We start from the raw sequence: 53916 nt of genomic DNA on the forward strand, positions 1-53916 counted from the left end.
TGCGAAGCGTGGCTCGACGCGGACGAGGCGAACGCTGCGACGGCATCCGAAATTGATGTCTCTGGGCGCTCGTGCTCGCGAGCACGAGCTGGCAGCGCAGTAAAGCTAGCCATGGATACGGTGCGTTACATCCGCTGGAGCGAGGTCGTCTCGGACGGCGTGGTGGGCGTCAGGAGGAAGTAAGTAAAGGGGCCAGAGATATTATCTCTGGCCCCTTATCGTTTTAATGGGTTGATTAGTGCCCTTAAGGGCGATTGCCGTCTTGCGGAATGCGTCCATCAGCACCATCGCCGACAATCGGATCGAGAGCGCCGAAATACCCGAGGATGTCTTCTTCGATGTCCTCCTCAACCACAAGCGTGGACTCATACTCACGGCGGATATCATCGTTTTTGAGGAGGGTCTGCTTGAGCTTGGGAGCCTCCTCGTTGACGACATCCCATACGATATCGTAATCGACATTAGCGTAGACATGCACAATGATGTTTCGCATTCCCCTAATTTGCTGCCATTCGATATCGGGAAAATACCGGCGGCACGTCTCGGGACTGATTTTGGAGACGAGTTCGCCTATTTGCGAAACCGAAATGAGAAAAGAGTCCCTAATGTAGGGGCTGTGTTGCCATAGGCTCTCATCGACATCGAAATAGTCGAGCTTCCCTGCAATATCATCGCATCTAAGCAGCATTTGATGGAATATCTCGATTTCTGGCTCTGTCATATATGAGTCTCCCTTCCGTTTTGAGGTTGTATACGAACCTGTCCGTGGCGCCCTTCAGCTTCACCGTGACATCGACATCCCTTCCGAGCGCCGAGGCAAGTGAGTCGAGCAAGGACAGGTAGTCTGAGGATGCGCAGGTCGAATCGAGGCCGAGGAAAAAATCAACGTCGGACGCATCTGTCTGCTCACCTCGCGAGAACGAGCCAAATAGAACCGCTTTGACCACGCATGGGTAGTCGGAAAACACTGCTCGGGCGCGGCTTGCGGCATCCGCAAGCGTATTCACGGGGATTGATGGGTTCTCGCAATCTTCAACAAGATATTTCAAGGTGGCACCTCCCTTGGTACTATCAGGGTATCAGTTCTATTCTACTTGTTCCCCAACCGTAGGCGGCGAATAGCAGATTTCCGTAGTAATCCTCGTATGCGTTAAACTGTTCCATAGAGAACCACACCATCTCGGTCTACGTCGCATGCGAACTCGTTTCCGGCTTTCAGACCGGCTCTGAACTCATCGACGTTCAGGACGAGAAAGTCCAAGTCGCGAGCGAGTCCCCATAGCTCCCCATCGGCTGCAAGCGAGTATTCCTTAAGCTCACATCCCTCAAGGGCGGAAAGACAGAGAATGTCGTAGTCGCTATATTCATCGGCTTCGCCGCGAGCCCGAGAGCCGTAGGCGATGATGACGATCGGCTCACCAGCGCGCAGGATTCCTTCGATGATGAAGTCGATATCTTCCTGCGAAATCTGAAGGGTGTTTCGCGCCTCTTCAAGTGTTCTCATACTCTATAGCTCCCTACTGTAGATGATGCGTCCTTCTCTATTCAGGTTCTCGATGAAACCGCTCTGGGCTCCGCAGAGAGTCGCCAGCATGTCTACGTCCCGTCCAAGCCTCTCGGCCAAGTCGAGGCCGATGCCGACGACTTCGAAGGCCTTCTTGCTGTCGACCTGGAGAAGCAGGTCGACGTCGGAGGAGCCCGTCTGCTCGCCGCGTACGAAAGAGCCGAACATGGCAGCTTGCTTCACCGAAGGATGGGAGCCGAGTACTTGGCGGACGATTTCCTTGGCCTCGGCGTAGTCCTGAACAGGGGGCGCAGGATTATCGGAATCTTCAACGAGATATTTCAGGGCGGTACCTCATTAAACGGTGGACGTGACAGCATCCTTCGCTGAATCCTATGAAATCACGGCCTGACATAGGCGGCAAATTGGCGGAGCTCGTCATCGTCCATATCGTCGAAGTGCAGCAGCTCCGCCAACGCAGCCCTCTGTTCCATCAGGTACCTGCAGCTCGGAGACTTGGAAATTGTCTCTAAGATGGTCTCGGGAGCAAGAGACGGGAAATCCATGCCTCTGGGGGCAACAAGGGAGATAGGGCCATTCGCTTCAAAATTCTCGGGCGCATGAAGACGGATATCGAAGCCATCGATGGATAACTTGGAAACACCCGCATCCCCTAGACCCCGCAAGACGAGAAAGTCCAACCCGTACGGAACTGCATTACTGTCGATTCCAAGGGCGACGAGCGCGGCCTCGTGGATCGCGACCAAATCGCTTTTATCGATCATCAGTTTCTTGCAAAGGCTCGCCATTATCTCGTTCAGGTGTTCCTTGGTCATTTCGATTCGGGTGAACGACTTTTCGAAGGATTCCCGCTTTCGCTTGAGCTGCTTTCGAAGCCTGTCGATGTTGATGCTTTCAGGTCGCTTGATTTGGTTCCGCTCACAAGCCCATGGATAAAGGTACGTAGCAACATAATCTACACCCCTCCTTGATTCGGTCATCTTACTTGTTGACCCAACCCCAGACGGCTTCGTGGTGGATGGTCTCGGTCCATGCTTCCTGATCGGTTACGGTGACGGTGACCTCCTCATACTTGGGCAGGCATCCGTACTGGAGTCCGTTATCCCAACAATACTCAGAGCAAGCATCTTCGTTATCAAAGAGGGTGCCATCCGTTGCGCGGTATTGGACGCCAACCTTTTTCTTCTGGGTCTCGGTGTGGGTGACGGCGGGGTGGTAGATCTGCTCGTCCCAAGCGGGGGTTACGATTGCCCAGACCTTCTCGGACTCAGCGGGCTTGGAGGGTTTGGAGCTGCCGGATCCCGAGCCGCTGCCGGAGTTGCCGGAGTTGTCGGGCTTGGATGCGGGCTTGTCGGTCTTGTTCGAGCCGGAGGGCTTGGAATCGCCCTTGTTCGAGCTCGAGCCAGAGCCCGAGGACGGCTTCGAGTCATTCTTGTTGGAGCTGGAACTGGAGCCGGAGGGCTTGGATGCGGGCTTGGAATCGCCCTTGCCGGATGAGCCGTTTGCCGCGCCGGCCTGCTGGACGGTGGAGCTGCTGGGTTTGGATACGGGTGCGCTGACCGTGCTGGCGTTCGGGTTCTCGCGCTTGGCCTCGATGAGTTTCTTGGCGGCGGCACGCTCCTCCTCGGGGAGATTTTCGATTGCCGCGTCCACTGCCGCATCGTCGGTCATGTCGACCTTGGTGAGGCTCACCTTGACCGAGGCTCCCTTGCCCTCGACGACGAAATCAACCGCGTCCGGCACCAGCCAGGTGGTCTTGCCGTCCTTGGCGGTGGGGATAGAGGTGACGTTCAGGGCGTAGGCACCCTTCGGTAGGTCGACGGAAGCCTCCTTGCCCGGCTTGATATCCCCCTTGGCGGCGGACTCGCCGTCGGCATCGACGATCTCGTAGGAGAACTCGCCGTCCCCCTCGCTCCAGCCGTCGGCCGTAAGCGTCACGGATGCGGGATAGGTCTTGGAGTCCTTCTTGCCGACGATGGATGCGACGGGTGCGTTGTCGGGGATGTTCACGGCCTCGTGGTTCAGCGATAGGCCGATGCCGAGTGCCGCGACGATGGCGAGCGCTACGCCGCCTGCTACGAGCTTGCGCTTCAGGCCACTCGGACGCCTGGGTGTCTGGGAGTCATCGGCGGTAGCGTCCAGGTCGGGTGCCACGGCATCTTCCAGGTCTTTGGCAAGCGGAAGCTCGGTGGTGACATCTGCGGCGATGGGGTTATCGGGGGTATCCATGAGTTGGGTTTCCTCGTTATCGGCGTTGAGATTGTCGGAGCTGTCGGGGTTGATGTTCTCGGGATTCATGTCGGTGTTCATGGCAGTTTCCAATCTGGTCTAGATATCAAGTGATTATAGGCTTCTGCGGGGACAGGGCTTAGATGATGGCCATGTCGTGGCTGATCGGGCTGTACTGGTAATGGGGCAGGAAGTACTTGAGCGGCAGGCAGCGGCCGTAGGCCAAGCGGTACGACAGGGCTGCACGCTTGTAATGGCGGACGATGAAAGCGTGGTCCTCCTTCAGGCGCTCTACGCGGGCCTTGACGACCTCGTCCTTCAGGAACAGCTCTTGCGGCATCTGGATCATCTCGTAGTGGTCGAGGGAGGCATATTTGTAAGGCTTTCCGGCAAGACGGGTCGCACCCGCCAGGGTCTCGACTGCGCTGATGTAGGCGTGATTCTCCGTGATGAACGCGAAGCCGTGCTTGTCAGGCGAGGAGACGGGGCAGCATTTAATCGTCTTGGTCATGCGCTCCTTGCGCGTCAGATCGGATCTCTTCATCCAGACGGTGGGCATGTGGAGGTCGTTGCCGTCTTCGCCGTAGAGTTTCACGAGAATCTCGCGGCGGTACATCACGCGGTTCACCATGATGCAGAAATCCTCGATCTTCTTGGGCATGTGGCGGCGCCCATGCCTGTAGGCGTACTTGATGGAGCTACGGTCGAAGCGCCACCAAGCATTCGGGTTCGTCTTCGCGTTCCATACATTGAATGCGCGGAAGTGCAGCATCCGCTTGCAGACCATGAAGTAGATATAGGCGAACAGAAGGATGCCGGCCACGTTATAGGGGTCGGAGAGGAAGAGGGTGATGGCTTGCATGGGGCACTCCTTGAAGTCAGCAGCCGCGCGGTCGCTCTGTGCTGGACGCCGCCTCGGTGGCTACCTCGGCGATGCTGTCAAGACTGGGCTGGGCGTGACGTTTCGTATACGGGGAATCATAACCCTGGGGATAGGCGGTGTCGAAGAGATCTGCGTAGGCGTCGAGCGGATTCTCAACTTTCTGCCCGTTGTTGGCCATCCTATCGATCTCGGAACGGAGGGTGTCCATGATGGCTTTCTCGCGGATGAGTTCCAATGAGAGCGTCACATAGCCCTCCTTCAGCCCCTTGCCGTACATGGCGAAGGTGACCCTGTAGAATCGATTCTGGAGCGCCTCGCGCTCGTCATCGGTGGTCATGGAAAACTGGACATCCGAGGACTGCATCGGCAGCACGCTAAAGCGTAGGTAGTCCCCCGTGTTGTAGCCGCGTCCGTTCAGGCGCGTTATCGCCTTGAGGCGACCATCCATCAAAGGGGCCACGAACTGTTCGCGCATATTGACCGTATGCAGCCGGATTTTCGGCTTATTGAAATCTGACATTGTCAATCTCCTGTCCGATGCGTCTTGGGGAAACGCATCTATCTATCGATTACGACTCTTATGATAACAAAAGTATATCACCCCGTCAATATGGATAAGGATTATCGGCCGGCCGTTTGACTTCTTTCGTCCCGTCCGCCTCGATTTCGCGTTCGGTAGATACCTTGATAAATAGATTTGCGATATTAGGGAGGCATCATGCCGAAAAACGATAGCCAGAACACCACTCTGCTCGGCGGATTCGACTTTCTGAAGAAACTCGGATTGGGTCGCGTGAAGAGAATCGATCCGGTCGATTCCGATCTGCAGACCGTGCAAAAGGGACAAGTCATCGGCATCGTCTCGAAAGACCGAAAGGATAAAATCGAGAAGACGGTCATCAATATCCCCTACTCGAGTGTCATCTCCTCCACGGCTGCGGTGCGTCGAGACGGGACACCCGTGACGAGCCGATATGGACAGGAGATGTCGCGAATCGTGATCCGCCTGCCGCGCAAGATGGAGCTGGATGGCTACAGCATGGACGGGCTTCGGGTCGAGATCATCAATCCCGACAAGTACCTCGAGCGGGCGGAGAAGACGGGTATCCTCCAGGCCTCCTTCAACGACTCGCGACCCTTGAAGCTCAGCGGCTTCAAGGACGGTCGCGCCATCGAGCTGACCGTGGGGCAGGATAAAATCGGGACTTTCGTCTCGAACCTCGAGAAATGCTGCGAAGAGCTCATCAACATCCCGAAGAGTAAGGATGCAAAGACATTTGATAGAGATGCCGATGTGCCCGCGGCCTCGGCGAGTCGGAAACCTGAAAAGCTGGCGGTCGCGAGCGCATTGGGTGCGACCCGGGCCGATGAGAAGAAGACCGATCCGGGCAAGACGCCCTTCAATGGGCAATATCTCGGAACCAGGAAGATCGATAAGGATGTCGCGTTCGACAATCCGAAGGTCATCATCCCGTACGGCAACATCGTCGACAGCGAGACCATGACCGATAAGGACGGTAAGACGAAAACCAATCAATACGGTCAGGTGCTCAATTCGGTTACCTTCTCGGTGCCTCATGGCGTCGCGGTCGATGGCTACGGTCTCGGCGGCTTTACCGCCAAGGTGGTCGTAGTAGACAAATACCTCGACCGCGCCGCGAATGAGGGATCTCTCCAGATTATGCTCAATGGAAGGTATGACTTGAAGCTGTCCCGTGACGATGGCGGTAAGAATACCTATGTGACCATCGGGCGAGACAAGATCGGGGAGTTTGCCAAAGCGCTCCGTGAGAAGTCGAACACCGCGCACGAGGACAATAAGAATAATAAGAATAATAAGAAAAAGGAAAAATCTCTTGATGAGATGATGGGCGACAAGAATGAAGAGGCCTCCCTCATGGAGGCAGGTGCCGCGACAAGGGAGGCTACAGATAGAGAAACTGCCGACAGGTAGTGCGTTTTTTCTATCGGTTCAGGGATGGATAGACTTTTTCAAGTTTGGCGATGAGCCCCTTCACGGCTTCAATCGCAGCCGCCGGCGTTGCGTAGACCGACCAGATACCGGAGAGGAACACGGCTCGCTCGGTCGCGAGGTCGAAGGCAGCCTGCTCCTGCTCCGTCTCCAGCTCGATGCCGTCGGGGCCTGAAATGGAGAACGCCACGGCAACCTCCTGATTGGTGGGACCCGTGCAAATCGGGACGGCGTTTACCACCAGCGTGCGCATCGTGTCGCGATCGAGCGACGCGCTTGCGAGGTAGTCCTCGTCCGACAGGTTGGGACTCAGTACGCCGTCCAGTTCGTCCTCGATAAGCGTGATCGCCTTGTCCCTTTGCAGCTTCTGGTCAAGAATGCCATCGCCGTACTTCTTGGCCGCGTCCATCGAGTCGAACCGCTGGGCGAACAGCTCGCAGGCGGTGTCGCCCTCGAGGATTCCCAATTCGAATGAGCCGTCTTCCGCCTGCTCGATGCGGGCGACAAGGGAGCAATCATCCGCCGTGCGGTAGGGCACAATCCCGTCATCAATCCAATTGCCATCGTTCATGTCCGATTCCTTTCGCTTCAGCCCCAGCAGCCAATCCGCTGAGACATCCAGTTCCTTACAGATTTTGTATAGGACGACCGTTCCCGGCAGGCGCTTTCCCTTCACATAGTGCGAGACACTCGCCTGCGTCGCCCCAATCCTTCTGCCCAGCTCGCGCTGAGAGATGCCTTTGGCCGTCAAGGCGCGTTTCAAGCGCCTGTGCAGCCGGTTGGGTTCAATCTCGACCATTAGCTACTCCAAAGAACCTCCTGAGCCTCGTCCAGAAGCGCCGTCATGGCATCCTCCTCCGACTTGTACCCGTCAACGAACTCTTTCATCGGTCCGGCATTCCAATACCCGGAGCGCGTCGTTGAGCGGATATACGGACGCCACACAACGGAACCATCGTCCCGATTCTCCCTCTCGATGAAACCGGTGGTTACCCGCTCGGCGTTACCCGTGAACTTGAAAACCATGTGCCCATAGATGGTCCTCGTCGGTTCGACTAGGACCACTCGGGAACAGCGCGGCGTTTTCTTTTGAATCATCATGTATCTCCTTTATATTATTAGGGGGCGTTTGGCCTGCTCGAGGTAGGCAACGAGACTCCAAGGCTCTTTCATTGCCGCCGCTTGACAGCGCTCCTGACATTCCGCCCATTCCTCGTTATTCATGAGCGCGATACCGACCTGCTCGCCTCGTTTCGTGAGAAACATCAGGTAGCCATCGGTTACCACTTTGCGGGGAACCTCGCAGATGCGGGCTTTCCTCTTGTTGTTCGTCCCGTACATCAGCTGGGACGACAACACCGACCATTCCCCTGCCCCATGTCGGCGCATGCCTTTCGGTCCGTCATAAAGCCTATCCTCGGCGAGGAATACGACGCGGTCGCCTAATGCTACTCCGAAGCCCTCGCCATCCTCTCGCTCTTCCCAGCCCTCTCCTGGGCGCACGGTCAGCTTGTCTGCGAATAGCCAGAGATGGGAATCCACGGGACACCATCTATGCTGCTGTTCGTTGTAAACCTTTACGAACGACATCATGATCCGGTCGATGGGGGCATCCGGGTCATCGGTGGCGAAGCGGACGTCGGTGGCGATGCCGCTCAAGATATGGGCCTTCACCTTAATCGCACCGTCGGAAAAATAGCTCGTTCCGTTGTCTATCGCATCGCGAGTGCTTTCCGATTTGATTCGCAGGTTCTGAAGCGCGATGTTGCGCAGCGCCCACTGATACGCGAGAGCCTCGCGCGGTTTGAGAATCGGACGGTCGAGAAATGCAAAGCCCTCGTCGATGGTCTGTGCATGGGCATCCGATTCAAGGCAGCGACCGATGATCTTGTTCGAGTTGCGCTTGGTCTTCTTCTTACTCATCATGGGCCTCCTTTCTGGGTCCCACCTCGTAAAATTTCGTGCTCGTGGGGACGAACAGCATGTCGATCTCGCCTGTGGGGCCGCTGCGGTTTTTCGCGACCGACAGGATGACCTGCCTTGAACCCGATTTTTCGTCCGTGATTTCGTCCGGGTCGCGTGACAGGAATAGGACCGTGTCCGCGTCCTGCTCGATGGATCCCGACTCGCGAAGATCCGATAGGCGCGGCAGGCCCGGGTGGGCTTCGGCCTGGCGGCTCAACTGCGCCAGCGTGACCACGGGGACGCCCAGCTCCTTGGCGAGCACTTTCAGGCGGCGGCTTATTTCGCCGACCTCGACTGCACGGTTTTGGTACTTGGTGCCATCTGATACGGACGAGATGAGCTGGAGGTAATCGATCACAATCAGCCCGCGCTCTGCGCCGCGCATCATGCGGGCGGCGGTCGCGCGGATGTCCCCTATCGTGACGCTCGCCTTGTCCTCGATCTCGATGTCGTTGCCGGGGATATCGCAGCAGGCGGCCGCGATGGCATCCCATGAAGCCTTGGGAATGGTTCCCATGCGGAAATGGGAAATCGAGACGCCTGACTCAGCGCAGATGATTCTCTGGGCAAGTTCCTTGCCTGACATTTCGAGCGAGAAGATGCCGACCTTCACACCCTGGCGGGCGGCATTGAGCGCGAGGGTGAGAGCGAATGAGGTCTTACCGACGGCCGGCCTCGCGCCGACTACGATCAGCTGGCCTGCTCGCAGCCCTGCCAGCATCTCGTCCAGGGTTGCAAAGCCCGTGTTCACGACGGTGGAGTCCAAGGGGACGCTATCGAGGTTTCTGGCCTCGTCCACGGCTGCGGTGAGGAACGATGAGATGTGCCGATAGGGGCGCATATCGCGGCGCTCGGCCACCTGCGCGATCGAGCCCTCGACCTTCGAGACGAATGCCTTCATATCGGTCGGGGTCTCGTAGGCCTCGGCCTCAATCTCGTTCATCGCCGTCACGAGCGACCTTCGCCTCGAGGCATCGATGAGGCGGTCATATGCGGTCTGCCAGGACAGCAGTGGCATGTCGGACTCGAACATACGCCCGACGGTCTGCTCCCCGCCCGCGGCATCCAGCTCACGGTTGGATCTCAGGTAGTCGAGCAGGGATACGTCGTCAATCGGGTAGTTCGCCTCGTGCATGGCGCGGATGGCGCGGAACAGCGCACGATGGTCAGACTTGACGAAATCATCCTCGAGCAGCATCGGGAGAACGTCCTCGCGAACGTCCTTCGATCGCATGCAGGCCGTCAGGACAATCGTCTCCTGCTGCGGGGCAATGATGGAGCTTGCCGTTTGGGCTTTAGTTTCTTCGGTTTCAGTCGGCATGACGCGCACCATTTTGGAAACGGGATGCACGCGAACCGTATTGATTCTGGGGCATGTTGTCATCTTCCTGTTCTACAAGGCGCTTGGGGTACGCCTTGGTCGATATTAAGTATAACAGAAAGATAATGCGCCGTTAATCCAAAAAAGGAATAACGGCGCACCGAAAGGAGGTCACCAGTAATTGTAATACAAAAAAGACGCTTTCACTGAAAGCGTCTGGGGATTTTGTTTTTGGAATTGCGATTTGAAAAAGGAGATCACCTCCCGGTTGGCGTTCAAAACCAACCGAGAGGATATACTCCGCGAGTGATCCATCCTATGGGATGAATCCTCTTACCCAAACAGAGTGCCATTCATTGGGGTGCTAGAATCCCCTACTCGTTCGGTGTTTTACATAATAGGCGTGATTCCACATATGCGTAATGGGAATCTACGATTCATAAAGTGGCGACAATTGGCGGAGCGAGGGGACGGCTGGGCTTTGAGGCTCAATCGGGGAGAACGGATCCTCCGCAGCGGGAAAGACAGGGCATAAGGGCTATTCCTCAAAATTGAGAAAATTTCGATTTTGAGGAATAGCGGGGGGGGGGTTAGGTTCGACGCATGAGCGCCGGATGAGAGGGATGAAAAGGAGGATGAGAATAATAACAACTAGCCGTACTGCGGGACGCCAAGGAAGGCGTCCCGCTTGCCGTTCGGGAAGTATTAGCTGCGTGTTTTGGGATGCCGCTGCGGCACGTTGAGAGCTGATTGGCCCGCTGCATCGTACGCTCCTGCGTGCAATATCAATTCCCATACGAAGGGAGTGTCGCGTATGCATGCAGCGGCAATTAACCTTCGGGGGGGGGGTATCTCCTAGGAATACCCGTCTCCGAGGCCAATCGATTATCGAGTACGTACTGATTATCGCCCTCATCGGCCTGGTTATCGTGTTCGCGGGGCCGCAGGTCTCCGGCGCCATCAGAAACCAATTCAACCAAGTCACCAACACGGTCGACTCCGGCGCCGACGGGGACAGCTTCATGAGCGCGGAGGAAAAGGCCTACCGCGAGGCGATGAAGACTGTTGCCCAGAAAGAAGCCAAGGACTGGACGCTCGACGAGCAGAAGGCCGCGGCCACCGACATCGCCAAGAACGGCACTTCTTCTGTGGTCTACGCCAAGGCCAAGGCCGCCATGGATGCCGGCACTAAGTTTTCGATGAAGCTGACGAACGGCAAGATGATGCAATATCGCATCATCGGCATCAACCACGATGACTTGGCCGACGGTAGCGGCAAGGCGGGCCTGACGTTCCTCACTACCTCGACGACCATCAGCTCCCGTATGAACGCCACGAGCACAAACGCCGGCGGCTGGGAGAAGTCGGAGCTTCGCCAGAAGATGAACTCCGGCGAGATTTGGAAACTCATGCCGTCCGACCTCCAGTCGAAGGTAAAGTCCGTCACCAAGCTCACGAACAATGTCGGCGGTGCCGAAAAGAATGCCGCCGTCACGGCGACCTCCGACAAGCTGTTCCTGCTCAGCTACTCCGAGATGGTCCCCACCTCCTACTGGGCATCCAGCTATCCCTGGACTTCCTCCGAGGGTACCCAGTACGAGGCGTTCAAGGGCAAGGTGACGAATAACTATTCGGCCAATGAATCCCTGAAGATTGGTAGCAATTGGTGGGAGCGTTCGGTGGTTCCTAACACCCTTTCCACGTCCTTTCTCTTTGTCCATGACAACGGTCAGCCATCGTCCTTTGGCGGCGCTCCGGACGTCATCAATGTCTGCCCCGCCTGGTGCTTCTAATCCCAGCTGTTAAGCCCGTACCTCCCCGCACGAGCTTTCTTTTGGCGATGCTGTTCTAGTGATGACGGGGCGGCAATATGCTCTTCTTGATTCGGTTGCCGAAGTTGGAATTCGTAAGATATGATGCCAAATGAAAGCGGCGCTTCCGTATGTTGTATCGAGAGTACGGGAGTGTCGCTTTCGGCTATATCGTCCTGTTTTCGATGGTTTCCGTCGAGCTTTGAACTATAACGGCTGCCGCTCCACAGGCGTCAACCGTTCAATCCGAGCCAAAAATAAGGCCGGGGTTGCAGCCCGGCCTTTGCAAGTTGAAATCCGCATCGCCCGCGTAATCGGTTAGCCACCTGCGCGGGGTCCGCTTCTTTCAACCAGAATTCTACTCGGTGGTGCGGCTCTCATGCAAGCACTCCAACGTTTCCATCGAGTGGTGCAGCCACCTCGTGGTGAGCTTGCTGTCGGGGTTCTACCGAAAGTACCGCAGCCTAGCGGCCTACTACCCCATCGAGCTTCCCAAGGAGTAAGCAAGGTCGTTGCGAATACGCACCTGGCTTGCCTTAGCCGTGAATGAGGGACGATTTTATTGCTGGCCGATTCTGTGGAAGCAGACACAGGAAAGAGGGCTTAAATCGGCCCTCATTCGGTTTTTTGGGGGGGGGTGCGGATGCCCCTCCCCCGCTTTCGGGTATTGACTCGATTCATAACGAGCCTAGAATGAAATCAATTGCGGTGGAAGCCTTTGGGCGACACCTGGAGGGGGCTGATGCGTCGGCCCCCTTTTCTTTTGGAGGTTTTTTCGGATATTCCTGAAAAAACCTAGGGAGCGGGATCGGGTCTATATTTCTATACCCCTTAGGCGGTTCAGTCGGGCATCGAGCCAGCAGTACGCATCCTATCCGGCCAGGGTATATCTTCTCAAAAAAATGTGCTCGGATGGCGAAGGGAGAAAGAGATAGCCCGGCTGGCACCGAGCTATCAATTCGACTGCACCTGCGTTGCCCGCGTTCCGAAAGTGTGACTACCTGAGGAGCGGGTTTCGCGGCACAACCTGATAGTAGCATTCGATTAGCCATCTTCGCAAACTATCAGTCTATCTTCTAGTCTATGTTTCGGCAGGATACTGAGCGTCCTGCCATTGAGCGGTCAACATGCTCGGCCAATTCTATTTCTGTCCCACGGTCTCTTCGCGAGCCGTCTGCCCGACAAACTGATAGGCAGGCAAGACAGCTTTAGGAGGCGCCATGGGAAAAGACAAGCACGTCATCTGGACGAACGATTCTTCGACTCGAGAAAGCGAGAAGAAGTACATTAAGGGTGACTGGATCAATGAGGTCCGCGCTAAACTCGGTTTGGGCGACTCGAATGAGACTTGGGTTCCATCGAGCCTTGTTGGCGCCGTCAAAGAGGCGGCCATCGATGCCGCCATCGAAAAGGCAGTCAGTCGCGATGAGAAAACCATCAATTTCGTCGAGGCCTATCGCGAGTTCGCCCAGAAGGAGAACATCGAAAATATCATCGATGAGCGGTTCTATGACGAGTTGGACGAGCGAGTCTATGAGGACAATTCCGACTGGCGAGACTGCGAGGTTGCGAACCTTTCAGGTATCGATATACATAAGTCCATCCCTCTCATCAAAGACGGTGACGATGGGTACAGATTTCTCGATGAGTACAACCCATATCAAATAATTGGAGCTATCAACGACGCCGGCGATCTGATTGAGGCTCTCTATAAAAAGATGAACGGAGACACTATCGAGTTGTCGGTCAAGGACGGAGAATTGATCGTAAGCGAGTCCGTGGGATACGTCGGCGCGATGGAAGACCATATCGTCAAGCTCGTCGATGCGAATTTCGTAAACGAGATCGAAAATCTCAGTGGCGATGAGGTGGACAATCTCTACAGCGAAAACGGGTTCAGCACGAAGACCGCGATCAGTGATGTAATCGTAGCCCTTGCGGAAAAGCAAGGTCATTTGCAGGACATCGTGCCTGCAATTTGCGAGGTCTATGGCTGGGCGGTCGGCAATGCGGAATCACAGGAGGCCGGCGAGTCGCTCGATGAGATCTGCGATGCGAAGAGCGCCGAGGCGGAGTTCGAGCAGGAGGACTGCGAGGAGATTTCTGGCGAGCAGGATAGAGGTTAGGAATTTCGGTGCCGTGCCGTGCCGTGCTGGGGAGTTCTTTAGGGGCTCCCCTTTTTGTTGTGCGGAGAGATGTCTCAGACAACCGCAAGCGGGCAGTTTGGCACCGCTTGCGGTTGTCTTGGCCTCGCGATGGTTACAGCCGCGGCATGTTCTTGTAGACACCCTGGCGGTGGCCGACTCTCACGACCTCGATGACGGCCTTTCCGTCTTCAATCCTTCCTAGGATGCGGTAGACGCCGACGCGCCAGCGCCAACCGGAATCGGTTCCCTGAAGCTGTTTTCCGTTCGGTGCGCGGCGCGGGTCGTCGCACCCGTCTAGGTTCTCCTGAACCCAAGACAAGATAATGAGGCGCTGTTTCTTCGGGATGTTGAGAAGTTGCTTGGTCGCCGCCTTTGACCACACGACGCTGAAGCTCATTCGGCCTCCATGGCCATGCGCAGGACCTCATCCATCGAGTAGCGGGTGCCGTTATCTTCCGCCAGCGCCTCGTTGTATGCCTTGATGTCGGCCGCCTCCTCGACCTTGTCGAGGGCGGCGCTCCTCACAAACTCGGAAAAGGACATGCCGAGAACGCTCGCATAGGACTGGATCCAGTCCTTCTCGCCCTCATCGAATCTGATAGCTGTTGCACTCATGGCCATGGCCACTCCAATCAAAGTATTACAATGTAGTACGATGATTATACCCATTGCTTAGGGCAAAATCATTGTGAAGTGCCATTTGCTGAGATGCTAGAATAGCAGCAGCACCGACCGTCATGGCCCGCCCTAGCAGAGTGCCATTCATTGAGATGCTAGAATGGAAAAGTAAGGAAACGGGAAAATCATTGAGCCCTAGCAGAGTGCCATTCATTGAGATGCTAGAATCTCTGAGCTCATCGGGGCTATTCGTAAGTCGCCCTAGCAGAGTGCCATTCATTGAGATGCTAGAATAGGGAAAACGCCGGGTACAGGGGGCGCGTAGCCCTAGCAGAGTGCCATTCATTGAGATGCTAGAATCTTTCATTGTGCCAGTAAGGAGCACAATGAGCCCTAGCAGAGTGCCATTCATTGAGATGCTAGAATTGGTGGTCTTGAGCTCAGTAGACATAAAAAGCCCTAGCAGAGTGCCATTCATTGAGATGCTAGAATACCCTCTGCCGAAAAAGCCCCTTTAGCAGGGGCTTTTTCATTTTCAAATTTTGTAAAACGATATTTGGCACCCATAAATGCCTTTCAAGAAGGCCGTTTTTCAGGGAAATATCAGCGGAATACAGCTTCGAATTATCGTTTTTTCGGATGATAATCGCCATTCCGCTCCGGCCTTCCTTCCCTGTTTTTGGAAAAATGCTCAATCAAATATGGTGCATTGGTGAATAAAACCTGCCAATTCGGCAATAACAATATCGATTAGTTGTCTACATACGTAAAGACCCCGTCCATATCTCATAAGATACCAGAAAACGGAGCCACCTATGTTATTGACGGTTACGATCAGCACTCCAAAGTACCTTTGCGTTCAGGACAATAACCTTGTCATCAAGGAACGCCATGAGGATAAAGTCCTCGATAAAATACCTCTATCCGACATCTGGGTCATCATAATCGATAACCCCCAAGTTTCGATCACGGCTTCTCTTATGGGGCAAGTCAATGATGAAGGTATTGGCATTCTTTTCTGCGGCTCCAACCATATGCCCAACGGTCTGGCACTCCCGATAGGCGCACATTCAAGGCATGCGGAAATCGTGGAGCATCAGCTCACCATCTCGAAACCGCTCAGAAACCAGCTCTGGGCAAAAATCGTCCGCAGGAAAATTGAGAATCAGGCGCGTTGTCTTGAGTTATGCGGTGGGGATCAATCTGATGTCAAAAGACTCCTCGGATATGCCAGGGATGTTCGAAGCAACGACAAGACCCAAATGGAGAGCGCCGCTGCGGGTGCATACTTCCCCAAACTACTTCCCTATGGAACGCGCAGGGAAGGCCCCATGACCGCGCCGCTGGATTTCGGCTATGCAATTTTGAGATCTGGTATCGCGCAGTGCGCGGTATCACACGGTTGGCTCGTTTCGCGCGGTATCCATCACCACAATGCCGAAAACGCTTTCAATCTGGTTGATGACCTTATCGAACCGTTCCGAGCCGCCGTCGATCTTCTGGTGGTCAAGGAGAACATCTTGGGTCCTCTATCGAGGATGAACAAGGATACCCTGACGAAGGTCACGTCGGTTATCGTCTTGGTGGACGGTAAGGAGATGCCCATTCAGATGGCTATCGACGTCTATTGTGAATCCCTGAGAAGGGCGGTCGAGCTGAAGGATTCGGATCAGCTCCTGCTGCCCACACTTATCGGTTTGGAAATGGCTACACCGGACAGTCTGAGAACGAGAGGCAGGCTATGAGAATCATGAGACTCTTGGTGATGTTCGATCTCCCCACGAAGACGAAATCCAACAAGGATGCCTACATCAAGTTCAGGCGTTTTCTGGAAGATGATGGCTATATCAGGGAGCAGAACAGCATCTACTCGCGGAATCTCCTCAGCAGGGCATCTGCTGAGACCCATACGGAGCAGCTTAGGAAAAACCTCCCGCCGGCGGGTCATGTCGTGGCGATGCAGTTCACCGAGAAGCAGTACGTTGACAGGGAGATTCTCGTCAACACCGGAACCTCGAACTCCGGCGGGAATGAGACACCCGGAACGCAGCTCTTCTTGACGTTTTAGTAAGAAGGGGAAGGCGCTTCAGCGCACTCCCCTTCTTAAGACTGTCTGTTATCGGCTAGCAACTGGCCGCTCGATCGGTGAGGAATTCGAGCCAGCAGAGGCCTAAGCAATCCTCTTGCATAATCTTCAGCCCGTCATTCCACTTTGACAGGGTCGGGAACCTCTCGGCCGCGAGCGGGCCAGTTTTCTGGAAGGAAATTTCCCCTCTTGCGTAATACATCTTTACTGTGTTGACGGAAATGTCGTAGGAATGCAAACGACCCACCAGGCCGTCCTGTGCCAAAACGTCTCCCGGCTTCAAAAATAGTGTCTGTTCGTCTCCAGTCAGTGGAATCTTCTCCCAGTAGTCGATTGAGAGGTCTTTCGAGAACTTCCTGATGAACGGTTTTTCCGCCTTTCGCCTTTGTACATCGATGTAGTAAAGGGGGTCTAGAAGCCAACGTGAGGTCGATTCGTTATAAACGGCAAGCAAGCCGTACTGTCCATCGTAGGCTCTGGCAGTCCCTTTGCCATCCTTCCATGCGGTAGTGCAGGGGCCCAATGCGCCCTTTTTCTTCTTGATGAGGTCTTTGCCCTTCTCGTCGACTCCCCTGTAGGAATAGGCGTTCTCCTTGAACAGCGCTCCCGTGGCAGTGCGGGTCGGTGAATAGGTCGGCACGATGCACGGAATCCACGCATCGACTTGATTTTTGAACTCGGGATAGGGCAATGAGCGGTTCAACAGGCGGTCGGCATCTCGGTGCGTGGCGTGTTCCTCGCTGATGAGGGCGATGCTCTTGACGACCGAGGGCGTGCAGGCGGCAATCACCGCGGCGTCGACGGCATGATGGCGGTCATCGTCTCGGTCCTTCTTACCATCCTCATCGAGGATTCCGATACGCCAAACTCGGCGCATGAGACCCGTCGCCGCGCCCGAGACGCAGAAGACGTGTCTGCGCCCGTCATCGGGAAATGGAAGGCAGTCGGTGAGCCATTTCGCGACATCCTTGGACATGTAACGGGTGTCGTTCAGGTTTCGGCTGATGAAGGTATCGAGGTTATTCGTGAAGTTCTCTTCCTTCAACTTCGCGAGCTTCGAAGAATAGTAGTGCTTCGGGTCCTTGCCTTTTGCCCAGACATTCATACGAATGCAGAACTCGTCCCAGTTCGGCGCGGTCGGCTCGCCCGAGGTCATCCACTCGTAGGGCGTGCGGTTCGCCTTGTCGCGGTTCGATTTCGTCAGGACGAGAACGTTGTTGGTCTTCGAGTTGTCGCAGGAACGGGAGAACGGAAGGACGTGGTCGATCTCGACATAGTCCTTTTCCGTCAGCATGCGACCGAAGTCAATCCCCTGCCCCGTGTAGGGGTCCTTTCCGCCCTGCTCGTTATAGAGCCGAACCTTCTCTAAATCCCTGCCCTTCACGTGGGCGGAATCGGGAAGACCGAAGAATTGAACGATATCGTCCTTGGCTTTCTCGTTTGTCCTTCGGTTGAAGATGTTCCCGCTCGTGATGATTTTCTTCTCGTGCTCAGTGTGCTTCAGGTCGTTTGCCACCTCGACGCGAATCGTGTCGGGTAGACCATAATGCCTGATAATCGAGTTGATGATTCGGCGCAGCTGGGCGCAGGAACGCAGGACAACTGGGTTGGTGCAGATTGGGGAATAGCTCGAATAGGGTTTCAGGAAACCATTATCGGGCGCGTTGCGCTTGGCTGCGAGTGCCTCACGTGCGTCATACAGCCCCGTTGCGACCTCGGCATCGTAAAGGCGCTCGATCTTCGTGTCCTCGAACGCATCACGGAGCATCCGGAGCGCCTTCAAGCTCGTCGAGCCGTATCCGGTGAACAGCTTCGAGCCATAGGGCAGCTCGAGAAGCGCATCCATGTCCTCTTTCGTAAACCCGTCGGTGCGCTCGGCGATACGGGTGGCGAAAGATTCGGATGAGGATGCAAACGTTGCGGCGGCGCATACCTCATCGGCGAGGTCGATATCATCGTGCAGGCGATTGAGCAGGGCTGGGTTCAGGGCATGGAGTGTCGAGCAGAGCGCGTTCCATGCGGGAATCTTCACGCAGGCATCTTTCGCCTCGTCGGATTGGCGGATGCCGGCGAACGTGGCGGTATCGGCAAGGTCGAGCTTCTTGCGCAGCTGCGACCATTTCAGCGGCTTTGGATTCTTGGAGACCTTGAACAGCTCGTGGACTATCTGGTTGCGCACTGCAGGCGCAATCTGCGTAGCGGGACCGCCGATATGCTCAATCTTGACGTTCGCGAGCGTCTGGTAGGCACGGACCATCTCGGACGAGATGGATGATTTCGGTCCGCGCTTGACCGGCTCGCCGAGGTAGGTGCAGTAACCGACCTTGGAGTAGATAATCCGGTCGCGTTTGGTCGTATCCGTAAGCCAGCGCAGGGCGACGAGATACTCCCCTTCAAGCGATTCGGTGGCAAGTTCGTTTCCCAGCTCGCGCTGATGGCGGAAAATGGTATGAACCTCGTCCACCACCATGTCGATATCGATGGTATGGGAGTAGTCATTTTGGCGGTTGCGGATTTTCGTCTGCGTTATGAGGTATTGGGCGAACGTCTCGTAGCCGTTCGCTTCCATAATCTCGGCGTTGGCTTCCAGGGCCTTCTTCACCTTGCCGGCATCCTTGTCGTTGTCGGCTTTGCCATGATCGATATAGCCGCGGCGGGAGGCGAAGCCGTAGAGGATACGGGCGAGCTCGCGGCAGGAAAGAACCTCACTCAGGCCCTTCACGCGCAGTTGGATGTTGTCCCGTTCGCCCTTGCGTACGGAGAACCATTCGGCGTCCGCGCCCTCGGGAATGACGCCGTGCGCTATCAGAATCTCGCGGATATGCTTCTTCCTCGCCGCGCGGCGGGCGATGTTACGGCGCTGCGACCTCGCCTGACGCCTCGTAGATGCAAGACTCGTCTGGTCTTTCGGATTTCTCGGGCAATCGAACAGATGGGTTGCCATGAGGACGATCTCTTGGTTCAGTCCGTCCATGAGGCAGATTCCGATATCGGCGATTCCCATGTCGATGCCGAGAACCAACTTGCGGGGCTTGGAGCTGAATTGCTCGCGCGACATCAGGGCCGTCTTGACAAGCTCGGGGTCGAATCCGCTCTCGCGTGGGTCTGCGAATGCTGCCATATTCACTTCCTGTCTTCTTGAAGCGCTTGGGGAACGCTTGCCGGTACATCAATAATAGTATAGCCTCCCGTAACGGCGGAAGGCTATATCAAGGTAAGGTTTTACGGCCGAATATCAATTGAAATCGACAACGGGGACGTTTGCCGCGGACGGTGCGGCTTTGTATTGGGCAACGCTGTCGAAACCGAAGGGTTTTGCGATGAGGTTCATCGGGAAAGAGGTCACCTTCCTGTTGTAGCCCGCAACGTCATCGATGTAGCGCTTGCGCTCGACCGAGATTCGGTTCTCCGAACCCTCGAGTTGCGTCATCAGGGTCTTCACCTGCTCGGAGGAGGCAAGTTCGGGATAGTTCTCCTTGACGGCGTTCAGAAGAACGGTTGTCTGGGCGTTCAGCTCGTCGTCTGCGGCGAGTTTTTCCGCCTGGGTGTCGGATGTCTCGAACTGCTTGCGGCTTTCGGCGATCGACTTGAAGATCTCCTGCTCGTTTTGCATTTCGCCCTTCACGGATGCGACGAGGTTCGGGATGAGGTCAGCACGGCGCTGCATCACGTTCTCTACTTGCGCCCAGTCGGCATCGACGGTCTGCCGTGAGGCATTCAGGGAGTTATACATCCCGCCGCCGATTGCCATCCCCAAGAAGAGGATTACGACGATGGCAAATGCCGCCACCATCCACGGCTTCAGCTTCGGTGTTCCGGGTCGATTGTCTTTGGATTCCATTTCGTGTCTCCTGTTCTGTGAATTACTGTTGCGATGCTGGACGGATTGTTACCAGCTGCCCGAAGCGCCCCCGCCACCGAAATGGCCGCCGCCTGACCGGTGGGAAGAGTGTGAAGAGCGATAAGAGGATGAGCTGTGCGAGTGATCTGTGCGGGAGGAGGAATCGCTGACATAATTCGAGTTGCGCGGATTTGGCATCGCAATCGCCAACACGATGATGCCGATAAAGAGGATCCACGCAATCACGGTCGCGGCCAAATCGGGCTGTTCCTCATCTTGTGCGTTATCGTTGAAATAGGTACCGCCATCGATGTCGGGTTGAATTGCGTTTGCCACGTCCCGCGCGAGGTCTTTCACGCCGGCTTTGATGTCGCGGTCTCGGTAATAGCCGTGGGCGCTGTCGAGAATCTTCGCGCAGACCGAATCCGTCAGCCTGTCCTCGAGACCGTATCCGACCTCAAGCCTATCCTGGCGGGTGTTTTTCACGAACGTGTAGAGTACGCCGTTGTCCTTTTCGGAATCACCCGCGCCGATACGCTGCGCCTGCTCAATCGAATAGTCCTCGATAGTCTGAGCTAGCGGCAGGCTGTCGATAGTCACTACGTAGAGCTGTGCGCCATCTGCTTGGCTCTCCAGCGTCTCGTTTAGCTGCGTCAGGGTGTCGGCAACGGATGAGTCCAGGACATCGGCACCATCGTACACATAGGGTGAATCGGGCGTGAAAGACGGCTGACTCGCAGAACTTGCCGCAATAGATGACCACGCCGTAGCGGCGAGGATAATCGCCAAGAAAGCAATCAGAAATGTTTTCCAATGCCTGCGTAAAAAAGAGGACCTGCGAATCGGAAATTCATCGCCCTCCGAGTAAGTCCAGACTTTGATCTTCACTTCCCTACCTCGCATCCTTCAGCAGGGTCAGGGTGTCGGTGGAATCAATGGTTTGCAGGTTCAATTTAGTTGCGTACCAAGGCGCCGATGCGGTCGAGACGATGTAATAGTCGAAATCGCCGGAAGCGAGGTAGGACAGCCTTGCTTTCTTGGATTGCATGCCGTCCACGTAGTCACGGTATGGGGAGACGACTCCCGCCGCACCCTTATCGTCCCAGAGCTCGGGTCGCAGGTCGAAGGGAACTTTCATCCCCTCCCACTCCAGGTAGTTGTATATGACGGGATCCTCGGCGTATACGACGGGGTCGTAGATGCCGCTTTCGGCAATCTCCTTCACAAGGGAATTTGCCGAGCGTTCGGAGGTCTGCCAGCAGGACTGTCCGCCGTTCGCGGCACAGACACAGCAGTTCGCAACAAGCGGGCCGATTGCGGCAAGGAGGGCAATCAAGGCAGCAGTTTTTGCCGCATGGTGCGATTTAGATGCGGAAGGGTCTTCGATTCCCGTCAGCAGGCTCGCGAAGGCGAGGGCGGATGCAACCGAGAAGATCCAGACGTTTCGCCAATGGAGCATCGTCGCGACCAAGGCGGCGATGAGGATGACCAGCAGCGGGGCATCGATCCGTTTGCGCCAGATGGCGGCGGCAAGTGCTGTGGGAATGAAGCCGACCGCGAAGAAAACGACGCAGAACCCGTTCGTCGCCTCGAAGGCGGGCTTCATCTCCGATATCACATTTCCGTAAGATGCAGCACCCATCGAGTCGATCACGTAGCGGACGCCATCGACGCCGTACGGGTTCACGAAAGCGGCGAGAAGCATCGCAGGCAGGGCGATGGTTAGCGGGAAGATCTCGGCCAGCATCTCATCGGGAGTGGTGGTTTTGAATTCGGATAGGTCACGGGGCAAAAGGAAGCACCCAGCGAGGAAGACATCTAGGAACCACATGGCCGATTGCATGTTCACGTGCAGTATGGTGATCGCGGGCAGGGCGATGAGATAGCGCCAGTCGCCGGTACGCTTCCAACGAGTGCAGACACCGACAGTCAAGCACATGCATGCCATCGACCATGCCGTAGGACGGACTGAGATGTAGATTCCCGCCCCGAAAAGGGCTAGGCCGATGCAGAACAGCAGGCGGGGCAAAGTCAGGCGTTTATCGCCGAATCCTTGGATTGCAAAGGCCAGCGCGAGGGCAACGACGGCGGAGAGGAGGACCTGATAGAGTATCGTGCCGGCATATCCTGCCAGGGTATACGAACCGTATAGCAGCACATCGTGGAGCCACTGCTGGACGACAATCGGCCTGTAGGACGCCAATGACCAAGGGTTGGTGTACGGGATGCCGTTCTCGACGATTTGCTTTCCCGTTCCGAGCAGGAACCAACCATCAGAGTCATACGATCCGTTTCCCTGCATGAGAAAGCCTGCAGTAGACATGACGCAGGCAAGCAGAATGAGGAACAGGCGGTCGCGCTTCCCGTCTTGCATGAAAGGCAGCAGGAAGACGCGCAGAACGGGGATGCGGAACGGCAGGGCGAGCTGGGTGTCACGTTCAGTCGGCATTCTGCTCCTCCTCCAGGGGCATTCGGACAATCTGCACGCCCGAGCCGCGACGACAGCGGATAGACGAGCCATCCTCGAAGCGGACTATCGGGGCGCGGCCGGTCGCGGTCGATTCGATTTCGATTGAGTTGACGTAGAGCTTCGCCCCATCGGGGAGACGCAGCTTCATGTCTGGGACAATCACGATTCCATCGTCGGTCTGGGGCAGCTCAATCAACCCGCGGTCAACGGCTTCCAGAAGCGTCGAGGCGGTCTTTGCGTTCGCCTTCGCCTCGGAGTCCTCGTAGTAGTACTGGCTGCGGAGCTCTCCGTAAGCCGCGAGGAAATCATCGACGGCTTCCTCGAGCTCCGTCGTGTCGATCTGCCTGCGAAGCCGAGAGATGGCCTCGCTTACCTTGACCGCCGCCTTCATCGAGACCGCCTCGACCAGGCGCTCATCTGGTTTTCCGTCTGGGTGTCGTTACGCTTCCGCAAACCTGTCATCTCCTGTCAGAACGTGCGGAGAGACGGTCCGAGTCATACCGAGTCAGTCAAGCGTAATCAAATTGGAATAGATAGCCGTGCCTCGCACGGTCGGGCGGTATATTCGTCTCTCCTGTTTCATGGCGCTTGGGGTTACGCCAGCACATTCAAAATATCATGAATCCGACGGCTGTGGCAAATGTCAGACATCGAACAGAGAGTCCTCATCGTCATCGAATCCGTCATCATCATCGTCCACGGCGAAATGCTTCCCGAGGGATGGGTTAGAGGTTGAATCGGAAGGTTCGGGGGCGGCGGAATCGGAAGGATATTCCGAGTCCTCTCCATCATCCGATTCGATAAGTTCTGCACCGACTATTCCCTCGGCGTTCTTCGCCTCGTCCAGCTGAATCTCCTTGTATGCGTCGAGCGGGTAGCCAATAAGGTCGCAAATCTCTTCTTCGCTCATCAAGGGGTTAGCCTTCTTCATATACTTGAAGACGAACACCGCCTGGGAATTCATCGAAGTGACGTTACTGTCCGTGTAGGAAAGCACGCGCTGAGCCTCGAACCTCGCCCCGTTGATGAGCCAATCGCCCGTACCCTGCCGCCAAAGGGCATCCACCGTCCCGTTCGCACGCTGCACGATGATGCGGGAAATCTGTTTGATGCCTTCGCGGGAGCAGAGGAGCACGGAGGTCCCCAAGCGCCTCGATGCAGAGGTGAGGCTGACGGGGTCCCCTTTTGAATCCGTGAGACCTGGAATATCGACGCGCTGTCCCTGGGGCGTTGCGTCATACCAATAGAAATCAAGTCTCAGACCAACCTCGTTTACGAGGTCGAGCCGTAGGTCAAGCTCGGTCATGACGTTTCGGGCTGTCTTGTCGCCCGCACTCATGGCGTTGGTGGCGGTGAAGGCGCTCGTGTCGAACTCCTTCATGCGTCCGTTCTTGTACTCGATAGCAATAATCATGCCTACTCCTTAGTGATGTTTGGTTTTCTGAATCTCGGTCGCATCTTCCTGATGCTGAGAATTGCCGGAATTGGAGGAAGTGCCTGTTGGGTTGTTTGCGGCAAGACCGCCGTAGCCCTTCGCGTCGCGTACATCCGCCATCGCATCAAGGATCTCCTCCTCGGTCATCTTCTTGCGACGGCCATCACCGGTCGCGGAAGACTTGGGGTACTCGATGCCGAGCGAGCTGGCATGGGAAGACGGATACTCAACGTTAGAACCGCGAACTGTGCGGTCGCGCGGAGCGGCATCATTTTGCTCAATGGTCGTTTTCAGGCGTCCCATGAGTTCCGCTCCCTCACGGGTGCATGGCGTTGCCGCCTTGGCGATGGCCATCGCAGCGGAGCGCTCGTCCTCGTTCATCCAGCGCTCGCGACTGACGAGTCCTTGAGCTTTTTGACGTTGGCTAGCGTATTTTTCTGCCATCGTCTGCTCTATCGATATTGCGGAATACTGCTTGCCCAACGTTGAGCCTTTGACTTTTCTGGATTCGGGGTCACTTGGATGGTGATAGACGATATCGCCGTTACGGTTGTAGTTGACCTTGATGCCGAGTTCGGCGAGCTTCGATGCGAAATCGACAGGGCCTTTGGAAACGCGCATCGCGACGTCCACGCGGTCTCGGATATCATCCTTCCAAGACCAGCCTTCACGAGTTTCGATTTGCCGCTCCGCCATGGTATCGGAGTCTCCGAATCCACGCGGGACAACAAGACGCATGGCGCGGCCGTCATCGGTCCTCATGGTTGTGTACGAAAGACCGGTGAACTTGTCGGAATTGGTTGAGTCGGGCTTACCGTCACTTGGCCGTCGGCTGGCGGTCAAGCTGTCCGTATATGTCTCGGGAATCAATTTTTCGACCGAACGACGCTCATCCAACTGCTGCTGCATGGCCTCGCCAAAGTCTTCAACTTTGGCACCCTTCGCCTCGTTTGCAAGGACGTTATCGAGCGCCGCCATGGCTCGGTCGAGCCTCTTGCCGCGGGAAACTTTCAAGCCCTTTTCGTCCATTTCAGCCTGAGTGTATGACTTGCCATCGGTGGCGAAGGCGTGCCAGCCTCGTTCAAGCGACATGGTTTGCAAGTCAGCTCGCATCGCCTGGACAACCTTAGTCGTAAGAAGACCGGAGATGCGGCGCTTGGTCTCGAGCTCAGTGTTGTTGATGACGATGTGCGCGTGCAGGATGCCCTGTTTTCCTTCGGCCTCGCGGGCGGTGTTGTCATCGTGATAGGCGATGGCCACCTCGAAGCGCCCGATGCCCTCCCCTTCAGGGCCGCGCGAGTCGAACCATTTGGAAGCCCACTCGTTCACGAAGTCGCGGAAGTCATCGAGCTCTACGCCATTGTCCTTTTCGTCGAGCGAGATAATCATGTGCTCGTAAGTACGAACCTTGGTGTCCTTTTTGACCGGCACGTCGTTGCCGAAAATCTCGCGAGTTCGGTCCATCACTTTCGCCCAGTCGCGGCCTTTCCAGTCGCGATCGGTGAGGTTCAGGAAATCCTTGTCCAGGGCGCGGTCGTTCTTGAATAGATAGTAGCGAATCCATTTGACTGAGCTATGACCGGAGAGGGGCTTCATATAGGTCATGAGTCATCGCCGTCCTCAAATTGGTCGGGTCGGGGTGTGCCGTGTTTTTTGCCGCGAACTCGTCGGCGGCGCTCGGGTTCGGTTTTATTGACAGGGGCCTCGGTTTGAACCAAGCCGATAGCAGTCAGGTTGACGGACGGTTTGGCGGACAGGGCCTCGACATCGGATGCGAGAGTCTTGAGGCGCTCATAGATCGCCTTGTTCTGCTTTGAGAGGCGCTCATAGAGCTCAACAATCTCCGTTCGCTCATCCTGCGAGAGGGCGCGATGGTTGCCGTACTTCTTGATGATGCGATTTAAGGCACGGACTGCCTGGTTGTAGTTGACGCCGATGGCGCGGACCTCGTTGGAGATTGATTCGAGCATGCTGTCGGTAATGGCTTGGATTGCCAAACTTTCAGTTTGGTTGCCGGAGAGCGCGAGGGCTAGGCCTGGGCCGAGCGGACGGGTGAGCGATTCGGAGCCTGGAGTGGCATGGCGGATGGATGTCAGGTCGAGGGTCACCGGGAGGGCAACTAGGGTGCGAAGGTAGTCGCTTCGGCTGGCGTTGAGGGCATCGGCCCGGGCGTCGAGGGCGGTCAGGTCTGCGGTCGGTAGGCGGACTGTGATGCGGCGAGTTACGGGCTGGGCAGCATTTGGGGTCGGCGAGATGGCTGACATTTCGGTGTGCGTCCGTTCGGGTTGCGGCCGAACTGGCGGGGCGTAGGGTGACGTGTCGACCGGCATTTGGATGGCGGTGGGGGCAATGTCTGACAAATTTGGGCTGACGGTTTCTAGGGTTTCTCGATCTGTCGAAATGTCTGACATTTCGTATCTCCTTAACTACGGCCGATGGTGAGCTTCGCGAGCAGGCCGTCCGTCAAGCGGATCTAAATGTCTGACAGCCTGTCTGACATTTCGCTTGACGGGAGCGAGCGGAGCGACGCGATTACAGGCCGCTAGCGGCCCCAGCTGCGGCTTTGCCGCAGGTTCAATGTCTGACATTTCTAATGTCTGACGTTGAACGAAGCTGGCGTGCAAAATGGCCTTATGGGTAGTTTGGGGCACGTTTTTAGGTGGGCTCAGGTGTTGCCGCAGCGGCATCCATAATTGGCAAGGCCGTTTTGCACCTGCCGCCTGTCCGCAGGGCTGGCGGCCGCGCCGCGGGGTGATCGGCCCCTGCTTGGGGCAATTTCTGCTATTCCGTGGCGTGTGGTCGGGACGTTGGGAAATGTCTGACAGCCTGCTATTGATTGCCTAGGTAATGTCTGACAATCCCACAGCCGAGGAGCGTAAATGTCTGACAGGACATAAGGTTCGTGATGAATGTCCGACAATGAAACAGATGGGGAACAGGGCTAGCAAAGAAGTTACGGGCGATGAAAGTAGGTGTGTTTTGAAAATGCGCTTGGCAGGAAACCACAGTGATCTGCAATTCGGATCAGGTAGCGCACTCCCCTATTTGGTGAGCGGTTCAGTAGTCTGGGATCGAGTTCTGATGTGTGTGCGGCAATTAGTAAGTTATATACGAGTTTCGATTTGAACAACGGCGGAAATAGTTCGACAACAAACTATTTGTAAGGTTGATTGGGTTCTAGCAATAAGATTTGAACGCTGATTTGGTTGTTGTTCGGGAGTGCAGTCGATATTTGCAAATGCCTTTGTATTAACTTAGAAAGTCGGTAAATGTGTTCCGTGCAACGCAAAACGATGGTGCGAACGCTTCGTGTTTGATGATTGTTGGCAAAAAGAAAGCCAGTTCTTCCAATTTAGAAACGCAAATTGACTACGTATTATTGATGGACTGGCAGCTGAAATAGAAAAGAAAAGCGCTTCGCGTAACGATTGATGCACGCCGTAAATTAAAAACTGGTTGCAGTTCTGAGACTGAAAACGTTATTCGATATAAAGGAAATCAAAAACTGCTGGTAATCTTATTGCACAGCAATATGGGCTATTCAGGCCGGTTGCGAAGCTATTTTCGCCTTTGGATAAATAGAGTAAGAACAAATAGTGATACTGCGGAGTGCCATTCAAGGCACTCCGCTTGGTTTGCAAATTGCTTTAAATCGTACGCAGGATAGTACCCGCAACCATAAATTACAACCTGAAATCAGCGCACGTAAAGGACGGAAGTAATTGCTGAAGAATATAAATGAGCGATAAAAACATGTGGACATGGGTGAGCTGATAGGTTTTCGTTCTCGCTTCTGCGTGTGAATCAGGCATTAGCTTCTGCCATATTTGATGGGATGCAATGACAACCCTAACGAGTGGATAGATAGATTCCGTTTGATTCCTAAAAAGCAAACGGGCAAAAATACGCAGAATACAATCCCAAATAAGCCGCGCAATTCAAATGCATCGGCATTTCGGCGGAATTATAAGAATATGAATAATAGCAAACAGTGATACCGCGGAGTGCCATTCAAGGCACTCCGCATGCGTTTCAATTAGTCTCAAGTTGGTGTTTGGTTGGTATCTGGACTGCAATTTAAAATTGAAATTAGAACTGCCCTATAAGAATCTCAGCCCTGCTGAATTAAATGTTCGCTGGCGTTTTGAAGCAAAAGCAGTGCATCGGCAATTGAAATTCTTTAGGACGGTGAGTTGAAATCAGATAGCAAAGTAGATCTAAATCATCGTCTGAAAGCCTGTGAAGATGCTCAACCTATTCATGCATGAAACAGGCGGCAACAAAAATGTCGCACCTCTGTCGCAGTAATGTCGCACCTCGGCCGCGAAATTAAAAAACTATCGGCCGAATATAGTCCTGCCAGGCTCTTGTGCAACGAGCCGATGAACATCTAAATCAGCTATCAAGACTGCTTTTGAAGAAAGAAAATGGATCAATCCAAAATGAATTGACCCAATAACTCGAGGCTGGAGATATATAAGAAGCGAGGGTACAGATAATCCTAAAGGAAGAACTGATCGTCCTTTTCTTCCTTTTCAGACTGTTCTTCAAGCTCGAAATCAACCTTCCAATCGCCGCGAACGACACGGACGATAATCAAGCCGATCGTAAACGCTACGATAACGAATACGTAGATCGCCTCGAACATAAACAGCTTTTGAAATAGATAGACGGCTGCAAGCGCTTCTACCTTTGCCGCCGAAGTCATCCATTCATGCTTGATAACCTCAAAGAAGATGATAGATGCAATCGAGAAGACAATCGATCCGATTGATACGCCACTGAGAAGTTTGCAAAGAATACTCGTGTGTATCGCGGCTGAAATATCTTCGACCTGCTTCTCGAGTTTTGCATGGATGCTATCAATGAACTGCTTTCGTTTATCTGTTCGCCGCTGCTTCTCCTCGGCTCGCGCCTGCTTCTTTTTGAGGGCGTTCTCCTCTTTAATCTGCTTTGCCTCGAGTCGTTCGGCCTTTCTTTTCTCAATTGCCTCGGCTCGGAGCTTCTCCTCGTGGCGCTTATGTTCAGCTTCGATTCGGTCGATAATCTCACAGTATTCATCATGTGAGACGATCTTTAGGTCGCTCGTGCCGGGGTGTTGTAAACCGGGGCGGCAATCTGCACACGCCTTGCCGCAGGAAAAGAGTTTCATTCGGGAACAGCCACACTCACAACGGTTACAAGGAGAATAAAGTCCATCGCAGTTGCGACTCTCGAGTTCGGACGAAACAATTGTCTTTAGATCTAGGTCTTCCAGTTTCGTACGCTTCATCTGCACCTACTCCGCCTTGCCGTGGTCGATGCAGTATGGGGCGATTCGATAGCCGTTGGGCGCCTCTTTTGTTCCGACCCTGTCTTTGTATTTGAAGAGGAGGACACGATGACCGACCAGGTCACGTTCCCAAATCTTCTTTACCGCGCTCTTATGGTTGGAATCAACGCGCTCGGAACGGATCCTCTCCTCCTTTTCTCCGTTGTCCGCTTGGAACTTAATCAGGTAACGCTTCGAAGATTCCTCGAACTCAATCGAGTTAATCGTTGCCGCGATTCGTACCGAACGGCCAATCATGGACGGCAACGAGCGATCGGCCGTGAGACGTTCCAGCTTTAGCATTTCCTGGGCAACGGCGAGCTCTAGGTTGTCGCCCCTCCTGCCGCTCAAGAGCAAGGCGAAATACGCCATACGAATGGTTGCCGGGTCGAATTGGGTATCGTTATCCATCTGTCCTCCTAATGTGGGAATTAGTTCTTACATCTTGGGACAGACTGAATATATCCAGCGTGATTTGCCGCTGAGGCAATCTCACGAGCGAACCGAGGACGATTGAGGGACGATCCGGCACTGTTTTCAGTGCTTTTGGCAGGGGTCGGGCAACGGCCGATCGCATTGTCGCGTCTAGGAAATAGCTAGAATGGCTATAATCAGAATAGACTATCGTATATCTGAAAGAGGTATCCAGTGCTTGAACGAATCGGTTCGTCCGACGCTATTCGCTATATGGTGCAGGATTGCGGTATGACACTGCAGGATGCATCGATTAAAACCGGCAAGCAGAAAGGCAGTCTGTCAACGCGACTGCACAACAATACGCGATTCACCATCGATGAGTTTGTAAAGATCTGCGATGCGTGTGGCTGGCAGCTCGTACTTAAACGCGGAAACAAACAGTTCGACCTGCGTGGGATTGACGAGAACAAACAGCGGACCGATGTGAAAAAGTAGCGCTCTGATCAGCTTTCGTCGCGTTTCTTCCAGTAATTGCATCGGTTCGAATGGGCGGTCTCGAACTCATGGCCGTCCCTGCGGTGGCATATGTACTCAACTTTCGTATCTTCGGGACGGTGCAAATCGTCCGGAACGTTTCCGTTGCAAGTGCAATAGAGGCAGTCCGCGCATTTTCGTTTGGCATTTTCGGCTTGTTCCAAGGAGCGCCATTCTGCCCTGATCATTCCATCGCTTATGGTCATTGATAGGTCACTTTCCATTCATCATCCAATAGAAGCGATGCCACGGCATGCTTCGCGCTGGGTCTAGCCATTGGGTTGCAACTGTTTCAGCCCGCAGGACGGTCTTAGACGTATGCGAAATCAACAACGGTCTTGCCATCGGCCATGAGTTTCTTGGAAGCCGCGAGGGCTGCAAGGTTATCGATACGTTCCCGTTTCGAAAGGGTCCCGAGACGGGTCATGGGATGATACGGCATCGGATTGGGCTTGCTTTTGAGAAGCTCCGCGGTTCGGATCTCAATCGTGTCGGCGTAATCCTCCAGGAAGTCCCATGCCTCGTCTACCGGCAGCATCGTGTCGCGCTTGGGGTTCTTCCAGTCTTTTACCGAGCGACCTGTAATGCCCAGCCCCATTGCAATCTCTGACGTCGGCACTCCCAAGATATCTGCCCAGGCGGAAAACTCGGCCTTCGGATCGAGGTCGGGAAAATCGTCCAAGTGCTGCTCGATCCATTCATCATCGCGGCACGCATAGACAAATGAGCACTCTATATCCTTAGCCTCAAGTTGGTCGGCAACGAGATGACTCGCTAGATTGTAGAGGCCCATCGGTTCGGTCTCGGGCAGATCCTCGTCGCGATACCAGCGAAGGATATGTCGGCCGAACTTCTCGGCAGACTCATTCGCCTCGTTCAGGCAATGCATTGTAAGGTTTCCGAGCTTCTCGGTTTGGTCGTAGACCCAATCAAAGGCGTCCTTGACCGGAACGCAATAGAGCTCGGGGTCGAGCCATTTGCGCACGCTCGACACGCGAACATCGATGCCTCGTGCGAGGTCTTCGGGCTTGAGCCACAAGTTATCGAGCTGGGCCTGCATTGAACATTTGAAGTCGAACATAATCGTCCCTTCCTGTAGCGGGGTCGCATGACTCATTGCAGTCATGCATTTTGTCTAATTCTATCAGTACGATAGCGAACCAACTCCACCCAAATCGGCGCTAATTTTCCTATGGCCATATATAGGAAATGGATGGGGAGGGCATCACCCTCCCCTATTTGGTGTCGGTCGCTATGCGCAGGATGCGATACGGTCGCCCTGACCGAAGCCGTAACCGTCTTGCCTGCCGGCATCCTCGATTGAGTGATCGGAGGAGACGGTAATGGGGCGGGGCTTCATCTTTTTGCAGTTCAGTTCGTCATTCATGTAGCGATTGACGCTCTCGGGTACCACGATCGCCAAGGCCATGGTCTCGTCCTGCTCAAGCTGCTCACGGTAGGAGTTCTCGAGCCCCTGAATGAAACCGAGGCAATAGCTGTTCTTCACACCCGCACGCCGCCCAATCTTGGTTCCATTCTGTTCGAAACGTTTGCCGCAGAACTTCTTGAAACACGTCTCAATCGCATGCTTGGTGGCACGGAAACAACCGGCTGCGACCGTAGCGTCCTGGCTTTCACCGACGAAAACGAAACGGCTACCGGTCACGGTGTGGCGGCCGCTCCAATAGTCATATGCGCCATGGCTCGTCTGCATGTAGTAGCGGCAACGGTAGTTCTTCGCGATAACGTATGCGAGGACCTTGACCCATTCCGGAACGCGCTTGCCGAGATCTTCGGCATACTCGTTGACATCGGGGGCATCGTCGTCGAGGTCGATATCGTCGATGGTCATGTTGTTCGCGGCAAGGAGGCGCTGGAGGGCAAGGGATGCCGCCCTGGCTTCGCCCTCGGAAGTCGCGCCATCAATCATGGCGAGAATCTTCTTGAGCTTGGAATCGATAGGGTTCATGAGGTATCTCCCTTCGGGCGTGCGAAACGCCTTTCGTTTCGCTTATCGAGATATAGTATAGTTGAATATGGGCGGAGATACAAGGGCCATCTAAGACAAATGACTTTAGAAAGCTCGGTCAACTTAATGTTGGCGTAAGGATCCCAATCGCGTATTTCATCCTTGCGAAGAAGAAATCTCTCAAGCCGGTCTTGGGCTCTCTCCTGCACTTCGCGTCGATTGTATCCGTAAGCCTCGCAAAGGTCACCAACGATATCGAGGGTCTCCCGCCTCTCGATCCCGCGTCTTTCGATATCGCGGAGCATCGCATAGTCCAGTTCAATCCCGTAGAGCTCATCGCCCAGGAGCTTTATCAGGTCATTTTTCTTGAGAACAAGCATTGGTTTTGAATCGTCCTCCTCAATTCATGCGAAGCGTTACAACGAGAAGAGACGCCGGCGCGATTTAATCGGCTGCGTCTCTTCCAAATTGAGGTCTAATACAGGTCGGCTGCTCGGAATTGGGACTCGGCGAGCCAATAGCCGGCCGTGTGGCCGAGGTTCTCGGCGGCCAGCTTGGCGATTTCCATGGCGCCCTGCTTTGCCGCCTTGCAGGCAACCTGATCGCCTGCATCGGCAGCTTGCCAGCAATCGGCGATACAGTTTGCAATCTTCTCGATGTAGTCCTGTTTGTTCATCAGTCGTTTCTCCTTACGGGTTTGCGGAGCGCCGTTCGTTCCGCTTGTCGGCATATAGTATAGTTGAATATGGGGAGGGTTTCAAGCTCGATTGGGGATAATAGCACGAAAAAGGCGACCGGAAACGATCGCCTTGAGTCGCTAAACTATGCTCCGAATACAGGCCAGTTGTCGATGTTATCGGTGTCGTAGCCCGTGTACACGTTGTCCTCATCCGTCACGTAATACTCGAAGATATCGGAGTAACCGAACCTCTTCATGTCGGACTCGATCCAGTTCATGATTTCGTCCGGACACGGCAGGTGCTTAGCCTTGATAACCATGCTGTAGTCATCAGCAAAACCGACTACGATGAAATAGACACCATCATAGGTAGTCGGGGTGACGAAATCGCCACGCAGATACAGGTCGCGCTTGCCTTTCTCGCGCTGCTCCGTCAAATAGTTTTCGGCCTCTTCCCAGTCTAGGAACTGAAATTCGTTAACCTGCACGCCTTTGCCGTTGACCAATGTAATCATGGAGATATCTCCTTCCGATTTGCAGGACGCCCTTCATCCCACTTTGCTTAATGATAGTATAGGGGAATATGGGAGGAAATTCAAGATCTAGCTGGGAAAACGGTATGAAATAGGGGCATCGGATAACCGATGCCCCTATTCTCGATATCAAGGAAATATCTTTGGGCTTCTCCTAATCGTCGATGAAGTGATGGTCGTGCCCGAAGTCTGTCTGGCGGCACAGCGCGTCGATATAGCGCAGGCGTTCGTCTATATCCTTCGCGATCTTCATGTCGACCATGCTGGCATAGTCGTCAGTCATGCTTAGAGCAGTTAAAGCATCAGAGAAAAGCCAACAGGTCTTCTCGAACTCTGCCCTGAACGTCGCAATCTTCTCGGCTGCGACCTCGCGAGAAACGAGCTGGTTCCTCATCCTCTGTAAGGTCTCGATCTGGGTGAGTTTATCGAACTCGCCCGAGTCAATCAACTTGTCAAGCTCCTCGATTATGCTGCGCGTGTCACTCATGGTTGTTCCTTCCACTAGGGTACGGGATGCCTTTCATCCCGCTTGTCTACATATAGTATAGTTGAATATGTATAGGGATGCAAGATCATCTAAGGAATACAGCAGAAAAAAGGCGATCTCGCTAACGCCTTTCCCGTTCTATTGCGCATGTTCTTTCAAGGAGGACAGTACGATTTTCAGGCTCTCTCCTTTCAGCTCTTTTTTGGCTATCGAGCGGAAGTCCTCGGTATAGTCGGGGTCGTTGCCGCTGCACCACTCCTTCGGCATCTCTTGCCAGGAACTCTCATATTCATCTGACGTGCAATCGTCTAAGTAGAAATAGAGACCGTTCGTGTCTTTCAACGCACGCATGACCTTATCGAGATCTGCGTCCTCATACATATCCAAATCAAAGAACCATGTCCTGGTCTCGGTGTACATCACAGTCTTTTTCATTATCGATTCCTCTCAAGGGACTGTATTGTTTTCGCGATTGGGGTATTTCGGCGACTTATGTGATCGCAATCCGAACTAATGGAATTACATTAGCTAGGTTCGTGGTCATATCTTCGATTCGATGCCAAGGGATATCCTTGCCGCTCCCCTATTCCTTGCCGCAGTTATTTCGTTCGACGCGGTGAAAAGCCTGGGATACTGAGCTTACCCCGTCTATGTCGGCTGGACGACTATCGGCAAGGGTCACAGCGAGCTCCTCGACCCCACCAACAAGATGGTCCGCAGTCACAACGCCGTATACGTCGTAGCTCGCGAGACAGTTCCATATATCGTAGCGTTTATGCCACGGCATCGACGCGGTTTGACCGACAATGAGCGCCGCGGATTCGGATGCGATTTGCTCGCCGAAATCTTCGGTGGCAAAGGCAAGGAAAGCGTTTCGCGTATCCGACACGAAATCCTCGGCTGTGTAGGTCGACGTCACGGAATAATTGGACTCAACAATACCGGTCTCGCTATCTTTCGTTTCGGTAAGGATGCCAAACACAAGCTCTGGAGCGACTATATCCTCGAGACCGCGTCGGTTGCAGAATACGACTTCGTGTCGGTAGATGGTCTCTGCCAGGCGCTGGTACCCGCGAAGCTCTCGCCTCGCAAAGTTCAGACTCGAGCGAAACTCGCTGCTTCCAAAAGCTCCGCTAACTTCCTTCTCGCCGATAAATGCTGTTGCCAGATAGCTTTTCGTAGCCATGTCAATTCCCTTCTACTAAGGTCTGCCAAACGCCTAACGTTTCGCTTGTTAGCATATAGTATAGTTAGTTATGGATAGGGATGCAAGATCTCTTAGGAAAAATATAAGGAGTACCGAGATGTCGATACTCCTAGCAACTATTCCTCTTCAAAATCGAAAGCATCGGCAAAGTCTCTGTCCAGCAATACAGCTTCCTCCTCGAGTGCCAGATGAAGGTCTGTCTTGGACAGGGCCAGATTAACCCCGCAAAGAGCCAACATGTCCGCATCGACCGGAATAGCATAGGCATCAAACTTCTCAAGTAAATCGAGATCACCGGCCACCAATGCTTGGAAGTCCTGTGCTGCCTCGCATCCCCGCCCCGGCAAATACCTCGAACAGCGGCGGAAAACCGAATCCCTAGAATCAAAGGGGTAAATTGCCGCGCCCACGTAAATGCTTCCGTCCTGTGCTTTATAAGCGACGATATTTGCGCGGCTGTAGGCATCCGAATATTTAAAATCAACTACCATACGCTCCGCCAATCTATAGATTGCTGGATAATTCCATCGCGAAAAAACGCGGAACGGCTATCGTTCCGCTAGTTGCATATGTCAAAAGGCAGACGATCTTGCGACCACCTGCCCTTTGGTTCCTACTGGTCTCGACGCTGGGCCATGAATTCGATATCCTCGACGATCACCTCGAGCTTGGTACGATGCTGTCCCTCCTTCTCCCACTGGGTGAAGCGGAGCTTTCCCTCGATGGCAATCTTGTCGCCTTTCTGCATGTGCTTGGAGACAGCCTCGGCGCGGGTTCCGAACATGGAGCAATCGACGAAATTGGGGTAATCCTCCCACTCGCCGGTCTGCGCGTTGCGACGGCGGTCGTTGACGGCAAGGCCAATCGAGAGGACGGGGGTACCGCCTGCGGTAGCGCGGAGCTCGGGGTCACGGGTGAGGTTGCCGGAAAGCAGAACGCGATTGATAGACATGGTGTGTGTTCCTTCCACTAGGGTCTACGGGATGCCATTCATCCCGCTTGTTGACATATAGTATAGTTGATAGTGGAGCTGGGTGCAAGATCAAATCGAGAAAAGTTCGAAAAAGTTGGGGAGTAATCGAATAGAACTCAAGGGTTCAAGGTTGTGCATCTAACGGAAGAGGGCGATCGTTGCCAATCGCCCTCTAGGTTATCTTTGCAGTCCTCGTGTGTCCTACCTATCCAATCACAACGCACTTGGGAACACGGTAGTAAGCGCAGTCCTCGTCGGTAAGCACGCCGACAAGATCGGCAAAGGGTGTGTATCCATCGTTTTTCTCCGAGTCATTCGGTGTGAAAACACGGGGAACATAAATCATATTGCCCTCCGCGTCAGTCGACAATCCCACAGGCATCCTCGCGATAGACTTGTCGATAGAGATCAATTCGTTCAGTCTGGACATCAGTTCGCGCACTGTCATGGGACGGATCAGACCGTCGTCCACCCTGGTCACGTACCTGGAAATATCGTTCGTGTTGGGCATTTGAGGTTCCTTCCTTTAAGTGTACGGGATGCCTTTCATCCCGCTTGTATTGAATATGGATTGGGATACAAGATCGACCGAGAAAATAGGATGAAAAGGGCATCGGATAGGTCGATGCCCTTTTGTTGGGACTAATTGCCAAACAGGTCGCGGTAGCTTTCGTCGTTCCACTCGGAAATCGGATCATCACAGCTGTCGTCGGACTCGACCTCAGTTTCGAGCGAATACTCGCCGCAGTTCTCGAAGTCATTCCAGAAAGCATTGCTCTCTATGATTCGACCCAAACGCTCCAGGGCATCATTCTCGTCCTTGCCCTCAACGACGAACAGACCTTCACGATGCTCGGTGACCTTGATTGTGAAGTTTTTCATGGGGTGTCTCCCTTCGGGTTTGCGGGATGCCCTTCATCCCGCTTGTTGACATATAGTATAGTTGAATATGGGTAGGGATGCAAGATCCAACTGGGAAATCGTTCACACAAAAGGCGGTCGCGAGACCGCCTTTTGTGTGAAATGAAGTTATTCCAGACCCCAGACACACTCCTCACCGAGCTTTTTAAGCATCTTGCGGGTCAAGTCGTCCTTTGCGTAATCGAGTGCGCCGTGGATCTCCGAATTATCGTATCCGGGCTGCTGGCAGGCCTGATACTCGTAGCACTCGATGCAGCCGTACTTCTCGCCGAGGGTGAAGGGCTTCCCGTCCTGCTTCTGCGTGAGCTTGAACTCATGGGCGCGGGTATGCTTGCCGTAGTACTCGTTGACGGAAGCGTAATTGGCATCGAGAAGCATCTGCCCGACAATCTGGCCGCAAGTCGCGGGGTTGTACTTGACGCCCGACTCCTCGTCCTTCAAGCTCGCCGGCTCGAAATCGGTGTCTGCCATTGCGGCGACGATTGCGGAAATCGTGAGATCGGAAACGACGTAGCAGCTCATATCAATATCTCCTAACTGGCGTGCAGGATGCCATTCATCCCGCTTGTTGGCATATAGTATAGTTGTTTACAAAGGAGGACGCAAGGTCATTCAGGAAAATAGTCCAGAAAAAAGCAGCCATGGAGCTACTAATTTCATTTCAGGTTATTCTGTCCCATTCAATGATTTCAGAACCATATTTCGGGCTTCTCCCGCTAGCTCCCTTTCCGCAACCCCTCGGAAATACTCGGTAGCGCGATCAGTGCAGGGGGATTTCTCGTCTTCTGACGTTTTACTCCATCCGCAGGCAAACTCGTCCTCGGCGCGGTCGGTCAGATAGTAATTGAAGCAGTTCACTGTAATGCCGTCAGGGCCTTCTCGGGTTGCATTTTCTCGTCAACGTCGAGTTCGAAATACCAAGAACGGGTCTCGGTGTATTTGTAAATCTTCTTCATGGTCGTTCCCTTCTCGTTTCAGATGATTCAGGAGGCAACCTTTTAGTTGCCACCTGTCCGGCGAGCTGTCTAAAAGTTCTGAAGCTGCCAGAGGTCAATCAGGGTGTCCAAGACACCAATCTCATAATCGAGGATATCCAAGTCCCTGTCTAGTTTCTGGAATATATAGTCGGCGCCATTCCGTTCGGGCGTATGCAATCTCACCTCAAGCAGAAGTCCAATTCTTTCCATCGCCAGGCGCATCTGGTCGTAATTCGCATTGATGCGGTCTCGAAACGCCCCCGGTTCGGGATCTTCAAGCGCCTTGACCTTGCCCATCAGGCGCTGCGCCTCATGGTTCATGGCTCGAACCCTAGCAATCGTCTCGATCTCCTTGCGATTCGGTTGCATCGTGTCCTCCTTTCAACCGTATGCGTCGATGCGCATGCGGCCGTCAATCTACTCAACTAATCGGGACGTTTCCCAGCTCATGCCACTTGAGCTCAAAGAATTGATCGGAATATTCCTTCATGGGGTTCCTCCTGCTGTTGAGATCGACAATATCTTGCCTAATGAAAGCGAGGCTTCTTGATAGACCATTTCCAAAGCGGTGTCCCCACCCATCGGACGGTTAACTCATGAAGGTTATCGTCGATATCTAGCCCATCGCCGAACTCCGCGACTAGATTGGCGCAATCTTCAAGCATAAACTCGCGAGCATCGGCAAAGCTCTCGAACAGGTCAACAGTTTCGTAGTCATCGTCCTCGGGTCGGGTAAAAATAACCGCCAAGACGTTGTCGTTCATAGAGTGTCTCCTTACGGGTTTGCGGGGCGCCTTTACATCCCGCTTGTTGACATATAGTATAGTTGCATATTAGATAAGATACAACATCTGTCTGGGAAAATTGCACGAAAAAAGGCGATCTTGCGACCGCCTTTTGTTCAGGGCTAGTTGTTGTTCTTGAGAACCTCCACTGCGCCGAATATGACCTGCGAGAAATAGCTGTCGTATCCAGTCATCTGGAAGCCGCAATAATCGCACGCAGGGAGACGTTCGAGCAGCGTTGCGAGAGCCTCGAGATTCTCAATCGCGTCCGCTCGGTTGTTGCGCCTGTTGGCTTCAAATCGGGCCCTCAGGGCATCGCTGCAACCGCTGTCGGTGCCGTACAGGGTTCGGCCGAACTCGGTGTGCTTCTCGTCCATGAGAGCATCGAGATCCCTAGCGCATCCGGGCTTATTTGCCAACTCCTCGGCCGCTTGGCGGCACTCCTTAGCGACTTCATCCAGGCTCATGGTTTCCTCGGTCATTGCGGTTTCCTTTCTCCAAAAGGTATAGGTCGATAAGGTAGGGAGCGCTGTTGCGCTCCCCTGTTGGCGTTTAAAGCGAGCAGCGGTAGGCTTTGACCACTTGGCTAGCACACTCGATGCCATATGCAGTAATAGCCCAAGAGATGGGTAATACGATGCAGTTCAGGTACAGGTAGTAGAACTGGCTGAACCATGCACTGAAAGCGAACGACGCTACGCCAATCAGCGCCATGACAATCCTCGGGAAATAGAAGAGGAAGTCGTCCAATTTACGATTCATAGGGAATCTCCCTTCGGGTCTGCAGGACGCCGTTCGTCCCGCTTGTTGCCATATAGTATAGTTGAATATGGGCAGGGCTGCAAGATCAAAATGAGAATAATAACAAAGAGATTTACGAAAAGGGCATCCATTAAAGGATGCCCTTTTGAGTATGACTAAATGTCAAACTATATGTCTCAAAGGAGGCCGATACGGTTCCAAGGCAGGTAGCGCATGACGCAGATGCCTATCACGCTGTCCTCTGATATCGGGCCGAAATAGCGGGAATCTGCGGAATTCTCCCTGTTGTCGCCCATGACCCAAATCTCGCCCTCGGGAACCTTATAGGGGTAGGATATATGCTTGCCCTTTCCAAGGTACAGCGGATAGGAATCGCCCTTCGCGTAATCCTCCGTGATTTTCTTCCCATCGATATATACCGATCCGTTTTTCATATCGACCGTCTGTCCGGCGCAGGCGACAACACGCTTACATAGGACGTCTTTCTCGGAGCCCTTTTCGGGGTTCTCGAAGACGATAACGTCCCCCGCAGAGGCGGTTTCACCCAACTCCAGGGTAATCTTCTCAGCTAGCACGCTATCGCCGACTCGAAGCGTATCGCACATCGATTCGGTGGGGATGCTGAACGGCTCAATAACGAACGACCTTATCAGTAGAACCGTGCCGATAGCCGCTAGGATTATCGCGGCGTAGATAACGGCGCCCCATGGAATAGGTAGGCGCGTCTCGTTTCCGGGCTCTTCCAAAACAACCACCTAGTCCATAAGGCCTTTCATGCCGATTGCAGTCAAGCCGCCTGAGCCCGTGCTTTGCTTTAAGGCGCTCTGAACCACCTGTTTTTCATTGAGGTAGCTGGCCGAGTCGGCCGGGCTGTGACCGCAATCGTCCTCAACATCCGATTCATGGAAATAGACATACGTTCTCCGAGCCATGACCGAAGGATGCATCCTATATCCAACGGCCTTCGCTTTTGGCGCGAAACCGCGATTGAGCCACTGGTTCAGCGTGCGGAAGCTCGCCCCCAGGTCAGCAGGAAGGTGGTTCTTGATCGGGAGCTCATCCTCCGCATTGGCAGTCACGTCGCGCCCCATAAAAGTCACCGTTGTGTACATGTATGAATCTCCGTTCTGAAATCAAATCAATTTACTTTCGTCGCTTCGCCCGTGGCGTAATCAATCCTGTAGCCAGGCTGAACGTTATAGCAGTAGACATCGAAATCGATGCTCTTGCCCTTATCCGCCAAGGAGTACGCCTGGATGCGGACACCGCGGGCAACCAATTCGCCGTCACGGAAATCGGGGGTCACCTTGTAGTAAACGCGACCGCCGCCGGCAAAGATAAAGTCGCACACCTGCATCTCATAGGGCAGCATGCCCTCGATGTTCATATAGCGGGTTCCCGTGATTAGGTTGCGCTTCTCGGCGTTCATGCCAGACAGGCACCAGGCTACCAAGTGGCAGCGATTGTACAGATACTTGCCATCAAGGGAATCGTCGCGAACCGTGTGCCAACCGGAGGGCCTCACCATTCCGATTGAGCCACGCTTCTCCCCTCGTGCGGGAGCCGTCTCAAGAGACACAACCATCTCGACTGAGCCGCAGCGGCCACTCGAATCGAGATCTGGGAGAATCGGATCAGTAGGTGCCGTTTTAGGTGACAAACCACTCGTATCCGAAAGCGTTACAGACGGGTTGCCGGTGTAGCCAGGAATCGAAATCGGCTGGCTTGCGGTCGAGGTTGCATCAGAAGAATGGGGAGCCGTGACAAACTGATTGGCAGCGGAGACACCGAAGAATCCAGCGCCTTGAGCCAAAAACGAGGTGCCTACGGCAAAGAAGAGCGCGATGCCGAACTCTAGCAGTTGTCTGACTTTCGCATTGGAGATTTTCACGGGCGGCTCTTTTCGGTATGTCGGGTCATTTGTCTCGCATCCTTTCGTATCCAAGTACGGATGCGTCTCCCCGACCGATCGGTCAGCCCTTCGGCAAGTTCAGCCCTGCCTATAATCTAGCGCAGACCGAGAGGTTTTGCCGAGCTGCGCTTGTTCTTCTCCTGTCCGATGCGTCTTGGGGAAACGCATTAACTGACGTTGATTTTAGCACAGGAAAACGACGCGCCGTCAGTTTCCGTTGGATATAACGGTCTGGCGATAAGACATACCTATGAAATCATGTGGCATAAATGCCATGGCGAGGGTCAATCCTGATAATCCTAATAGGGTTGTCGAACTCTTTTGCAAGGGCGAAGCTCTGGGCGGTGCCTTTGCTGTGTCCGTCCCAAAAGGCGATAACGCCGCGGTCGGCATGGGTGGAGATATAGGAATGCATCTCGCGGTTCCTAACGTAACCTGCTCGTTTCCCATATCGGGACCACTCGGCGGGAAAAATCTGCAACGAGTAGCCGAGCTCGCGGGCATAACGCTCCGCCATGGCATCGGTGCCGGATGCACCGCCCGAGACAATCTCGATATCGGTCTTGCCGGCAAGCAGGGCATCGCATTTCGCCTTGAATGAGGCGTAATCGGTATATCCCCTGCTTCCGACTATCAGGCAATGGAATGTCATTTGGAGAACGTCCTCTCATATTGGGTTGCGAGCCGCTTTCCGTCCCGCTGATAGCGCATAGTATAGTTGTATTTGGAGCCGGATACAAGATCCAATCGGTGAAAGAACACTAAAAAAGGCGATCTCTCGACCGCCTTTTGAGAATTGTGCAAGCGCCAAGAGTATCTATTGGAAGTCGTATTCTCCCTGGACGATACTTCCCTTGGGGACATGCATGCGTATCTCGCGCTTTGAGAGCTCTCGTCGATCGCGTGTCCACTCACCTACTATAGGAAACTCGTGAGTTTCACGGATGACCACATGTTGATCGACTACTTCGACCCTCGCAGCATCGGCATCTGCATCCTCGTACACCACTGTATCGTCGGCTGGGTAACTTTTTCTACGATAGCCTCCATCGCCCTTTCTCACCATCACAACATACTCGTCCTGTTCCGTGAGGTATCCAAAAGATAGCGCCGCTTTGCCGTCAAGGCGCGAATCGGTCTTGAGCGAAACCAAGGGATTGGTCTCGACAGCCTCGACGTTTCCATCTACAGCTTCGAGACCCGTCGGAACGCCTGCCTGCAATAAAGCCATTAGAGCCAATCCCATGATTACAGCCAAGGCGCTACACAGATCGAATCGCTTTGGGGATGACTTATGCGCCGTTAAGACGGCACTTAAAATGTAAATCATCCAAGCCAAACCAAAAGCGAATAATATGATCCTAATCCAGAACTCCAATTACAGCTCCCGTCAGTTCTTGAATCTCGTGTTCCATTGGCGAATCAATCCCTCTCGCGCGGCGCTTTCGGCATCGTCTATGGTCTCGGCCACCCCGTCGGGACCGATCATATGCATGTTGCACTCGCCACAGTTCATGATCATGCGGACGCAATAAAGGGTGTTTCCGTCCTTATCGTCCCAGACGTCGACGTCGTATCGGGTCGGCTCTATGTCAGTGTTGCTGCAAAAGGGGCATGGAAGTATATCCAAGACAGTTTCCTTTCAGCAGGGCCTTGATTGGTAGACTATCTCCCGCAGGCGCTTGGAGATATCGTTTCCCGCGCCGCAGATAGCCCTGCCCTCCCAGTACACCGTGTTCGTTATCGATTCAAGGTATTCGGCGAGCCCGATGAGCTCGGCGGGGTCTACGATGACCGAATCGCCATGCATGCTATGGATACGGTCACAATCAGCAGTATCAAACATTTTCCATCCCATTCATTATCAAGACTATCGGATCTTCGAGCTTGTATGTCATATAGTTGCAGCACCATGCGCGCCAGGCGCGGTAAAACGGCTGGCTGTTGACCGAGTCAGCCCAGCCGCAGAAGCCGATAAAGCCGTCGGAGTTGAAACTGACCGCCTCGCGGCCGTTCCACTGGCCGGGACAGTCGATTTTCAGGTATGCCCTTAGGATGCCACCGTCGGGGTTCATCTTACAGCAGAGGCTGTCGTCCTTGCGGCGGGGAATCGTATAGCGTGGAGTCTCGCCCTTGCGGCACGATTCGGCACATTCGAGAGCGATATATCCCTGCAGGGCATCGAAATCATATGGCTCGATGTCCGCATATTGAAATTTAAGAGCCTGCCATAAGGCGCGACATTCCCGAGATGTCATTGCGTTGGTTTCCTCCGGCACCTTTTACCCCACCGTCTTCTCGATCTTGCGGCCGCAGATGGGGCAATGGCGGTAGGAATGGGCGCCGTACTTCCCCTCATCGTGGCCGCATTTGTCGCAAATCCATACGCCAACCCGCTCGCGGACGTATCTACATGTCTGCACGTCAATCTTGTCGGCTAAGTCTCTTGCGGCACATTGCTCGACCGCTGGATATTCCTCGTTGTAGTACTTCACGTCCAAGCCGAGAGCCTCGGCGAGGTCGCAAAGGTCCAGCAGGCCTCGTTGGCCCAAAGTATCGCCGTCCGATATTTCCTCGAAGACTGCGTCCGAGACTGCATAGCGGAGGGACATGGCGATATCACTACGAATCTGCCTTTGGAAGCCGGAATCACCTACAGGGCGATCGATATAGTCTGCAAGTGTGAGCGCGTCGCGCCTCTCAAAAAGGAGTTCCCCTTCGGCATTGTGGCATTCAATGCCCAGCTTAGACAGTGCAGCGGCGACATTGACGTATTCACTGACAGGCTTGGGACCTGCAAGGGCAAGGGAACGGAGCGCACCGGCCATCTCGCGGTTCACGTTGATTAGGTTATCCATATGGGGTCTCGATTCTATTTTCAGTCTTGACGGGCTTTAGTGCCGTCCGGAATTACCTGAAAAAGCGTCCCTTTGGGGGCCACGACCTTGCGTCCGCAGTAGGGGCAGCTCTTTATGAGTTCGACCCTCCATCCGTTCTTGCAACTATCATCGGGCAGGCGAACCTTGCCGAGCGGGCCGTCCGCCCCGCAAGCGGAGCACGTGAAGTGTCCGGTCTGCGGCCCGTTGAGGTTCTCGCAGGTGCCGGGGTCAATCAGGTTCGCAAGCATGCCCAGCGTATCCTCATCGGTAAAGGGCATCTCGTCGGCGACCGTCTCCTCAATGATGCCGCCGATTGCAGCGGGAAAGATGGGTATGCCCGCCGCGAAATGACAGTGCGAGTTGTGGCGGAGCCTTGCGGCGAAGTGGATTCGAGTGTCTAAATCGGGCAAATGCGCGGGCGATTCGTAGATATTCATTTCGACTACATCCTGTCCATTGGAACGCTTGGGGAACGTTCGCATTAACTATAGTTATTATAGCTAAATATCTGCACGAAAGTCAGCAGAGCGTAAATCTTTTCAGATTTACGCGGTGAAACGAAACTATAAAGCCGAGGGGTCGCTACCTCGCGGCTGGAACTCGGATGCCCACCACGGCTTATCGTTCGTGCTGTTGTTGGGATGAAGAAAAGAGCGATAGACCTCAAGCTCCCACTGCCTGCGATCCGACTTCGCCACGGCATCGAGAATAAAGCCGGTGGCGAGCGAAAGAGCGCAGAGGAAAATCAATGCCGCCGCGAGAATCGCAGTCGGGAAGCGGGGCACGACCCCGGTCGCAACGAACTCGTGAATGACGGGGACACCTAGCGCAATCCCCGCGAGGAAGAATAAAAGCGCGATCAGGGAAAAGAACTCCGGGGTCGATAGTTCTTGAAAAGGGTGCCGACCATTGCGACGACCTTAATGCCGTCGGACAGGGTATTCAGCTTCGACTGCGAACCTTCAGGTCGGTCTCGATAGTCTACGGGGACGCTTTGGATGCGCCAACGGCGGTCGACGGCATGTATTGATATCTCGCTCTCGATTTGGAAGCCGTCTGAAAGAACGGGGAACGTCTTGACGAAGGGCTTGGACATGGCGCGGAAACCCGTCATGACGTCGGCGTATTCGTAGCCGTAAATCCACTTGATCATGGCGCGAACCAAATCGTTGCCAAAGCCATGGAGCGCACGCCTATTCTCCTTAGCGTACGTCCCGTTAGACAGCCTGTCCCCGACCACCATATCGGCTCGTCCGCTTAGAATCGGTTCGCAAAGGGCTCTCGCTGCTTGAGCTGGGTAGGTATCATCGCCGTCCACCATGAGGTAGCAGGCGGCATCGATATCGCGGAACATCTGCCGGCAGACGTTTCCCTTGCCGCGGCGAGGCTCGAATCGGACGGTCGCGCCGTGCCTCATCGCGATCGCAGCCGTCGCATCAGTCGAATCGTTGTCGTAGACGTAGACAGTCGAGGCTGGCAGCTCGCGTTTGAAATCTTCGACCACCTTGCCGATGGTCAGCGCCTCGTTATAGCAGGGAATGATGACTGCAATCTCGTCTCGATCCATTCAGAGTACTTCCCTATTTGATATCGAGATAGACACACGGAGAACTCCATGCGCCGCCCTCGCGAGTTGCGATGTCAATATAGCCGCGCTTTGAGCGGATAACCTCGGCATTGGCTATATCGCGCGGCAGGCGAAATAAATCCTCGTGGTCGATATAGGCCGAGCACCTCACCCGTCCGTATGCTCGGATAATCACGAGTTCGTACACCCTGGTCTTATGCCAACAGTATTCGATAACGGTCATAATCAGCCTCCTTTAACTTCCCTATTTGATATCGAGATAGATGCATGGGGCATCTTCTAACCCGCCTAACCGGTTCGCGATGCGAATCCAGCCGCGCTCTGCGCCGACAACCTCGGCATTGGCTATATCGGGCGGCAGGCGTAATAAATTCTTGTGTTCGATATAGGCCGAGCACTCCACCCATCCGTTAGCTCGGATAATCACGAGATCGCGCCATTTGGCCTCGTGACGGCAATACTGGATAACGGTCATTTATCTATCCTTCCGAAAATTTCGCCCGCAGATCGGACAATAGTTGATGGGAATATAGGCGCAGTCGATGCCGTTGTCGTGGGACATCGTCAAATGCGCCCCATGTGGGTCACTGACATCGAGCGTGAGCCCTATCCCGTCAATCAGGTCCATGTCCCCGCTGACGGTATCGATATCGCCCAGGGGCTTGGGATTGTATGGGGAGCACCAAGGGCAATATGAGCCGAAGACACCGCGTGAGGTCCGCCAAGTGTTGTAGCTATGGTTCACCATTCGATACAGTAACTCGGAGGCGGGTGCGATGCGGCTGCTCCCCGCGCCGATGCTGAGATCGAATTTCTTCCGCAGGCGACCCCCTTTGTCCGGGCAGAAGACCTGCGCATCCTTAGGGAGCCCCAGCGTTTGGTAGAGTGATTCGGCGAGACTCTGCGGACAGACAAGCCAGTTTAAATCACCCTGGAAGGTCAGGCCGTGACCGCTCTTGAAATCGGCCATGCACGACTTGACCTCGACGAAGACGAACTCACCCCGCTCGATGGAAGATGGAAACGGTGATAAGCGTTCAGGCCTGAATGCGACGAAATCGACGCGGTGATCATCATCCACCCAGACCTCGGACGCCACCAGGGAATACTCGTGGCGCAACCGAGCCAAGACACGCTCGGACAGCTCCTCTGTCATCTCTTCACGCTGTCCCAATTTATGCCTCCTGATTCTATGGGATTCAGCAAAGTCGGCTATCTGTCCGACTTCATTCGGAGACCCTTCTCGATTTTCTTCAAGACGTGGAGCTTCTCCTCCTCGATTTCGTTGCGCCGCTCCAGCTCCGCGCGAATCTCGCCTAAAGACCGCTCGAGAGTCCCAAAATTGATATTGCAATTTGTGGCCATGAATCAATTCCCCCTACTTTTCCCTATATCGAGTGTTCCAAGTCTTAAGGGCGGCGATGCAGGCGTTGTATTCGTCCTCGCCCTCGATAATCGATTTGCGCTGGGGACCGTCTATCTCTGCGGTACAGCCTTGGCATTTGCAGGTGGCAGAGGAGAAGTAGAGCGTAGGAACTCCCTCGACATATGAGGTCGCACCCCGCCCGAAGGGATAGATGGTCACCTGCGTGCTGCCGCAGAAGGGACAGGCTTTAGCATCGTCTACATCCATGTAGGAGGTGTTCGGACACCCGATAAAGGCCGTCCGTTCCAGCTTGTACTTACGCGCCGGCATCGTTTGCGTCCTTGTAAGTCATGGGAGCGGAGTCATTAGGGCAGCGGGCATCCCATACCTGCTGCAACTGCTCCAGGGAGTCATAGCCGCCCATCTCGATCGGACATTTGGCGGCGACGGCCTGCTCGATATCTGTATGCTCGATTTCCCAGCACGGAGCCCCGTCCAGCCACGGAGCCCAGCGGGGTTTCACAGCCCCGCCGCAGAAGGGGCAAGTCTTGAGTTTCAGGGCGTTTCGGCGCTCGCGAAGCTCCTCGGGCTCCATGCGGGGAAAAGGATCGATCGGATTTGAAGTCGGTTCCATTCGGATACTGCTTTCTATAAGGGGGGATGGCTATCAACTTGCGTCCCAACGCATGTCGTCCCAGTGAGCGAAGCGGCGCGGCGGGGTCGGCATGCGTGCGATTAGATGCTGAAAACGGCTCCGCAGCCCAGGCAGTATGCGGCGAAGCGGGTGTGATATGGGATGCCGGTACCGCAATTCGAGCAGGGGGAATGTCCGTTTTTCGACACGATGGTTGCCGTCGGGCGGGCGATATATGCCGAGAGTAGCTCGTAGCAACTGCGCTGGCTCATGGGGTCGAAATCGTCGTCGCAGGTCTCCTGCAGGATGTCCTCAAGGGGACGAGGGGCGGAGCTCGATTCAGATTCCTCTTTGAGGACCTCTGCGAGTTCAAAACGATCGCTATCGGAAATATCGACAGCAGTCAGCTGGCTCATATCGGATCACCAATCTTATTTATAGGCGTAGGGAAATTCGCCGACTTACTCGGCGCGATGGACTCTATGGCGTGTCGAGAAACCACTGCTTGTAGGGATAAATGGGGAGAACAATGGAATTCGAACAGAGTCCAGCGCGCCGAGCATGTCGGCAGCTATATGGCGAGGGGGCTGCGGCGCCGTCTTCCACTCAGGCACGTGTCACATAAAGGAAGGAAAGGAGTCAAACAAATGGGGTGTCGGGAAAGCGTGAAACCCGACCCGTGAAATAGAATCGATCAAATACGAGGGAGACGACGCCGCAGCTCCTTCGCCAGCCAAGGACAAAGGAGCAGGGCCATGGCGGCAGCATAGACTGATATGACCGCCGCGAAATACACGAGCACCGCAAATGAGAGCATGGCTTAACCCTTGGATGCGGGGAGATGGTCGATGATGTAGTCACGCTGGCGGCAACCGAGGCCCTTGACTCGACGATTCGGGGCGATGCCAGCTTGGGCCATGAGCTGGGTCGCCTTCGCCTTGCCGATGCCTGGGACGGCGATCAGCAGACGAACCACGGGAATGCGCCAGTATTTGGGGTCGGCCGAAGCCTGCTCAAAGGCGACGGAACCCTGTCGGACCAAATCGAGTAAGGCCTTGCGCTCTTTTCGGACGGCTGTGGCCTTCTCAAGGTTCTCACGGCGCTGTTCATCGGTCATGACGGGCAGCTTGTTTGCAGAATCGGACATAGGGTCACTCGCTTTCATCTTCGAATAGGTCTTCGTATTGCTCGGGGGTCAGCTCGCAGATAAACGCCTTCATCTCGGAGCGGTCCTTGCTGGAGACGGTGATAAAGGCATAGAAAGGAATTCCGGAATCATCGGGGTTGGAAGCGGTCGCCACCGCGAGCAGCTGCCCCGCGTGGCGAAGCGTCTTGGCAAGCGTCTTCATGCCCTTCGGAATGAGAGCGTCTTTGGGTTCCAAGACCCGCTTGACCTGCCAATCCCGAAGCGAGGTTCCGGTAATATCCTCAATCTCGTCCATTTAAATTCCTTCCCTATCGAGTTCATCGAGTGCTTGGATGACGATATCGGTCGCTATCGCCCAAAGATCGCGCATGCGGATGTGGTGGGTGACGGCTGCGACCTTCATGCGGTCTACCGCCTTGGAATCAATCTTGAAGGAGACCTGCGTCTGGCGCGGGAAGTCAGCCGCAGCGTATTCCTTCGAGTACGCGGCCTTGATCGCCGCCGCCATTCCCTTTACGCATTCATCGCCAAAGGGATAGGGGCCTGTCGATTTGGCAGTTTCCGCAGAGCGCACGGACGGACTCCCCGAACGCCGGCTCAGCATGGCACGCTTCGCGTCGGCCGTGAGATCCATGCGGTTCTTCGATGGTGCGCCCATGGCTATTCGCCGCCCAGATATTCGTCAACGAACTTGCGGAACTCGGCCACGGCGGCATCGTTGGGGCGGAAGCCGAACAGCGGCTCCTTGTTGTTCGCCGCGTCCTCAATCGCCTTGTGCTTCATCGGGCGCGCCGCGTAGAGCTTCGTGTGGCCGAGCTCGGCGATCGCGGGAAGCTGTTCGTCGGCGGCGCGGGATGCGACCTCGTCCTTGCTGTACTTGTTGAGCAGGATGCCGTCGATATTGAGGTCGGGGTTGAACGCATAGTCGGCTTTGATGGACTCGACGAGGTCGTAGACGTTGCCGAAACCGTTAATCGAGAACATCGACGGCTCGGTTACGATAACCACGTCGTCTGCCGCGACGAGGGCGTTCAAGGTAGAAAGACCGAGGGACGGGGGGCAATCGATGACGATGTAGTCGTAGACGTCCATCGCAGGCTCCAAGGCCCGCTTCAGGCGAAACTCTCGACCGAGGCCTTGGGAGAGGACCGAATCGAGATCCTTCATCGTGATGTCGCCAGCGATGATGTCGCAACCTTCCATGAACTGGACGCAATCAGAGAGGGATGTCTTGGGCTTCTCGAGCAGATTGAAGACCGTGGGGACGGCAGGAGCGGTCTCGGCCTTCATCCAAGTCGTGATGTTCGCCTGGGCATCCATATCGATCAGAAGAACGTTAAACCCGCGCTCGGCCATGCCCTCGCAGAGGGCCTTGCTCGCGGTGGTTTTCCCGACCCCGCCCTTGTTGTTGATTACTGCAATCGTCCTTGCGACCTGCGCCACGCCATCGGCACCCATCATCGGACTCCCTTCGGTTTCGTGCGACCCCGAACGGAATTACAGACATAGATAGCCTCGGTAACGGGCGGCGTACCGTCCGTTACCTTGCGATATTTATAGATGTCGCGTAGTCATCTTCCTGTCCGTCAATCAGCGCTTGGGGCACGCTTTTGACTTAACTATATGATAACAGCCTATCGGCATAATGCAAGCATTATCTGAGGATTATCGGTGCGTCGTTAGTATTTGCGTGGGATGGGTCCAATCGGCAAAGAAAAGCCCCCGCAACCGTCTGGGTTGCGGGGGAAGAAAATCAGCTGCGGAGCCACATAGCCCTTGAGCTAGAAAAATATGAGCCAGACCGTTCCTAAAAGCAGGGAAACATATCCTGCGGTCGACACAAGGAGATCTAAGATGGCAAGGACGGTTACCGTGTTGATCTGGGCGGTACCGCAGGGAGCCAAGCTCGTAGCGAAACCGAACAAGGGATAGATCGCGGAGACTAGGCAGATTGATTCAAGACCTGCCGTCAACAGGGGGTTCACCCCCGCCAGCTCATCGCGATGCAGCAATCCCATCAGGACGGCAACGATAGCGAGTGTCAGCCAAATCAGAAAGACGCCTGCTTTGATGCCCTTGGTGTCCGCTATCCATGACAGGGGCATCGTGCATCCGAGGAAGTCGAGCAGCAAGGCCGAGACGACCAGCAGGACCGCCATCAGTCAACTGGGCTTTCTGCAGGGTCGGTATCGGTATCGGAGCTCGAAATCAGGCCGTTCAGCAGGGACGGCAGGTCGATTCCCGTGCTGTCCTTCAGGCCAGATGCGACCTGGTCGACAATCGAGGTGGTCTCCTTTACGAGCTTCTGGGCGTTGCCCGAGCCGTACATCTTGATGGAGTCGACGGCTGTCAGCGGCTTCGCGACCTGCTCGGCCACCTGGGGCATGATGTCGATGTAGCGGTTGGCGAGCAGATAGGGGTTCTCCATGCCGTTGTAGGCCTGTGCCTGGGCCTTCACGCCGGCAGCGATGCCCTCTCCCCTGCTCTTCTCGGATGCGCCGTCAGCCTCGCCCTTCAGGCGCGTAGCCTCGGCCTCTGCCGTGGCTTTCGCCTTGATACCCTCGGCGTCCTTCTGAGCGGAATACAGCTCGGCGTCGGAGGCGTTCTGACGCTCGATGCGGGCGGCCTCCGCCTGCTTCGTGCGCTTGTAGAGATCGGCTTCGGCTGCCTGCTCTGCGGCGTAGCGGTCGGCCTCGGCCTGCTTCTTCACGGTCGCGTTCAGCTCGCGCTCCCTCACGTCCGCCTGACGCTCGGCAAGCTCGACCTTCTTGGTCTCCGCGGCGATCTCGGCTTCCTGCTGGGCGATGTAGAGCTCGCGCTGTTTCTCGGCCGTGACGGTTGCTTTCACCATATCGGCCTCGGCCTTTGCCTTGTCGGCCTGCTTCTTGAGATCGGCCTGTTTCAGGTCGAGCTGGTTCTGGCGGATGGCGACCTCCTCGGCCGCCTTGATCTGCGCCAACTCGGCTTCCTTTTTAATCTCGGCCGCTTGATCGGCGCCCATGGAGCGGATGATGCCTTGGGAGTCGGAGAAGTCCTGGACGTTGAAGGTGCGCAGCTCGAGGCCGAGGTTGGCAAGGTCGTCCTTGGAGCCGTCGAAGACCTTTGCATTGAAGCTCTCGCGGTCGCGCATGAGCTCCTTCAGATCCATCTGACCGATAACCTCGCGCATCTTGCCCAGCATGACCTCGGTGACTTGGCGCGTCATCTCCTCCTTGTCCATATTCAGGTAGTTCTTGGACGCAGTCTCGATGAGCTCGGGAGTTTGGCCAATCTGGAAGTTCGCCACGGCGCAGGCGTGGATGAGGATCGCATCCTGTGTGGGGATCTCATTTTCGGTGGTCAGCTGCACCTGCACGGCACCGAGGGAGAGAGTGTCGACGCGCTGGAGGAGCGGGATAACGAACGTACCCTTGCCGGAGACGCTGCGCATCTGACCGAATCCAGATACGATCATCAGTTTGTCCGGCGGGCATTTGCGCCAGCAGGACTCGAAGACCATCGCCACGACTAGGATACCGACGATGATGGGGAGCAGGCTGAAGATTACAGATTCGAAGAGCATGCAGCTTCCTTTCTTCAAGGGCGGCTCTGACAGAGCCGCCCAGGTATATACAGTTGTATGTCAGGGGATTACGCCAAGAGCTCAATCAGGCGTACGATCGTCACGATGAGCGTGGCGATGCAGGCGAGACAGCTGAGCGCGAGTGAGAAGGTCCATACACCATGCAGAATCTCGACCTGCTCGCAGCGGGCGAGGCTATTGAACCCGCCGCCGTATCTCGTCCAAATATCGCGAAGTTTCTCGATAACGTGCATATATCACTCCTGTGAAACTAGAAGGATTGTTCCAAAATCACGATAAATGTGCCGATACATGCGAGGACGCCGCATTTGATCACGAAGATCCATGCGCTATGTATGAACTCGTCCTGCTCGTAAGGGCTCAGGTTATTGAACCCGCTGCCGTATCTCATCCAGATATCGCGAAGTTTCTCGATAATGTGCATCTAGCGCTCCTGTGAAACTAGAAGGTGTTCGGGCTCAGAATGCTTCACGATTATTCGCCGGCCGCGCTCATGTTCGTGAGCAACCGGTGGGTCCAAAACCACTGCCAGTAGGCATTGTTCTGGCGCTCAGCCGCCTGGGATTTGGCAGAATCTGCTTCGGTGTTGTCGGCTTGCTCTTGAGCCTCATCGGTTTTGACGGAATCGGAATCGGTCAGCACGATCGGGAAATCCGCACCGACCGCGGCGGCGTTGTACTCGGCTAGGGAAACCTCGTGGTCTGCCTGGTGACTACCGTTTCGGACGGTGACGTAGTAGCTCTTGCTGAAGCCCGCCGAGTCAATATATTTGCCCTCGATGGTTCCCGTCTGCGTCAGCTCGACGTCAGGCGAATCGCGTCCGCCTCGAAATCCACCGTTGTCCAGATACGTCATGATGAGAAAAGCAAACGCTATTATCAGCATGACAGCAAATAAGATGAATTCGATTGCCGCCTGACCGCCTACCGAGCTCTTGTTGAATCGCAAC

General features: G+C 54.8%; 75 protein-coding genes and 1 CRISPR repeat array. Of the genes, 8 read left to right on the forward strand and 67 right to left on the reverse strand.

What is annotated here, in order from left to right:
- A partial coding sequence (locus DWX39_RS11010; protein ID WP_158561631.1) for a hypothetical protein occupies positions 1-183 on the forward strand: 183 nt, incomplete at its 5' end.
- Between the two features lie 61 nt (positions 184-244).
- On the opposite strand, the gene DWX39_RS06400 is transcribed toward DWX39_RS11010, so the two are convergent.
- The 8 genes from DWX39_RS06400 to DWX39_RS06435 form a co-directional block, all read right to left on the reverse strand.
- Positions 245-721 (reverse strand): DUF86 domain-containing protein, encoded by a 477-nt coding sequence (locus tag DWX39_RS06400; RefSeq protein WP_117758893.1) that lies wholly within the window; start codon positions 719-721, stop codon positions 245-247.
- Positions 678-1049, reverse strand: coding sequence for a nucleotidyltransferase family protein (locus DWX39_RS06405; RefSeq protein WP_117758894.1), 372 nt, complete (start codon positions 1047-1049; stop codon positions 678-680). The genes DWX39_RS06400 and DWX39_RS06405 overlap by 44 nt, the downstream gene beginning before the upstream one ends.
- Before the next feature lie 101 nt (positions 1050-1150).
- Positions 1151-1504 carry a nucleotidyltransferase domain-containing protein gene (locus tag DWX39_RS06410; protein ID WP_117758895.1) on the reverse strand — a complete coding sequence of 118 codons (354 nt, stop codon included), beginning with the start codon at positions 1502-1504 and terminating at the stop codon, positions 1151-1153.
- Between the two features lie 3 nt (positions 1505-1507).
- A complete protein-coding gene (locus DWX39_RS06415; RefSeq protein ID WP_117758896.1) occupies positions 1508-1849 on the reverse strand; it encodes a nucleotidyltransferase family protein in 342 nt (113 codons plus the stop codon).
- Positions 1850-1905: 56 nt separating this feature from the next.
- On the reverse strand, positions 1906-2505 hold the full coding sequence (locus tag DWX39_RS06420) for a hypothetical protein (RefSeq protein ID WP_117758897.1): 600 nt from the start codon (positions 2503-2505) through the stop codon (positions 1906-1908).
- Between the two features lies 1 nt (position 2506).
- A complete protein-coding gene (locus DWX39_RS06425; RefSeq protein ID WP_117758898.1) occupies positions 2507-3835 on the reverse strand; it encodes a hypothetical protein in 1329 nt (442 codons plus the stop codon).
- Between the two features lie 58 nt (positions 3836-3893).
- Positions 3894-4616, reverse strand: a complete 723-nt coding sequence (locus DWX39_RS06430; protein ID WP_117758899.1) for a hypothetical protein — start codon at positions 4614-4616, stop codon at positions 3894-3896.
- Positions 4617-4632: 16 nt separating this feature from the next.
- On the reverse strand, positions 4633-5157 hold the full coding sequence (locus DWX39_RS06435; protein ID WP_117758900.1) for a DUF3850 domain-containing protein: 525 nt from the start codon (positions 5155-5157) through the stop codon (positions 4633-4635).
- Between the two features lie 198 nt (positions 5158-5355).
- Here DWX39_RS06435 and DWX39_RS06440 point away from each other — a divergent pair, with 198 nt between their 5' ends.
- Entirely contained in the window at positions 5356-6591 is a 1236-nt protein-coding gene (locus tag DWX39_RS06440) for a hypothetical protein (RefSeq protein WP_117758901.1), read from the forward strand.
- 10 nt (positions 6592-6601) lie between these two features.
- Here the strand turns inward: DWX39_RS06440 and DWX39_RS06445 are convergent, their stop codons facing one another.
- From DWX39_RS06445 to DWX39_RS06460, 4 genes are read right to left on the reverse strand one after another with little or no spacing between them, the layout of a single operon-like run.
- Positions 6602-7408, reverse strand: a complete 807-nt coding sequence (locus tag DWX39_RS06445; RefSeq protein WP_117758902.1) for a helix-turn-helix domain-containing protein — start codon at positions 7406-7408, stop codon at positions 6602-6604.
- A complete protein-coding gene (locus DWX39_RS06450; protein WP_117758903.1) occupies positions 7408-7710 on the reverse strand; it encodes a hypothetical protein in 303 nt (100 codons plus the stop codon). The genes DWX39_RS06445 and DWX39_RS06450 overlap by 1 nt, the downstream gene beginning before the upstream one ends.
- Before the next feature lie 9 nt (positions 7711-7719).
- Positions 7720-8532 (reverse strand): hypothetical protein, encoded by an 813-nt coding sequence (locus tag DWX39_RS06455; protein ID WP_117758904.1) that lies wholly within the window; start codon positions 8530-8532, stop codon positions 7720-7722.
- A complete protein-coding gene (locus tag DWX39_RS06460; protein ID WP_158561632.1) occupies positions 8525-9895 on the reverse strand; it encodes a replicative DNA helicase in 1371 nt (456 codons plus the stop codon). Before DWX39_RS06460 ends, DWX39_RS06455 begins: the two co-directional genes overlap by 8 nt.
- 818 nt (positions 9896-10713) lie before the next feature.
- Between DWX39_RS06460 and DWX39_RS06465 the strand changes: the two genes are divergently transcribed.
- From DWX39_RS06465 to DWX39_RS06470, 3 genes are all read left to right on the forward strand, one after another.
- Entirely contained in the window at positions 10714-11688 is a 975-nt protein-coding gene (locus DWX39_RS06465) for a DUF6273 domain-containing protein (RefSeq protein ID WP_147336383.1), read from the forward strand.
- 383 nt (positions 11689-12071) lie between these two features.
- The gene (locus DWX39_RS11015; RefSeq protein ID WP_158561633.1) at positions 12072-12209 is read left to right on the forward strand and encodes a hypothetical protein; all 138 of its coding nucleotides are present in this window, start codon (positions 12072-12074) and stop codon (positions 12207-12209) included.
- A 717-nt stretch (positions 12210-12926) separates the two neighbouring features.
- Positions 12927-13832 (forward strand): hypothetical protein, encoded by a 906-nt coding sequence (locus DWX39_RS06470; RefSeq protein ID WP_117758907.1) that lies wholly within the window; start codon positions 12927-12929, stop codon positions 13830-13832.
- A gap of 133 nt (positions 13833-13965) precedes the next feature.
- On the opposite strand, the gene DWX39_RS06475 is transcribed toward DWX39_RS06470, so the two are convergent.
- Positions 13966-14250, reverse strand: coding sequence for a type II toxin-antitoxin system RelE/ParE family toxin (locus DWX39_RS06475; protein ID WP_117758908.1), 285 nt, complete (start codon positions 14248-14250; stop codon positions 13966-13968).
- The gene (gene relB / locus DWX39_RS06480) at positions 14247-14468 is read right to left on the reverse strand and encodes a type II toxin-antitoxin system RelB family antitoxin (protein WP_233508894.1); all 222 of its coding nucleotides are present in this window, start codon (positions 14466-14468) and stop codon (positions 14247-14249) included. Before relB ends, DWX39_RS06475 begins: the two co-directional genes overlap by 4 nt.
- A 67-nt stretch (positions 14469-14535) precedes the next feature.
- A CRISPR array of direct repeats spans positions 14536-14963; the repeat unit is 36 nt; unit sequence GCCCTAGCAGAGTGCCATTCATTGAGATGCTAGAAT.
- A gap of 323 nt (positions 14964-15286) precedes the next feature.
- Between relB and cas1 the strand changes: the two genes are divergently transcribed.
- Together cas1 and cas2 are read left to right on the forward strand one after the other, a co-directional pair.
- Positions 15287-16216, forward strand: a complete 930-nt coding sequence (cas1, locus tag DWX39_RS06485; protein ID WP_117758910.1) for a type II CRISPR-associated endonuclease Cas1 — start codon at positions 15287-15289, stop codon at positions 16214-16216.
- A complete protein-coding gene (gene cas2 / locus DWX39_RS06490) occupies positions 16213-16539 on the forward strand; it encodes a CRISPR-associated endonuclease Cas2 (RefSeq protein ID WP_117758911.1) in 327 nt (108 codons plus the stop codon). Before cas1 ends, cas2 begins: the two co-directional genes overlap by 4 nt.
- A gap of 55 nt (positions 16540-16594) precedes the next feature.
- Here the strand turns inward: cas2 and cas9 are convergent, their stop codons facing one another.
- The 10 genes from cas9 to DWX39_RS06540 form a co-directional block, all read right to left on the reverse strand.
- Entirely contained in the window at positions 16595-19678 is a 3084-nt protein-coding gene (cas9, locus tag DWX39_RS06495) for a type II CRISPR RNA-guided endonuclease Cas9 (RefSeq protein ID WP_199411454.1), read from the reverse strand.
- A gap of 114 nt (positions 19679-19792) precedes the next feature.
- Positions 19793-20398, reverse strand: coding sequence for a LemA family protein (locus DWX39_RS06500; RefSeq protein ID WP_199411455.1), 606 nt, complete (start codon positions 20396-20398; stop codon positions 19793-19795).
- A 48-nt stretch (positions 20399-20446) separates the two neighbouring features.
- Positions 20447-21286, reverse strand: a complete 840-nt coding sequence (locus tag DWX39_RS06505) for a YgcG family protein (RefSeq protein ID WP_158561634.1) — start codon at positions 21284-21286, stop codon at positions 20447-20449.
- A gap of 4 nt (positions 21287-21290) precedes the next feature.
- A complete protein-coding gene (locus tag DWX39_RS06510; protein ID WP_117758913.1) occupies positions 21291-22847 on the reverse strand; it encodes a hypothetical protein in 1557 nt (518 codons plus the stop codon).
- Positions 22837-23259, reverse strand: coding sequence for a hypothetical protein (locus DWX39_RS06515; protein ID WP_117758914.1), 423 nt, complete (start codon positions 23257-23259; stop codon positions 22837-22839). Before DWX39_RS06515 ends, DWX39_RS06510 begins: the two co-directional genes overlap by 11 nt.
- A gap of 252 nt (positions 23260-23511) precedes the next feature.
- On the reverse strand, positions 23512-24282 hold the full coding sequence (locus DWX39_RS06520) for a hypothetical protein (protein WP_117758915.1): 771 nt from the start codon (positions 24280-24282) through the stop codon (positions 23512-23514).
- A 9-nt stretch (positions 24283-24291) separates the two neighbouring features.
- A complete protein-coding gene (locus DWX39_RS06525) occupies positions 24292-25908 on the reverse strand; it encodes a relaxase/mobilization nuclease domain-containing protein (RefSeq protein ID WP_117758916.1) in 1617 nt (538 codons plus the stop codon).
- Positions 25905-26567, reverse strand: a complete 663-nt coding sequence (locus tag DWX39_RS06530) for a hypothetical protein (RefSeq protein ID WP_147336384.1) — start codon at positions 26565-26567, stop codon at positions 25905-25907. The genes DWX39_RS06525 and DWX39_RS06530 overlap by 4 nt, the downstream gene beginning before the upstream one ends.
- A 2237-nt stretch (positions 26568-28804) precedes the next feature.
- Positions 28805-29455, reverse strand: coding sequence for a small VCP/p97-interacting protein (locus DWX39_RS06535; protein WP_147336385.1), 651 nt, complete (start codon positions 29453-29455; stop codon positions 28805-28807).
- A 126-nt stretch (positions 29456-29581) separates the two neighbouring features.
- Positions 29582-30025 (reverse strand): hypothetical protein, encoded by a 444-nt coding sequence (locus DWX39_RS06540; RefSeq protein WP_117758919.1) that lies wholly within the window; start codon positions 30023-30025, stop codon positions 29582-29584.
- A 237-nt stretch (positions 30026-30262) separates the two neighbouring features.
- Between DWX39_RS06540 and DWX39_RS06545 the strand changes: the two genes are divergently transcribed.
- Positions 30263-30526 (forward strand): hypothetical protein, encoded by a 264-nt coding sequence (locus DWX39_RS06545; RefSeq protein WP_117758920.1) that lies wholly within the window; start codon positions 30263-30265, stop codon positions 30524-30526.
- 349 nt (positions 30527-30875) lie between these two features.
- Here DWX39_RS06545 and DWX39_RS06550 read toward each other — a convergent pair whose 3' ends face one another.
- From DWX39_RS06550 to DWX39_RS06755, 43 genes are all read right to left on the reverse strand, one after another.
- Positions 30876-31646 carry a hypothetical protein gene (locus tag DWX39_RS06550; protein WP_117758921.1) on the reverse strand — a complete coding sequence of 257 codons (771 nt, stop codon included), beginning with the start codon at positions 31644-31646 and terminating at the stop codon, positions 30876-30878.
- 171 nt (positions 31647-31817) lie between these two features.
- Complete coding sequence (locus DWX39_RS06555; protein ID WP_117758922.1) at positions 31818-32534, reverse strand: DUF2786 domain-containing protein; 717 nt, start codon at positions 32532-32534, stop codon at positions 31818-31820.
- On the reverse strand, positions 32531-32914 hold the full coding sequence (locus DWX39_RS06560; RefSeq protein WP_117758923.1) for a hypothetical protein: 384 nt from the start codon (positions 32912-32914) through the stop codon (positions 32531-32533). Before DWX39_RS06560 ends, DWX39_RS06555 begins: the two co-directional genes overlap by 4 nt.
- Positions 32915-33009: 95 nt before the next feature.
- Positions 33010-33210, reverse strand: a complete 201-nt coding sequence (locus DWX39_RS06565; protein ID WP_117758924.1) for a hypothetical protein — start codon at positions 33208-33210, stop codon at positions 33010-33012.
- Positions 33211-33356: 146 nt separating this feature from the next.
- A complete protein-coding gene (locus tag DWX39_RS06570; protein WP_117758925.1) occupies positions 33357-33728 on the reverse strand; it encodes a hypothetical protein in 372 nt (123 codons plus the stop codon).
- A gap of 172 nt (positions 33729-33900) precedes the next feature.
- Complete coding sequence (locus DWX39_RS06575; protein WP_117758926.1) at positions 33901-34233, reverse strand: hypothetical protein; 333 nt, start codon at positions 34231-34233, stop codon at positions 33901-33903.
- Positions 34234-34371: 138 nt separating this feature from the next.
- Complete coding sequence (locus DWX39_RS06580) at positions 34372-34668, reverse strand: hypothetical protein (RefSeq protein WP_117758927.1); 297 nt, start codon at positions 34666-34668, stop codon at positions 34372-34374.
- A 148-nt stretch (positions 34669-34816) separates the two neighbouring features.
- On the reverse strand, positions 34817-35419 hold the full coding sequence (locus DWX39_RS06585; protein ID WP_233508895.1) for a hypothetical protein: 603 nt from the start codon (positions 35417-35419) through the stop codon (positions 34817-34819).
- Positions 35420-35556: 137 nt separating this feature from the next.
- On the reverse strand, positions 35557-35931 hold the full coding sequence (locus DWX39_RS06590) for a hypothetical protein (RefSeq protein WP_117758928.1): 375 nt from the start codon (positions 35929-35931) through the stop codon (positions 35557-35559).
- 122 nt (positions 35932-36053) lie between these two features.
- Positions 36054-36392, reverse strand: a complete 339-nt coding sequence (locus DWX39_RS06595; RefSeq protein WP_117758929.1) for a single-stranded DNA-binding protein — start codon at positions 36390-36392, stop codon at positions 36054-36056.
- Between the two features lie 226 nt (positions 36393-36618).
- A complete protein-coding gene (locus tag DWX39_RS06600; protein ID WP_117758930.1) occupies positions 36619-36924 on the reverse strand; it encodes a hypothetical protein in 306 nt (101 codons plus the stop codon).
- A 131-nt stretch (positions 36925-37055) separates the two neighbouring features.
- Positions 37056-37295 carry a hypothetical protein gene (locus tag DWX39_RS06605; RefSeq protein ID WP_117758931.1) on the reverse strand — a complete coding sequence of 80 codons (240 nt, stop codon included), beginning with the start codon at positions 37293-37295 and terminating at the stop codon, positions 37056-37058.
- A 147-nt stretch (positions 37296-37442) separates the two neighbouring features.
- Positions 37443-37856, reverse strand: a complete 414-nt coding sequence (locus tag DWX39_RS06610; protein ID WP_117758932.1) for a hypothetical protein — start codon at positions 37854-37856, stop codon at positions 37443-37445.
- 503 nt (positions 37857-38359) lie between these two features.
- Positions 38360-38680 (reverse strand): hypothetical protein, encoded by a 321-nt coding sequence (locus DWX39_RS06615; protein WP_117758933.1) that lies wholly within the window; start codon positions 38678-38680, stop codon positions 38360-38362.
- A gap of 158 nt (positions 38681-38838) precedes the next feature.
- The gene (locus tag DWX39_RS06620; protein WP_117758934.1) at positions 38839-39075 is read right to left on the reverse strand and encodes a hypothetical protein; all 237 of its coding nucleotides are present in this window, start codon (positions 39073-39075) and stop codon (positions 38839-38841) included.
- 143 nt (positions 39076-39218) lie between these two features.
- Complete coding sequence (locus DWX39_RS06625) at positions 39219-39578, reverse strand: hypothetical protein (RefSeq protein ID WP_117758935.1); 360 nt, start codon at positions 39576-39578, stop codon at positions 39219-39221.
- Between the two features lie 70 nt (positions 39579-39648).
- Positions 39649-39858 (reverse strand): hypothetical protein, encoded by a 210-nt coding sequence (locus DWX39_RS06630; protein WP_117758936.1) that lies wholly within the window; start codon positions 39856-39858, stop codon positions 39649-39651.
- Between the two features lie 176 nt (positions 39859-40034).
- Positions 40035-40604, reverse strand: a complete 570-nt coding sequence (gene lepB, locus DWX39_RS06635; RefSeq protein ID WP_158559673.1) for a signal peptidase I — start codon at positions 40602-40604, stop codon at positions 40035-40037.
- Between the two features lie 9 nt (positions 40605-40613).
- Positions 40614-40970, reverse strand: a complete 357-nt coding sequence (locus DWX39_RS06640; RefSeq protein WP_117758938.1) for a hypothetical protein — start codon at positions 40968-40970, stop codon at positions 40614-40616.
- Positions 40971-40996: 26 nt separating this feature from the next.
- Positions 40997-41749 carry a DNA/RNA non-specific endonuclease gene (locus DWX39_RS11235; protein ID WP_233508896.1) on the reverse strand — a complete coding sequence of 251 codons (753 nt, stop codon included), beginning with the start codon at positions 41747-41749 and terminating at the stop codon, positions 40997-40999.
- 277 nt (positions 41750-42026) lie between these two features.
- On the reverse strand, positions 42027-42422 hold the full coding sequence (locus DWX39_RS06650) for a DUF2493 domain-containing protein (RefSeq protein ID WP_117758939.1): 396 nt from the start codon (positions 42420-42422) through the stop codon (positions 42027-42029).
- Positions 42423-42587: 165 nt separating this feature from the next.
- Positions 42588-43148, reverse strand: coding sequence for a hypothetical protein (locus DWX39_RS06655; protein WP_117758940.1), 561 nt, complete (start codon positions 43146-43148; stop codon positions 42588-42590).
- Between the two features lie 12 nt (positions 43149-43160).
- A complete protein-coding gene (locus tag DWX39_RS11360) occupies positions 43161-43400 on the reverse strand; it encodes a Lar family restriction alleviation protein (RefSeq protein WP_117758941.1) in 240 nt (79 codons plus the stop codon).
- Between the two features lie 12 nt (positions 43401-43412).
- Positions 43413-43616: a hypothetical protein gene (locus DWX39_RS06665; protein ID WP_117758942.1), complete on the reverse strand. Its 204-nt coding sequence runs from the start codon at positions 43614-43616 to the stop codon at positions 43413-43415.
- Positions 43609-44049 (reverse strand): hypothetical protein, encoded by a 441-nt coding sequence (locus DWX39_RS06670; protein WP_147336386.1) that lies wholly within the window; start codon positions 44047-44049, stop codon positions 43609-43611. The genes DWX39_RS06665 and DWX39_RS06670 overlap by 8 nt, the downstream gene beginning before the upstream one ends.
- Before the next feature lie 3 nt (positions 44050-44052).
- Entirely contained in the window at positions 44053-44628 is a 576-nt protein-coding gene (locus DWX39_RS06675) for a hypothetical protein (protein WP_117758944.1), read from the reverse strand.
- A gap of 20 nt (positions 44629-44648) precedes the next feature.
- Positions 44649-45086: a hypothetical protein gene (locus DWX39_RS06680; protein WP_117758945.1), complete on the reverse strand. Its 438-nt coding sequence runs from the start codon at positions 45084-45086 to the stop codon at positions 44649-44651.
- Between the two features lie 422 nt (positions 45087-45508).
- Positions 45509-46216: a glycosyltransferase family 2 protein gene (locus DWX39_RS06685; RefSeq protein WP_233508897.1), complete on the reverse strand. Its 708-nt coding sequence runs from the start codon at positions 46214-46216 to the stop codon at positions 45509-45511.
- A gap of 13 nt (positions 46217-46229) precedes the next feature.
- Entirely contained in the window at positions 46230-46460 is a 231-nt protein-coding gene (locus DWX39_RS06690) for a hypothetical protein (RefSeq protein ID WP_117758946.1), read from the reverse strand.
- Between the two features lie 21 nt (positions 46461-46481).
- Entirely contained in the window at positions 46482-46712 is a 231-nt protein-coding gene (locus tag DWX39_RS06695) for a hypothetical protein (protein WP_117758947.1), read from the reverse strand.
- Positions 46713-47411, reverse strand: coding sequence for a hypothetical protein (locus DWX39_RS11120; RefSeq protein WP_199411456.1), 699 nt, complete (start codon positions 47409-47411; stop codon positions 46713-46715). It abuts the gene before it with no gap.
- 204 nt (positions 47412-47615) lie between these two features.
- On the reverse strand, positions 47616-47933 hold the full coding sequence (locus tag DWX39_RS06705) for a Lar family restriction alleviation protein (RefSeq protein WP_117758948.1): 318 nt from the start codon (positions 47931-47933) through the stop codon (positions 47616-47618).
- Entirely contained in the window at positions 47920-48237 is a 318-nt protein-coding gene (locus tag DWX39_RS06710) for a hypothetical protein (protein ID WP_118072012.1), read from the reverse strand. The genes DWX39_RS06705 and DWX39_RS06710 overlap by 14 nt, the downstream gene beginning before the upstream one ends.
- A gap of 101 nt (positions 48238-48338) precedes the next feature.
- Positions 48339-48653 carry a hypothetical protein gene (locus DWX39_RS06715; RefSeq protein WP_117758950.1) on the reverse strand — a complete coding sequence of 105 codons (315 nt, stop codon included), beginning with the start codon at positions 48651-48653 and terminating at the stop codon, positions 48339-48341.
- 404 nt (positions 48654-49057) lie between these two features.
- The gene (mihF, locus tag DWX39_RS06720; protein ID WP_117758951.1) at positions 49058-49384 is read right to left on the reverse strand and encodes an integration host factor, actinobacterial type; all 327 of its coding nucleotides are present in this window, start codon (positions 49382-49384) and stop codon (positions 49058-49060) included.
- A 4-nt stretch (positions 49385-49388) separates the two neighbouring features.
- Entirely contained in the window at positions 49389-49679 is a 291-nt protein-coding gene (locus DWX39_RS06725; protein ID WP_117758952.1) for a hypothetical protein, read from the reverse strand.
- Positions 49680-50042 carry a hypothetical protein gene (locus DWX39_RS06730; RefSeq protein WP_118072011.1) on the reverse strand — a complete coding sequence of 121 codons (363 nt, stop codon included), beginning with the start codon at positions 50040-50042 and terminating at the stop codon, positions 49680-49682.
- Positions 50043-50044: 2 nt separating this feature from the next.
- Positions 50045-50845, reverse strand: coding sequence for a ParA family protein (locus tag DWX39_RS06735; RefSeq protein WP_117758954.1), 801 nt, complete (start codon positions 50843-50845; stop codon positions 50045-50047).
- Positions 50846-51165: 320 nt separating this feature from the next.
- Positions 51166-51543, reverse strand: coding sequence for a hypothetical protein (locus DWX39_RS06740; RefSeq protein WP_117758955.1), 378 nt, complete (start codon positions 51541-51543; stop codon positions 51166-51168).
- A complete protein-coding gene (locus DWX39_RS06745; RefSeq protein ID WP_117758956.1) occupies positions 51543-52946 on the reverse strand; it encodes a flotillin family protein in 1404 nt (467 codons plus the stop codon). Before DWX39_RS06745 ends, DWX39_RS06740 begins: the two co-directional genes overlap by 1 nt.
- 68 nt (positions 52947-53014) lie before the next feature.
- Positions 53015-53200 carry a hypothetical protein gene (locus DWX39_RS06750; RefSeq protein ID WP_117758957.1) on the reverse strand — a complete coding sequence of 62 codons (186 nt, stop codon included), beginning with the start codon at positions 53198-53200 and terminating at the stop codon, positions 53015-53017.
- A gap of 17 nt (positions 53201-53217) precedes the next feature.
- Complete coding sequence (locus DWX39_RS11020; RefSeq protein ID WP_158561635.1) at positions 53218-53391, reverse strand: hypothetical protein; 174 nt, start codon at positions 53389-53391, stop codon at positions 53218-53220.
- Positions 53392-53441: 50 nt separating this feature from the next.
- The gene (locus DWX39_RS06755; RefSeq protein ID WP_117758958.1) at positions 53442-53915 is read right to left on the reverse strand and encodes a hypothetical protein; all 474 of its coding nucleotides are present in this window, start codon (positions 53913-53915) and stop codon (positions 53442-53444) included.
- Position 53916 lies beyond the last annotated feature (1 nt).

The organism is Collinsella sp. AF19-1LB (assembly GCF_003459655.1).
Classification (GTDB): domain Bacteria; phylum Actinomycetota; class Coriobacteriia; order Coriobacteriales; family Coriobacteriaceae; genus Collinsella.

Coding starts and splice junctions, on each gene's coding strand:
- DWX39_RS06400 (WP_117758893.1), bottom strand. CDS start 721: ATGACAGAGCCAGAAATCGAGATATTCCATCAAATGCTGCTTAGATGC.
- DWX39_RS06410 (WP_117758895.1), bottom strand. CDS start 1,504: ATGAGAACACTTGAAGAGGCGCGAAACACCCTTCAGATTTCGCAGGAA.
- DWX39_RS06420 (WP_117758897.1), bottom strand. CDS start 2,505: ATGACCGAATCAAGGAGGGGTGTAGATTATGTTGCTACGTACCTTTAT.
- DWX39_RS06425 (WP_117758898.1), bottom strand. CDS start 3,835: ATGAACACCGACATGAATCCCGAGAACATCAACCCCGACAGCTCCGAC.
- DWX39_RS06430 (WP_117758899.1), bottom strand. CDS start 4,616: ATGCAAGCCATCACCCTCTTCCTCTCCGACCCCTATAACGTGGCCGGC.
- DWX39_RS06435 (WP_117758900.1), bottom strand. CDS start 5,157: ATGTCAGATTTCAATAAGCCGAAAATCCGGCTGCATACGGTCAATATG.
- DWX39_RS06440 (WP_117758901.1), top strand. CDS start 5,356: ATGCCGAAAAACGATAGCCAGAACACCACTCTGCTCGGCGGATTCGAC.
- DWX39_RS06445 (WP_117758902.1), bottom strand. CDS start 7,408: ATGGTCGAGATTGAACCCAACCGGCTGCACAGGCGCTTGAAACGCGCC.
- DWX39_RS06450 (WP_117758903.1), bottom strand. CDS start 7,710: ATGATGATTCAAAAGAAAACGCCGCGCTGTTCCCGAGTGGTCCTAGTC.
- DWX39_RS06455 (WP_117758904.1), bottom strand. CDS start 8,532: ATGAGTAAGAAGAAGACCAAGCGCAACTCGAACAAGATCATCGGTCGC.
- DWX39_RS06460 (WP_158561632.1), bottom strand. CDS start 9,895: ATGCCGACTGAAACCGAAGAAACTAAAGCCCAAACGGCAAGCTCCATC.
- DWX39_RS06465 (WP_147336383.1), top strand. CDS start 10,714: ATGCAGCGGCAATTAACCTTCGGGGGGGGGGTATCTCCTAGGAATACC.
- DWX39_RS06470 (WP_117758907.1), top strand. CDS start 12,927: ATGGGAAAAGACAAGCACGTCATCTGGACGAACGATTCTTCGACTCGA.
- DWX39_RS06475 (WP_117758908.1), bottom strand. CDS start 14,250: ATGAGCTTCAGCGTCGTGTGGTCAAAGGCGGCGACCAAGCAACTTCTC.
- relB (WP_233508894.1), bottom strand. CDS start 14,468: ATGAGTGCAACAGCTATCAGATTCGATGAGGGCGAGAAGGACTGGATC.
- cas1 (WP_117758910.1), top strand. CDS start 15,287: ATGTTATTGACGGTTACGATCAGCACTCCAAAGTACCTTTGCGTTCAG.
- cas2 (WP_117758911.1), top strand. CDS start 16,213: ATGAGAATCATGAGACTCTTGGTGATGTTCGATCTCCCCACGAAGACG.
- cas9 (WP_199411454.1), bottom strand. CDS start 19,678: ATGGCAGCATTCGCAGACCCACGCGAGAGCGGATTCGACCCCGAGCTT.
- DWX39_RS06500 (WP_199411455.1), bottom strand. CDS start 20,398: ATGGAATCCAAAGACAATCGACCCGGAACACCGAAGCTGAAGCCGTGG.
- DWX39_RS06510 (WP_117758913.1), bottom strand. CDS start 22,847: ATGCCGACTGAACGTGACACCCAGCTCGCCCTGCCGTTCCGCATCCCC.
- DWX39_RS06515 (WP_117758914.1), bottom strand. CDS start 23,259: ATGAAGGCGGCGGTCAAGGTAAGCGAGGCCATCTCTCGGCTTCGCAGG.
- DWX39_RS06520 (WP_117758915.1), bottom strand. CDS start 24,282: ATGATTATTGCTATCGAGTACAAGAACGGACGCATGAAGGAGTTCGAC.
- DWX39_RS06525 (WP_117758916.1), bottom strand. CDS start 25,908: ATGACCTATATGAAGCCCCTCTCCGGTCATAGCTCAGTCAAATGGATT.
- DWX39_RS06530 (WP_147336384.1), bottom strand. CDS start 26,567: ATGTCAGCCATCTCGCCGACCCCAAATGCTGCCCAGCCCGTAACTCGC.
- DWX39_RS06535 (WP_147336385.1), bottom strand. CDS start 29,455: ATGAAACTCTTTTCCTGCGGCAAGGCGTGTGCAGATTGCCGCCCCGGT.
- DWX39_RS06540 (WP_117758919.1), bottom strand. CDS start 30,025: ATGGATAACGATACCCAATTCGACCCGGCAACCATTCGTATGGCGTAT.
- DWX39_RS06550 (WP_117758921.1), bottom strand. CDS start 31,646: ATGTTCGACTTCAAATGTTCAATGCAGGCCCAGCTCGATAACTTGTGG.
- DWX39_RS06555 (WP_117758922.1), bottom strand. CDS start 32,534: ATGAACCCTATCGATTCCAAGCTCAAGAAGATTCTCGCCATGATTGAT.
- DWX39_RS06560 (WP_117758923.1), bottom strand. CDS start 32,914: ATGCTTGTTCTCAAGAAAAATGACCTGATAAAGCTCCTGGGCGATGAG.
- DWX39_RS06565 (WP_117758924.1), bottom strand. CDS start 33,210: ATGAACAAACAGGACTACATCGAGAAGATTGCAAACTGTATCGCCGAT.
- DWX39_RS06570 (WP_117758925.1), bottom strand. CDS start 33,728: ATGATTACATTGGTCAACGGCAAAGGCGTGCAGGTTAACGAATTTCAG.
- DWX39_RS06575 (WP_117758926.1), bottom strand. CDS start 34,233: ATGAGTGACACGCGCAGCATAATCGAGGAGCTTGACAAGTTGATTGAC.
- DWX39_RS06580 (WP_117758927.1), bottom strand. CDS start 34,668: ATGAAAAAGACTGTGATGTACACCGAGACCAGGACATGGTTCTTTGAT.
- DWX39_RS06585 (WP_233508895.1), bottom strand. CDS start 35,419: ATGGCTACGAAAAGCTATCTGGCAACAGCATTTATCGGCGAGAAGGAA.
- DWX39_RS06590 (WP_117758928.1), bottom strand. CDS start 35,931: ATGGTAGTTGATTTTAAATATTCGGATGCCTACAGCCGCGCAAATATC.
- DWX39_RS06595 (WP_117758929.1), bottom strand. CDS start 36,392: ATGTCTATCAATCGCGTTCTGCTTTCCGGCAACCTCACCCGTGACCCC.
- DWX39_RS06600 (WP_117758930.1), bottom strand. CDS start 36,924: ATGCCCAACACGAACGATATTTCCAGGTACGTGACCAGGGTGGACGAC.
- DWX39_RS06605 (WP_117758931.1), bottom strand. CDS start 37,295: ATGAAAAACTTCACAATCAAGGTCACCGAGCATCGTGAAGGTCTGTTC.
- DWX39_RS06610 (WP_117758932.1), bottom strand. CDS start 37,856: ATGAGCTGCTACGTCGTTTCCGATCTCACGATTTCCGCAATCGTCGCC.
- DWX39_RS06615 (WP_117758933.1), bottom strand. CDS start 38,680: ATGCAACCGAATCGCAAGGAGATCGAGACGATTGCTAGGGTTCGAGCC.
- DWX39_RS06620 (WP_117758934.1), bottom strand. CDS start 39,075: ATGAACGACAACGTCTTGGCGGTTATTTTTACCCGACCCGAGGACGAT.
- DWX39_RS06625 (WP_117758935.1), bottom strand. CDS start 39,578: ATGACCGAGGAAACCATGAGCCTGGATGAAGTCGCTAAGGAGTGCCGC.
- DWX39_RS06630 (WP_117758936.1), bottom strand. CDS start 39,858: ATGAATCGTAAATTGGACGACTTCCTCTTCTATTTCCCGAGGATTGTC.
- DWX39_RS06640 (WP_117758938.1), bottom strand. CDS start 40,970: ATGTACACAACGGTGACTTTTATGGGGCGCGACGTGACTGCCAATGCG.
- DWX39_RS06650 (WP_117758939.1), bottom strand. CDS start 42,422: ATGACATTCCATTGCCTGATAGTCGGAAGCAGGGGATATACCGATTAC.
- DWX39_RS06665 (WP_117758942.1), bottom strand. CDS start 43,616: ATGTTTGATACTGCTGATTGTGACCGTATCCATAGCATGCATGGCGAT.
- DWX39_RS06675 (WP_117758944.1), bottom strand. CDS start 44,628: ATGGATAACCTAATCAACGTGAACCGCGAGATGGCCGGTGCGCTCCGT.
- DWX39_RS06680 (WP_117758945.1), bottom strand. CDS start 45,086: ATGAATATCTACGAATCGCCCGCGCATTTGCCCGATTTAGACACTCGA.
- DWX39_RS06685 (WP_233508897.1), bottom strand. CDS start 46,216: ATGGATCGAGACGAGATTGCAGTCATCATTCCCTGCTATAACGAGGCG.
- DWX39_RS06690 (WP_117758946.1), bottom strand. CDS start 46,460: ATGACCGTTATCGAATACTGTTGGCATAAGACCAGGGTGTACGAACTC.
- DWX39_RS06695 (WP_117758947.1), bottom strand. CDS start 46,712: ATGACCGTTATCCAGTATTGCCGTCACGAGGCCAAATGGCGCGATCTC.
- DWX39_RS06705 (WP_117758948.1), bottom strand. CDS start 47,933: ATGCCGGCGCGTAAGTACAAGCTGGAACGGACGGCCTTTATCGGGTGT.
- DWX39_RS06710 (WP_118072012.1), bottom strand. CDS start 48,237: ATGGAACCGACTTCAAATCCGATCGATCCTTTTCCCCGCATGGAGCCC.
- DWX39_RS06715 (WP_117758950.1), bottom strand. CDS start 48,653: ATGAGCCAGCTGACTGCTGTCGATATTTCCGATAGCGATCGTTTTGAA.
- mihF (WP_117758951.1), bottom strand. CDS start 49,384: ATGTCCGATTCTGCAAACAAGCTGCCCGTCATGACCGATGAACAGCGC.
- DWX39_RS06725 (WP_117758952.1), bottom strand. CDS start 49,679: ATGGACGAGATTGAGGATATTACCGGAACCTCGCTTCGGGATTGGCAG.
- DWX39_RS06730 (WP_118072011.1), bottom strand. CDS start 50,042: ATGGGCGCACCATCGAAGAACCGCATGGATCTCACGGCCGACGCGAAG.
- DWX39_RS06735 (WP_117758954.1), bottom strand. CDS start 50,845: ATGATGGGTGCCGATGGCGTGGCGCAGGTCGCAAGGACGATTGCAGTA.
- DWX39_RS06740 (WP_117758955.1), bottom strand. CDS start 51,543: ATGGCGGTCCTGCTGGTCGTCTCGGCCTTGCTGCTCGACTTCCTCGGA.
- DWX39_RS06745 (WP_117758956.1), bottom strand. CDS start 52,946: ATGCTCTTCGAATCTGTAATCTTCAGCCTGCTCCCCATCATCGTCGGT.
- DWX39_RS06750 (WP_117758957.1), bottom strand. CDS start 53,200: ATGCACGTTATCGAGAAACTTCGCGATATTTGGACGAGATACGGCGGC.
- DWX39_RS11020 (WP_158561635.1), bottom strand. CDS start 53,391: ATGCACATTATCGAGAAACTTCGCGATATCTGGATGAGATACGGCAGC.